Source organism: Colwellia sp. SU-HH00943 (assembly GCF_057546125.1).
In genome coordinates, this window is record NZ_BAAJLW010000001.1 from 1,095,758 (window position 1) to 1,153,428 (window position 57,671).

56 protein-coding genes (2 of these 56 running past the window's edge) are annotated in these 57,671 nt (G+C 37.7%); 21 read left to right on the forward strand and 35 right to left on the reverse strand.

The window, feature by feature from the left end:
* Window positions 1–598: the 5' portion of a DNA polymerase I gene (gene polA / locus AC27GZ_RS04810; protein ID WP_487093739.1), read on the reverse strand. It extends 2,180 nt beyond the left edge of the window; 598 of the gene's 2,778 nt are visible here — the first part of the coding sequence; the start codon lies at window positions 596–598; its stop codon lies off the left edge, out of view.
* A 599-nt stretch (window positions 599–1,197) separates the two neighbouring features.
* Here polA and AC27GZ_RS04815 point away from each other — a divergent pair.
* The gene (locus AC27GZ_RS04815) at window positions 1,198–3,366 is read left to right on the forward strand and encodes a cation:dicarboxylate symporter family transporter (protein ID WP_487093740.1); all 2,169 of its coding nucleotides are present in this window, start codon (window positions 1,198–1,200) and stop codon (window positions 3,364–3,366) included.
* 88 nt (window positions 3,367–3,454) lie between these two features.
* Here the strand turns inward: AC27GZ_RS04815 and ggt are convergent, their stop codons facing one another.
* From ggt to gorA, 4 genes are all read right to left on the reverse strand, one after another.
* Window positions 3,455–5,233 (reverse strand): gamma-glutamyltransferase, encoded by a 1,779-nt coding sequence (ggt, locus tag AC27GZ_RS04820; protein WP_487093741.1) that lies wholly within the window; start codon window positions 5,231–5,233, stop codon window positions 3,455–3,457.
* Window positions 5,234–5,239: 6 nt separating this feature from the next.
* Entirely contained in the window at window positions 5,240–6,088 is an 849-nt protein-coding gene (locus AC27GZ_RS04825) for an N-formylglutamate amidohydrolase (protein WP_487093742.1), read from the reverse strand.
* A 66-nt stretch (window positions 6,089–6,154) separates the two neighbouring features.
* Complete coding sequence (locus tag AC27GZ_RS04830; protein WP_487093743.1) at window positions 6,155–6,493, reverse strand: hypothetical protein; 339 nt, start codon at window positions 6,491–6,493, stop codon at window positions 6,155–6,157.
* Window positions 6,494–6,684: 191 nt separating this feature from the next.
* Window positions 6,685–8,037 (reverse strand): glutathione-disulfide reductase, encoded by a 1,353-nt coding sequence (gene gorA / locus AC27GZ_RS04835; protein ID WP_487093744.1) that lies wholly within the window; start codon window positions 8,035–8,037, stop codon window positions 6,685–6,687.
* Between the two features lie 133 nt (window positions 8,038–8,170).
* Here gorA and prlC point away from each other — a divergent pair, with 133 nt between their 5' ends.
* The 6 genes from prlC (at window position 8,171) to AC27GZ_RS04865 (ending at window position 13,973) form a co-directional block, all read left to right on the forward strand.
* Window positions 8,171–10,216, forward strand: coding sequence for an oligopeptidase A (gene prlC, locus AC27GZ_RS04840; protein WP_487093745.1), 2,046 nt, complete (start codon window positions 8,171–8,173; stop codon window positions 10,214–10,216).
* A gap of 7 nt (window positions 10,217–10,223) precedes the next feature.
* Window positions 10,224–10,949 carry a DNA-3-methyladenine glycosylase I gene (locus tag AC27GZ_RS04845; RefSeq protein ID WP_487093746.1) on the forward strand — a complete coding sequence of 242 codons (726 nt, stop codon included), beginning with the start codon at window positions 10,224–10,226 and terminating at the stop codon, window positions 10,947–10,949.
* 5 nt (window positions 10,950–10,954) lie between these two features.
* Window positions 10,955–11,755 (forward strand): class I SAM-dependent methyltransferase, encoded by an 801-nt coding sequence (locus AC27GZ_RS04850; protein WP_487093747.1) that lies wholly within the window; start codon window positions 10,955–10,957, stop codon window positions 11,753–11,755.
* Window positions 11,756–11,818: 63 nt separating this feature from the next.
* Complete coding sequence (locus tag AC27GZ_RS04855) at window positions 11,819–11,974, forward strand: hypothetical protein (protein ID WP_487093748.1); 156 nt, start codon at window positions 11,819–11,821, stop codon at window positions 11,972–11,974.
* Between the two features lie 73 nt (window positions 11,975–12,047).
* Entirely contained in the window at window positions 12,048–12,581 is a 534-nt protein-coding gene (gene ftnA, locus AC27GZ_RS04860) for a non-heme ferritin (RefSeq protein ID WP_487093749.1), read from the forward strand.
* 207 nt (window positions 12,582–12,788) lie between these two features.
* A complete protein-coding gene (locus AC27GZ_RS04865) occupies window positions 12,789–13,973 on the forward strand; it encodes a BaiN/RdsA family NAD(P)/FAD-dependent oxidoreductase (RefSeq protein WP_487093750.1) in 1,185 nt (394 codons plus the stop codon).
* Window positions 13,974–14,065: 92 nt separating this feature from the next.
* On the opposite strand, the gene AC27GZ_RS04870 is transcribed toward AC27GZ_RS04865, so the two are convergent.
* Entirely contained in the window at window positions 14,066–14,965 is a 900-nt protein-coding gene (locus tag AC27GZ_RS04870) for a LysR family transcriptional regulator (protein ID WP_487093751.1), read from the reverse strand.
* A 127-nt stretch (window positions 14,966–15,092) separates the two neighbouring features.
* Here AC27GZ_RS04870 and AC27GZ_RS04875 point away from each other — a divergent pair, with 127 nt between their 5' ends.
* Together AC27GZ_RS04875 and AC27GZ_RS04880 are read left to right on the forward strand one after the other, a co-directional pair.
* Entirely contained in the window at window positions 15,093–15,782 is a 690-nt protein-coding gene (locus AC27GZ_RS04875; RefSeq protein ID WP_487093752.1) for a pirin family protein, read from the forward strand.
* A gap of 32 nt (window positions 15,783–15,814) precedes the next feature.
* The gene (locus AC27GZ_RS04880; RefSeq protein WP_487093753.1) at window positions 15,815–15,943 is read left to right on the forward strand and encodes a hypothetical protein; all 129 of its coding nucleotides are present in this window, start codon (window positions 15,815–15,817) and stop codon (window positions 15,941–15,943) included.
* Between the two features lie 391 nt (window positions 15,944–16,334).
* Here AC27GZ_RS04880 and AC27GZ_RS04885 read toward each other — a convergent pair whose 3' ends face one another.
* Both AC27GZ_RS04885 and AC27GZ_RS04890 read right to left on the reverse strand, forming a co-directional pair.
* Window positions 16,335–16,913, reverse strand: coding sequence for a lipid-binding SYLF domain-containing protein (locus AC27GZ_RS04885; RefSeq protein ID WP_487093754.1), 579 nt, complete (start codon window positions 16,911–16,913; stop codon window positions 16,335–16,337).
* Window positions 16,914–17,165: 252 nt separating this feature from the next.
* A complete protein-coding gene (locus tag AC27GZ_RS04890; protein WP_487093755.1) occupies window positions 17,166–17,612 on the reverse strand; it encodes a DUF4136 domain-containing protein in 447 nt (148 codons plus the stop codon).
* 316 nt (window positions 17,613–17,928) lie between these two features.
* Between AC27GZ_RS04890 and AC27GZ_RS04895 the strand changes: the two genes are divergently transcribed.
* Complete coding sequence (locus AC27GZ_RS04895; protein WP_487093756.1) at window positions 17,929–19,119, forward strand: BamA/TamA family outer membrane protein; 1,191 nt, start codon at window positions 17,929–17,931, stop codon at window positions 19,117–19,119.
* 93 nt (window positions 19,120–19,212) lie between these two features.
* On the opposite strand, the gene AC27GZ_RS04900 is transcribed toward AC27GZ_RS04895, so the two are convergent.
* From AC27GZ_RS04900 to rpmH, 21 genes are all read right to left on the reverse strand, one after another.
* The gene (locus AC27GZ_RS04900) at window positions 19,213–19,638 is read right to left on the reverse strand and encodes a F0F1 ATP synthase subunit epsilon (RefSeq protein WP_487093758.1); all 426 of its coding nucleotides are present in this window, start codon (window positions 19,636–19,638) and stop codon (window positions 19,213–19,215) included.
* 58 nt (window positions 19,639–19,696) lie between these two features.
* Entirely contained in the window at window positions 19,697–21,082 is a 1,386-nt protein-coding gene (gene atpD / locus AC27GZ_RS04905) for a F0F1 ATP synthase subunit beta (protein WP_487093759.1), read from the reverse strand.
* A 98-nt stretch (window positions 21,083–21,180) separates the two neighbouring features.
* A complete protein-coding gene (gene atpG, locus AC27GZ_RS04910; RefSeq protein WP_487093760.1) occupies window positions 21,181–22,044 on the reverse strand; it encodes a F0F1 ATP synthase subunit gamma in 864 nt (287 codons plus the stop codon).
* 37 nt (window positions 22,045–22,081) lie between these two features.
* Entirely contained in the window at window positions 22,082–23,623 is a 1,542-nt protein-coding gene (gene atpA, locus AC27GZ_RS04915; RefSeq protein ID WP_487093761.1) for a F0F1 ATP synthase subunit alpha, read from the reverse strand.
* A 15-nt stretch (window positions 23,624–23,638) separates the two neighbouring features.
* A complete protein-coding gene (gene atpH, locus AC27GZ_RS04920; RefSeq protein WP_487093762.1) occupies window positions 23,639–24,172 on the reverse strand; it encodes a F0F1 ATP synthase subunit delta in 534 nt (177 codons plus the stop codon).
* Window positions 24,173–24,184: 12 nt separating this feature from the next.
* The gene (atpF, locus tag AC27GZ_RS04925; RefSeq protein ID WP_487093763.1) at window positions 24,185–24,655 is read right to left on the reverse strand and encodes a F0F1 ATP synthase subunit B; all 471 of its coding nucleotides are present in this window, start codon (window positions 24,653–24,655) and stop codon (window positions 24,185–24,187) included.
* Window positions 24,656–24,701: 46 nt separating this feature from the next.
* Window positions 24,702–24,923: a F0F1 ATP synthase subunit C gene (gene atpE, locus AC27GZ_RS04930; protein WP_076417406.1), complete on the reverse strand. Its 222-nt coding sequence runs from the start codon at window positions 24,921–24,923 to the stop codon at window positions 24,702–24,704.
* Between the two features lie 91 nt (window positions 24,924–25,014).
* Entirely contained in the window at window positions 25,015–25,785 is a 771-nt protein-coding gene (atpB, locus tag AC27GZ_RS04935; RefSeq protein WP_487093764.1) for a F0F1 ATP synthase subunit A, read from the reverse strand.
* A gap of 43 nt (window positions 25,786–25,828) precedes the next feature.
* Window positions 25,829–26,227, reverse strand: coding sequence for an ATP synthase subunit I (locus AC27GZ_RS04940; protein ID WP_487093765.1), 399 nt, complete (start codon window positions 26,225–26,227; stop codon window positions 25,829–25,831).
* A gap of 313 nt (window positions 26,228–26,540) precedes the next feature.
* Window positions 26,541–26,741: a hypothetical protein gene (locus AC27GZ_RS04945; RefSeq protein WP_487093766.1), complete on the reverse strand. Its 201-nt coding sequence runs from the start codon at window positions 26,739–26,741 to the stop codon at window positions 26,541–26,543.
* Window positions 26,716–27,618, reverse strand: a complete 903-nt coding sequence (locus tag AC27GZ_RS04950) for a ParB/RepB/Spo0J family partition protein (protein WP_487093767.1) — start codon at window positions 27,616–27,618, stop codon at window positions 26,716–26,718. The genes AC27GZ_RS04945 and AC27GZ_RS04950 overlap by 26 nt, the downstream gene beginning before the upstream one ends.
* A 14-nt stretch (window positions 27,619–27,632) precedes the next feature.
* Window positions 27,633–28,454 carry a ParA family protein gene (locus AC27GZ_RS04955; RefSeq protein WP_487093768.1) on the reverse strand — a complete coding sequence of 274 codons (822 nt, stop codon included), beginning with the start codon at window positions 28,452–28,454 and terminating at the stop codon, window positions 27,633–27,635.
* A gap of 34 nt (window positions 28,455–28,488) precedes the next feature.
* Complete coding sequence (gene rsmG / locus AC27GZ_RS04960) at window positions 28,489–29,115, reverse strand: 16S rRNA (guanine(527)-N(7))-methyltransferase RsmG (protein WP_487093769.1); 627 nt, start codon at window positions 29,113–29,115, stop codon at window positions 28,489–28,491.
* A gap of 36 nt (window positions 29,116–29,151) precedes the next feature.
* On the reverse strand, window positions 29,152–31,044 hold the full coding sequence (gene mnmG / locus AC27GZ_RS04965; protein ID WP_487093770.1) for a tRNA uridine-5-carboxymethylaminomethyl(34) synthesis enzyme MnmG: 1,893 nt from the start codon (window positions 31,042–31,044) through the stop codon (window positions 29,152–29,154).
* Window positions 31,045–31,488: 444 nt separating this feature from the next.
* A complete protein-coding gene (locus tag AC27GZ_RS04970; protein ID WP_487093771.1) occupies window positions 31,489–31,956 on the reverse strand; it encodes a flavodoxin domain-containing protein in 468 nt (155 codons plus the stop codon).
* A 95-nt stretch (window positions 31,957–32,051) separates the two neighbouring features.
* Window positions 32,052–32,264, reverse strand: a complete 213-nt coding sequence (locus AC27GZ_RS04975; protein WP_487093772.1) for a cysteine-rich CWC family protein — start codon at window positions 32,262–32,264, stop codon at window positions 32,052–32,054.
* Between the two features lie 45 nt (window positions 32,265–32,309).
* Entirely contained in the window at window positions 32,310–33,728 is a 1,419-nt protein-coding gene (gene mnmE / locus AC27GZ_RS04980) for a tRNA uridine-5-carboxymethylaminomethyl(34) synthesis GTPase MnmE (protein ID WP_487093773.1), read from the reverse strand.
* Window positions 33,729–33,843: 115 nt separating this feature from the next.
* Complete coding sequence (gene yidC / locus AC27GZ_RS04985) at window positions 33,844–35,478, reverse strand: membrane protein insertase YidC (protein ID WP_487093774.1); 1,635 nt, start codon at window positions 35,476–35,478, stop codon at window positions 33,844–33,846.
* A 149-nt stretch (window positions 35,479–35,627) separates the two neighbouring features.
* Entirely contained in the window at window positions 35,628–35,867 is a 240-nt protein-coding gene (gene yidD / locus AC27GZ_RS04990; RefSeq protein ID WP_487093775.1) for a membrane protein insertion efficiency factor YidD, read from the reverse strand.
* Window positions 35,834–36,217, reverse strand: a complete 384-nt coding sequence (rnpA, locus tag AC27GZ_RS04995; RefSeq protein ID WP_487093776.1) for a ribonuclease P protein component — start codon at window positions 36,215–36,217, stop codon at window positions 35,834–35,836. Before rnpA ends, yidD begins: the two co-directional genes overlap by 34 nt.
* A 28-nt stretch (window positions 36,218–36,245) precedes the next feature.
* Window positions 36,246–36,380, reverse strand: a complete 135-nt coding sequence (rpmH, locus tag AC27GZ_RS05000) for a 50S ribosomal protein L34 (RefSeq protein WP_487093777.1) — start codon at window positions 36,378–36,380, stop codon at window positions 36,246–36,248.
* A gap of 554 nt (window positions 36,381–36,934) precedes the next feature.
* Here rpmH and dnaA point away from each other — a divergent pair.
* From dnaA to glyS, 6 genes are all read left to right on the forward strand, one after another.
* Window positions 36,935–38,299: a chromosomal replication initiator protein DnaA gene (dnaA, locus tag AC27GZ_RS05005; protein ID WP_487093778.1), complete on the forward strand. Its 1,365-nt coding sequence runs from the start codon at window positions 36,935–36,937 to the stop codon at window positions 38,297–38,299.
* A gap of 66 nt (window positions 38,300–38,365) precedes the next feature.
* The gene (gene dnaN, locus AC27GZ_RS05010; RefSeq protein WP_487093779.1) at window positions 38,366–39,469 is read left to right on the forward strand and encodes a DNA polymerase III subunit beta; all 1,104 of its coding nucleotides are present in this window, start codon (window positions 38,366–38,368) and stop codon (window positions 39,467–39,469) included.
* Between the two features lie 35 nt (window positions 39,470–39,504).
* A complete protein-coding gene (recF, locus tag AC27GZ_RS05015) occupies window positions 39,505–40,620 on the forward strand; it encodes a DNA replication/repair protein RecF (RefSeq protein WP_487093780.1) in 1,116 nt (371 codons plus the stop codon).
* Window positions 40,621–40,657: 37 nt separating this feature from the next.
* Entirely contained in the window at window positions 40,658–43,093 is a 2,436-nt protein-coding gene (gene gyrB, locus AC27GZ_RS05020; protein ID WP_487093781.1) for a DNA topoisomerase (ATP-hydrolyzing) subunit B, read from the forward strand.
* Window positions 43,094–43,219: 126 nt separating this feature from the next.
* Window positions 43,220–44,155: a glycine--tRNA ligase subunit alpha gene (gene glyQ, locus AC27GZ_RS05025; protein WP_487093782.1), complete on the forward strand. Its 936-nt coding sequence runs from the start codon at window positions 43,220–43,222 to the stop codon at window positions 44,153–44,155.
* Window positions 44,155–46,221: a glycine--tRNA ligase subunit beta gene (gene glyS, locus AC27GZ_RS05030; RefSeq protein WP_487093783.1), complete on the forward strand. Its 2,067-nt coding sequence runs from the start codon at window positions 44,155–44,157 to the stop codon at window positions 46,219–46,221. Before glyQ ends, glyS begins: the two co-directional genes overlap by 1 nt.
* A 102-nt stretch (window positions 46,222–46,323) precedes the next feature.
* Here glyS and lepB read toward each other — a convergent pair whose 3' ends face one another.
* Window positions 46,324–46,983 (reverse strand): signal peptidase I, encoded by a 660-nt coding sequence (lepB, locus tag AC27GZ_RS05035; RefSeq protein ID WP_487093784.1) that lies wholly within the window; start codon window positions 46,981–46,983, stop codon window positions 46,324–46,326.
* 235 nt (window positions 46,984–47,218) lie between these two features.
* Here lepB and AC27GZ_RS05040 point away from each other — a divergent pair, with 235 nt between their 5' ends.
* Window positions 47,219–47,464: an HP1242/YdcH family protein gene (locus tag AC27GZ_RS05040; RefSeq protein ID WP_487093785.1), complete on the forward strand. Its 246-nt coding sequence runs from the start codon at window positions 47,219–47,221 to the stop codon at window positions 47,462–47,464.
* 5 nt (window positions 47,465–47,469) lie between these two features.
* Here the strand turns inward: AC27GZ_RS05040 and tusA are convergent, their stop codons facing one another.
* Window positions 47,470–47,715: a sulfurtransferase TusA gene (gene tusA, locus AC27GZ_RS05045; protein ID WP_487093786.1), complete on the reverse strand. Its 246-nt coding sequence runs from the start codon at window positions 47,713–47,715 to the stop codon at window positions 47,470–47,472.
* Between the two features lie 143 nt (window positions 47,716–47,858).
* Between tusA and AC27GZ_RS05050 the strand changes: the two genes are divergently transcribed.
* From AC27GZ_RS05050 to AC27GZ_RS05065, 4 genes are all read left to right on the forward strand, one after another.
* A complete protein-coding gene (locus tag AC27GZ_RS05050) occupies window positions 47,859–49,793 on the forward strand; it encodes a transglycosylase SLT domain-containing protein (protein ID WP_487093787.1) in 1,935 nt (644 codons plus the stop codon).
* A gap of 153 nt (window positions 49,794–49,946) precedes the next feature.
* Complete coding sequence (pepQ, locus tag AC27GZ_RS05055) at window positions 49,947–51,278, forward strand: Xaa-Pro dipeptidase (RefSeq protein WP_487093788.1); 1,332 nt, start codon at window positions 49,947–49,949, stop codon at window positions 51,276–51,278.
* A 6-nt stretch (window positions 51,279–51,284) separates the two neighbouring features.
* A complete protein-coding gene (locus AC27GZ_RS05060; protein WP_487093789.1) occupies window positions 51,285–51,905 on the forward strand; it encodes a YigZ family protein in 621 nt (206 codons plus the stop codon).
* A gap of 60 nt (window positions 51,906–51,965) precedes the next feature.
* Entirely contained in the window at window positions 51,966–53,417 is a 1,452-nt protein-coding gene (locus AC27GZ_RS05065) for a TrkH family potassium uptake protein (protein ID WP_487093790.1), read from the forward strand.
* A 13-nt stretch (window positions 53,418–53,430) separates the two neighbouring features.
* On the opposite strand, the gene trkA is transcribed toward AC27GZ_RS05065, so the two are convergent.
* The 4 genes in view from trkA to def are tightly spaced (at most 59 nt apart) and all read right to left on the reverse strand, a layout consistent with a single transcriptional unit that may run on beyond the window.
* Entirely contained in the window at window positions 53,431–54,807 is a 1,377-nt protein-coding gene (gene trkA / locus AC27GZ_RS05070) for a Trk system potassium transporter TrkA (protein WP_487093791.1), read from the reverse strand.
* A gap of 59 nt (window positions 54,808–54,866) precedes the next feature.
* A complete protein-coding gene (gene rsmB / locus AC27GZ_RS05075) occupies window positions 54,867–56,216 on the reverse strand; it encodes a 16S rRNA (cytosine(967)-C(5))-methyltransferase RsmB (RefSeq protein WP_487093792.1) in 1,350 nt (449 codons plus the stop codon).
* Window positions 56,217–57,197, reverse strand: a complete 981-nt coding sequence (fmt, locus tag AC27GZ_RS05080; protein WP_487093793.1) for a methionyl-tRNA formyltransferase — start codon at window positions 57,195–57,197, stop codon at window positions 56,217–56,219.
* A gap of 20 nt (window positions 57,198–57,217) precedes the next feature.
* On the reverse strand, window positions 57,218–57,671 hold the 3' portion of the coding sequence (def, locus tag AC27GZ_RS05085) for a peptide deformylase (RefSeq protein ID WP_487093794.1). It continues 62 nt past the right edge of the window; 454 of the gene's 516 nt are visible here — the last part of the coding sequence; the start codon falls outside the window, past its right edge; the stop codon is at window positions 57,218–57,220.

The following is a 57,671-nucleotide window of genomic DNA, read 5'->3' on the forward strand; positions in this document are numbered from 1 at the left end:
CAACGCCAGGGATGTTATCAACTTTATCACCCATAAGTGCTAAGTAATCGATAATTTGATCAGGGCGAACACCAAACTTTTCTAACACGCCAGCTTCATCCATTTCGACATTAGTCATGGTATTAATTAATCTCACATGCGGAGTGACTAACTGTGCCATATCTTTATCGCCTGTAGAGATAACAGTTTCAATACCTTGCTCAGTAGCCTGCTTAGCTAACGTACCAATCACATCATCTGCCTCAACACCTGGCACCACTAATAATGGTAACCCCATAGCAGCGATGATTTGATGTAATGGCGCTATTTGCGTGCGTAAATCATCTGGCATAGGTGGACGATTCGCTTTGTACTCAGGGTACATATCATTACGAAAAGTTTTACCTTTGGCATCAAAAATCACTACAACATTGCCGTTAGGGTAGTCTTTTTTCAAACTACGAATCATATTTAATACGCCAGTAATCGCACCTGTCGAACGACCATCTGCTGTCGATAACGCTTGTAAGTAAGGCACATGATAAGCGCGGAATAAATAGGATGAGCCATCAACTAAAATAAGGGGAGATAATGGGCTGTTTTCAGCAATTGTTGTCATAAAAAAATACAGTAAGATTAAGCATAGGCTAAGCATGCCATAAAGCAGCCTTTTGCTCTACTGCCATGTGACATTTGTCATATTAATTTTGTGGATAACTTTGTTGACAAGCACAGATAAACGCCAGAACAGGAAACAACGCTATTCTGGTTAATTTTTTTATATGTATGATTTTATTAAAAAAAGGTAAGAAAAAAATCCTTTTTACACACAATGTTTTTTATTTTTATTTTTGTGGATAAATATCCTATCACCGTTACTTTTTTAATTACACTGAAGGCAACCAAGAAAATAACGAGGTAAAAGACTATCAGATTTTCAAACCATTACTAGTCAATTATTAAACTTTTTTTAAATATTTTTTACAGCTTGAAAGAACAAAAAAACATAAGCGATATTTGACGTGACCTAGCAAGGATGCAAGCAAATTTCATTCAAAAACTTTACCACTTACAATACCGACAAATAGGTTTTTCTTATAAGTTTTTATAAGCCAATAAAAGCTAACGGTTTTAGATTGTAAAAATTTCGTTATACTAGTAAACATTGTCACTTAGGTGGCAAGCTAAATAGAATTTATCTAATTAACGGAGTGTTAGATGCCCATGGTCAAACTTTATAAAAGATTAAGTCCTTTTCAACGTGTATTGATTGCGCTTTTTTTAGGTATTACTACGGGTATATTTGTTGGTGAGCCTGCTGGCGATTTAGAAGTTATCGGTAATGTTTATATTCGCTTATTACAGATGACTGTTTTGCCTTACGTATTAGTGTCTATTATTGGTGGTTTAGGTCGTCTTGACAGTGATATGGCAAGTCGAATTGGTATGCGCGCTGTTAAAGTGATTTTGATTATGTGGTTATCGGTAATGTTAACATTACTATTACTACCGCTTGCCTATCCTAACTGGCAAACCAGTGGCTTTTTTAGTACTAGTATGATCACTGAGCCTGCTGCCTTTAATTTTATAAAGCTTTATATACCAAGTAACATCTTTGCTTCTTTATCTGAAACTATTGTACCGGCTGTGGTGCTATTTTCTTTATTGATGGGGGTTGCTTTAATTCAGGTTAAAAATAAAGAAACCTTGTTAAATTTAACCACTAATGTGGGTGATAGTTTAATGAAAGTTGCTTCCTATGTGGCTAAGTTAGCTCCATTAGGTATTTTTGCCATTTCGGCTTCAGCCGCTGGCACTTTAGCCGTTGAAGAGCTTGGCCGCTTACAGGTGTTCCTCTGGGTTTATATCGTTGCAGCTGCGCTACTAGCTTTTGTCTTTTTACCCTTATTAATTCACTGGGCTACTCCTTTTTCTTATCGTGAATTATTATCTACCGCCGGTGAAGCCGCAGTGACGGCTTTGGCCACAGGGACAGTTTTAGTTGTGTTGCCAATGATAATTGAACGCAGTAAAGAATTATTGGCTAAGCATAATATGGAATGTGAAGAAACAGACTCAACAGTAGATGTAATGGTGCCCACTGCTTATAGCTTCCCGAGTACAGGAACCTTATTAGGGCTTGGTTTTATTCTGTTTTCAGCTTGGTATGTTGGCGCTCCATTAGGAATAGACCAGTACATTTCTTTTGTGATCATGGGGGCATTAACGGCCTTTGGTAGCATGGCTGTCGCCATACCCTTTTTACTTAATTATTTTGATTTGCCAGCCGATCAGTTTCAATTATATCTATTAGGCAGTGTTGTTACCGCTAGATTTGCCACAGGTTTAGCTGCCTTACATGGCTTTGTTGCCACTTTATTGGTTGCATCAGCTGTAATGAAAATGATTTCTTGGCGTAAGTTAATGCAAGCTATAGGTGTGCACTTAGGGGTTACATTTGCAGTCATGGTGGGTGCTGGGTTTACCCTTAAAGCGTTAATACCCTACAAGTATGAGGGAGTACAAACATTTGAGTCAATGCAGGCAATGAATAGCCCTGCAAAAATTAAACAATATAAAACACTTACTCCGTTATCTTTAGAAGAACAACAACAACCTAGATTAGATGTAATCATGGCCAGAAAGAGTATCAGAGTTGGTTATTATAAAGCCAGCCTACCTTTTGCGTTTCGGAATAACAGTAATAAGCTTGTTGGTTTTGATGTTGAGTTACTCAATGAGTTAGCTAAAGATCTCGATATAGCAGTTTCTTTTATATATTTAAAAAATCCAGATGAAGAAGCTAAACTGTTATCAGACGGCAGTGTAGATATGACTATTGGTGGCCGAGCGATAACACCACTTAAAGCATTACATGTGTCTTTCTCTGATACTTATACCTATCATACTGCAGGCTTATTATTAAACGATTCGAAACGCGATAGCTTTGCCAACTTATATGATATCAATGCTATGCAGTCTTTAAACCTTGGTGTTGGTCGTAGTGTTTATTACCAACACGGGGCACACGAACGCTTCCCTAATGCCAACATTATTGAAGTTGCTGATATAAGATCGTTCTTAAAAGGAAAGCACCCTGAAGTAGATGCCATGCTTTTTTCAACAGAAGTAGGCTCAGCATGGGCAATGCTATACCCTGAGTTTTCAGCAGTCATTCCAAAAGGTTTGAAGTTAAAAGCTCCGGTGGGATTACTGTTACCTAAAAATCAAGCTGATTACGTTCAGTTTATCAATAGCTGGTTGAAGTTGAAAAAAGACAATGGTTTTCAACAAAGGGTTTATGATTATTGGATTTTAGGACAAAATCCACAGGCGAAAAAACCGCGTTGGTCTGTTATAAAAGATGTCTTTGGTTGGGTACCATAATCACTCACTTGCTAGCCTCAATAGTTGTAGTTTGAGGCTAGCAAAATGAATGTAAATTTATAGTTATTAATAACCTGAGCTCGCTTAATTAGTGGCTAATTGCCACCTTGGCATTGGGGCGTCGAGGATCTGCCGTACCAAATAAAACCCCATCTTTTATCATGATACTTTGTAAAGAGCCTAACGACTTAGAGTATTCAATATTATAGCCCTGCTGTTGTAAAAGCATAATTGAATCCGCAGCAACACCTTTCTCCACATAAAGAATATCAGGCTGCCATTGATGGTGAATACGAGGAGTAATAGTTGCCTCTGCAAGGTTCATATCAAACCATAAAACATTCACTAGTTGCTGAAATATCGACGTTATTATTTTGCTACCACCTGGCGTACCTGTTGCCAAATAAGGCTTACCTGACTTCAATACAATTGTTGGCGTCATTGAGCTTAATGGCCTTTTGTGCGCTTTAATGGCATTAGCTTTACCACCAATTAAACCATAACTGTTAGGAGTACCCGGTTTAGCTGAAAAATCATCCATGGTGTTATTCATTAACAACCCAGTTCCCGGAATAGTTATACCACTACCGTAATAGTGGTTTAGCGTATAAGTATTAGAAACAACATTGCCCTGCTTATCCACAATGGTGTAATGAGTTGTATCAGGGCTTTCATATAGACTGGGTTGACCCTCTTGAACCTGTGATGATGGTGTTACCTTATCACGGCTAATTTGTTGGCTTAACTGTTTTGCATAAGCTTTACTGGCGATGCCGCTAGTAGGCACATCAACAAAGTCAGGATCGCCTAAAAATTTGCTGCGATCTGCATACGCACGTTTAAAAATTTCAGTTTGATAATGCATCATAGCAGCACTGCCTTGAGCAACACCTTCTAAAGGTAACGCTTCCAACATATTCAGCATTTGGATTAAGTGCACACCGCCTGAGCTGGGTGGTGGCATAGTAAAAATATCATAACCATTAAAACTCCCTTGAATGGGAGCAACCTCTTTTACCTGATAGTTACGTAAGTCTTCTAGAGTGATTAAACCTTGCCCTTGAGCCATTGCTGTGACAATTTTGTCTGCTATTTCACCCTGATAAAAGCCCTCAGCTCCATGCTCAATCAGGTAGGATAATGTATTCGCTAAATCTGGTTGCTTAAACACTTCTCCTGCTTGATACAGTTGACAGTCTTGCTTGAAAAATACGCGACAGGTTTCTGGATTTTTCTGCAAGCGTTCCTGCTCTTTCCTAATAATTCTGACCATATCATCGGTCACTAAAAAGCCTTTTTTGGCTACTTCAAGGGCAGGCTCTATTAACTCAGATAACTCCATGGAGCCATATTTCTTTAATGCATATTCAAAACCAGCGACTGTACCTGGAACACCAGATGCAGCCATAGACTCCAGTGCCATAATATGGTCAACAGTACCTGACTTATCTACAAACATATCTTCAAAGGAAGCGGAGGGTGCTGTTTCTCGATAATCAATAGCAATAACTTTCTCATGCTCTTGCAGATAAACCAGCATAAAGCCGCCACCTGTTAAGTTGCCAGCTCTTGGTAAAGTTACCGCTAAGGCATAACCCACGGCTACAGCGGCATCAACGGCATTGCCACCACGGCGTAATATTTCAGCGCCTATCTCACTGGCAATTTCACTTTGACTCACCACCATGCCTTGTCGACCAATGACAGGGTGATTAATATCGTAATAATTTACAATTTTATCTAAGTCTTCAGCTTCTGGAATATTGGGCAAACCCAATGGTTTTGGTTGCCCACAAGCAAATAAGAAAACACCACAAAACAAAATAGAAGAAAACAAGCGAACAGCACGTACTACAGCATCATTCACTATAAATTACTCGCTATGATATTCATTAATATAGGCTAATGTGTGCTGAGCAATACTGGCATTATATGCTTTTTGCAACGACGGTAGCACTACGTTTTCAGCTTGACCATCAAGCTCATTCATGAAGACTTTTTTAGCCTCCGTCGCTAGTACTAATACATCATCATATTTTCCATGACAAAAAGCAGCTAAATAGCCCTTGCCATAAAAAATATCGTTCTCTGCTGCGGTCACTTCGATACCATCAACTTTCATGGCTTTTAAAATATCGAGCCAATGATCAATCACTGGACGCCATTTTTCACTTTTAACTGAACTTGTACCTAGGTTTATTACCGGTAAATCTTTGCGCTCATGCCTTTTATAGTTGTATGAATGATTATCATAAACAATACATTGGCCAAAGTCGGCTTGTAGCGCTTCAACAATCGCCGCAACAATACGATAAAACTGCGCATGTTTTGCTTTACTTCTAGCAATAGTGTCTGCACTTAAAGGCGTTTTCCAAACTTCTACACCCCATGCTGTTTCATAAACACATTCATCAGTATTACGGTTTAAGTCATACTCATAACGAGAGTCATTAGCTATAAGTGTGATAGCTTGATCGCTAATAAAGCTGCCTGTATGCGGATCTTCTTCATAATAGCGCTGTGGTTGAGTGAGTAAGCAGTTTGCTTCTAATTCAGATCTAAGCTGACCACCATTATGAATAGCGGCTGACATTGCTGGTAGGTATTTCTCTATCTTCAGCGTAAAGGCACCACCGGTTATAGTGGCGTTAAAGCACTTTCTTTGTGCAATTTTTTCTATAATCTCTTGTTCAGATAAGGTTTCTAGAGTTAAAGATTCCATTTTATTCCCCTCATTAATATCAATCAATTAACCATATCAAGATATTAACAAAGGGTATATAGACTATTAGTTAACTTTTGTTTCCTCTGGACCTTGTCGGGCAGCAAGTACATTAGCTGTTGGATTTTGTAGGCACTTTTCGTTATATAATGATGATGCATAGACGTCTATATTTAGCTCAAGTTCTGCAGCATTATAGGCCACTTGCGATCTAACTAAACCTTGTGCGTTATTAAGAGCAACAGCCTCTCGAGTAACACCTCGATTTAAAATATTAAAATTTGTTCCTTTAAATTCATTATTCGCTATTTTTTTTACTTCTTCGCATTGAAAAGCACTAAGTGCTTGCGAGTGAGAGCTATTGCTATAAGAAAATAGCAATGCCAAGGCAATGATTTTTAACATGGGGGCTACCTTTTTTACGCTAGGTTTTTATTATTTACAACATATAAACAATTTTTATTATTTTTTGCTGATATTATTATTGTTAACAATCAGACTAGCCCAATCGGGTAGCTTTCGCAATACATATACATGATATTAAGAGGGCAATATTGCCCTCTTGATTTTCATAAAGCAGAAAATAATATCCGTTTCTAAAGCGTCACAAACTCTTCCGCTGAAGTAGGATGTATAGCAATAGTATTATCAAAGTCAGCTTTAGTTGCTCCCATTTTTAATGCCACGGCAAACCCTTGCAGTAGTTCATCGCTACCAAAACCGATAGAGTGAATACCAACAATTTTTTCTTCTTTGCCAACACAAATTAGTTTCATACGTGTCGGATCGCGGTACTCTTCAGTTATCGCTTGATAAAGTGCGGTAAATTGAGAGTTATAAACGCAAATATTATCTTCGCCATACTCGGCAACTGCTTCAGTTTCAGTTAAACCTACAGTACCAATAACAGGGTGACTAAAAACAACGGTAGCAATATCTGAATAATCTAAGTGTTCATCAGGTTTGTTATTAAATAAGCGCTCACAAAGCCTACGACCAGCTGCAACAGCAACAGGCGTTAATTGCGCACGCCCAGTGTTATCGCCTACAGCATAAATACCAGCAACATTTGTGTTTTGATATTTATCAGTAGTGATATAACCCTTTTCATTCGTTTCTACACCTGCCAACTCTAGATTAATATTGTCTGTCGCCGGCTCTCGGCCAATAGCCCATACCAGTTTTTCAACAGGTCCAACTGTTTGGCCGTTAGTTAAATGAATTAAAAGTTTTCCATCTTCAAGTTTTTCAACACGCGCAGGCGTACTATGATTATGTAGTGTTGGCCCATGTCGCTCCATTTGCTCAACTAGCGTTGTGCTTAACATCTCATCAAAGGCGCGTAAGGGTTTTTCATTACGTACTAACAAATGAGCTTGAGTACCTAAGGCGTGAAATACCCCTGCAAGCTCAACAGCAATATAACCTGCACCAACCACTGCAACCGATTCAGGCTGTTTCTCTAAGGCAAAAAATCCATCTGAATCAATACCATATTCTGCCCCTTCAATATCAGGAATTGAAGGCCTACCGCCCGTAGCAATAGTAATATGATCAGCGGTATATAATGTACCGTCTACCTCTACGGTGTTTTTATCAACAAATTTTGCAAAGCCATTAATTACTGTCACCTTATTCGCATCAAAACCTCGTTGATAGGCGGCATGAATTCTCTCAATATAAGCTTCTCGGTTTTTAACCAATAATGGCCAATCAAAACCCTGTTGCTCTAATTTAAAGCCATAATCATGCGCATACTTTAGCGCATCACTAATTTGCCCGGCATACCACATGGCTTTTTTAGGCACACAACCAACATTTACACAGGTTCCGCCAATATATTTAGCTTCAATTACCGCGGCTTTTTTACCTAGCTTGGCTGCTCTATTCGCAGAAGCAATACCTCCACTTCCAGCACCGATAGATAAATAGTCAAAATGTTGTGTCATGTGATTACTCAAAATAAAAAGAAAGGTTAACCATTATATATGCTCATTTACGATGTTTTTCAATATAGCACTTGAATTAATAAGGTTTAGGGCCTACATCTAATTCAACATTCTCCAACATTTTGCGTATCTTATGACTAATTCTTTACAACAAAACAGCACGCTACCAACTTTTTCAAAAATAAAACCTGAGCAAGTTAAACCTGCCGTCGAACAAGCTATTCAACACTGTAAAGACGTTATTGATAACGTACTAACTACCAATGAAGAATACAGCTGGGAAAACTTAGTTGAGCCTATAGATGCAATTGATGATGTATTATCTAAGCTCTTCTCCCCTGTATCCCATATGAACTCTGTAGTCAGCTCTGATGAACTCAGAGAAGCCTACGAGTCATGTTTACCACTTTTATCAGAATACGGCACCTTTGTTGGCCAGCACCAAGGGTTATTTCAAGCCTATCAAAGTATCAAAGACAGTGAAGAATTTAAAAACCTTACAACCGCACAACAAAAAGTCATCACCAATGCTCTACGTGACTTTAAATTATCAGGGATAGCCTTAGAAAATGAAGACAAAAAACGGTACGGCGAAATTGTCACGCGCTTATCTGAATTAAGCTCAACATTTAGTAACAATGTACTTGATGCCACACAGGCATTTACTATTACCATCACTGATAAAAAAGACTTATCAGGCTTACCTGATAGCGCACTAGCAGCAGCTCAAGCTTTAGCAACGAGCAAAGAACAAGAAGGTTACTTATTCACGTTAGATTTTCCAAGTTATCTACCCGTTATGATGTACTGTGATAATAGATCATTAAGAGAAACCCTCTATCGTGCCTATGTTACCCGAGCATCAGATCAAGGTCCTAATGCTGGAGAGTTTGATAACAGTGAGATAATGAATGAGCTACTGGCACTGCGCCATGAATTAGCAAACTTATTAGACTTTGATAACTATGCTGAACATTCATTAGCCACCAAAATGGCTACTAATACCGATGAAGTAATGGCCTTTTTAGAAAACCTAGCCTTAAAGTCAAAACATCAAGGCAAAAAAGATTTTCAAGAATTAACCGATTTTGCTAGTGATGAATTTTCACAAAATGATCTGCAAGCTTGGGATCTGGCGTATTACAGCGAAAAATTAAAGCAAAGTCGTTATGCCATTTCTGACGAACAACTGCGCCCATACTTCCCTGAAAATAAAGTTGTGCAAGGCTTATTCAAGGTTGTACATCGCTTGTTTGGCTTAACGATAAAACATCGTGAAGGTGTAGATGTTTGGCACAAAGACGTTAAATTTTATGATGTTTACGCCAGCAACGGTGATTTACGCGGTAGCTTTTATTTAGATTTATACGCACGTGAGAAGAAACGTGGCGGTGCATGGATGGATGATTGCGTTGGACGACGCTTATTAAGTGATGGTTCAATTCAGCACCCTGTTGCCTATTTGACCTGTAACTTTAACGGCCCAGTAGGTGATAAGCCGGCGCTTTTCACTCACGATGAAGTAGTTACCTTGTTCCATGAATTTGGTCACGGTATTCACCACATGCTTACCCAAATTGACGCTAGCTCTGTTGCTGGAATAAACGGCGTACCTTGGGATGCAGTAGAGCTGCCCAGTCAGTTTTTAGAAAACTGGTGTTGGCAAAGTGAAGCGTTATCATTTATTTCTGGGCATTACGAAACGGGCGAACCACTTCCTCAAGCACTGTTAGATAAAATGCTAGCGGCTAAAAACTTCCAATCAGCCATGCAAATGTTACGTCAACTCGAGTTTAGTATTTTCGATTTTACCATGCATGCAAGCTACCACAGCGACGCGAGCCCAAGTCATATTCAACAAACTCTTGATCAAGTGCGCGAGCAATATGCTGTTGTTAACACACCAAGCTTCAACCGTTTCCAACACGGTTTTAGTCACATTTTTGGTGGCGGCTATGCCGCAGGCTATTACAGTTACAAATGGGCAGAAGTATTATCTGCTGACGCTTTTGGTTTGTTTGAAGAGCAAGGAATTTTTAACCCTCAAACAGGGCAATCTTTCTTAACTAATATTCTTGAAAAAGGTGGCAGTGAAGAGCCAAGTGATTTATTCACGGCATTTAGAGGCAGAGCTCCTGAAATCGACGCACTACTTCGTCATTCAGGTATTGAGGCATAAATCAGTTATGACTGAAAAATTTGACCATTTATATCAACGGGCTGCCGATCGTAAAGGCGGTGAACAAGCATTAGAGATATTGCTTGGTAAAAAAATAATAGGCAAAAAGTTATTTGATGATAATGCTGCAAAGCACAGTGTCGCAAACTTAACAGATGATAGAGTGTTATCGGCCTTTACCAAGCAAATATTTAAATCTGGCTTTGTCTGGCGGGTGGTTGAAAATAAATGGCCTGATTTTGAGAGTACCTTTTTCAATTTTGATATTGAAAAGGTACTCATGATGCCGGAAGAAATGCTAGAGCGAAAAGCTGCTGATCCTAAAATTATCCGTAATTTCAATAAAGTAAAAACTATTAAAGCTAATGCACAAATGATGTTTGAGCATCAAACTGAGCATAACACTTCTTTTGCTCAGTTTATTGCAGACTGGCCGAGTAGCGATATTATTGGTTTGTGGCGTTATTTAAAAGATCATGGACAGCGCCTAGGCGGAAATACAGGCCCATACGCGCTTCGCTTACTCGGTAAAGATACCTTTATTTTAAGCTCTGATGTTGAGTCCTACCTTAGAGCACAAAAAATAATAGATGGTGGCTTACAAAGCAAAAAAAGTCTTACCAGCATTCAAAACCACTTTAACAAGCTTCAACAAGAGTCAGGCTACAGCCTTACAGAGCTCAGCAGACTAATAGCTTTTGCCAGTGGTGATAACTATGTGCACGTTGAATAAACAAAATGACTGAATCACCTTATTTACATATCGCCGTTGCTTACCTTGATAAGGTTGATAGCGACGCTGCTAAAAAAGTTGCTCAAAAATGGCAACTTAACTACTTAGGTGATGCTGCTTCGGCTAACAAATATCCTGAATTAAAGTTCTTATTACAGTTTAACCAACAAGCATTAGAGTTAATAAAATTAGACGAGCCCAAACTCGGCGGCATTAAAGTAGACTTTGTTGCAGGTGCTAGCGCACATAGACGAAAATTTGGTGGTGGTCGTGGTCAAGATATCGCTAAAGCCATCGGTTTAAAACATGGCTTTACTCCTCATGTACTTGATGCCACTGCAGGCTTAGGGCGTGATGCTTTTGTGCTGGCTAGTTTAGGTTGTCAGGTTACCTTAATGGAGCGTATGCCTATTGTAGCCGCATTACTTGAAGACGGTATAGAACGAGCTAAGCTTAACAGTGACACTGCTGATATAGCGCAGCGCATGCAGTTAGTACATACATCGTCAATTGATGCTATGCATTCAAGACCACAAGTTGATGTTATTTACCTCGATCCTATGTATCCACATCGAGAAAAATCAGCCGCTGTGAAAAAAGAAATGCGTGTCTTTCAGTCGTTAGTAGGTGAAGACTTAGATGCCGACAATTTGCTTACGCCGGCACTGGAATTAGCCAAATATCGTGTTGTTGTTAAAAGGCCGAGTTATGCTGAGCCTATAAATAAAAAGACACCAAGTACCAGCATTAAAATGAAAAAAAATCGCTTCGACATTTATGTAAACCAAGGTATTCCTAAAGCATAGTTACATGATAGCTATATGAATATTATATAAATGCTAAATAGTAATTAAACCCAGGAGCAGCTTATGGCTAAAGATTTATGCAAATGGAAAAAAAAGGATATTGAAAAAAATATTCACGAATTAATGCATATTGTAAGCAAGCCTCGATTTCTTTGTAAGGACTGCGCCCGCGCCGCGCATGACAAAGGCTTCTTATGTAAACCCGTCAAAATTAATTAATACGACAAAAGCAGATAAATTTTATATCATAACCAATATATTGAACAACTTACTGACCCAAAAGAGACAACGCATGCTTAAAGATAAAATGGTAGAACAACTCAATCAACAAATTAACCTAGAGTTTTATTCATCTAACTTATACTTACAAATGAGTGCTTGGTGTGAAGATCGTAGTTTCGATGGTGCGGCTTTATTTCTTCGCCAACATGCCAACGAAGAAATGGAGCACATGAAACGCCTATTTACTTATGTTTCAGAAACTGGCGGTCTTCCAACCTTAGGTGCTATTGATGCTCCACCACATGACTTTGAATCTTTACACGACGTATTTGAACAAATTCTTGAGCATGAATGTTTAATTACCCAAAAAATCAATGCATTAGCACATGTAGCCTTTACTTCTCAAGATTACTCAACCTTTAATTTTCTACAGTGGTATGTAGCAGAACAACATGAAGAAGAAAAACTTTTCAAAGGCATTCTAGATAAGCTACAACTTATTGGTGAAGATGGTCCGGCAATGTATATGTTTGATAAAGACTTCGCTAACTTCGCAGAGCAAGGTACTGGCAGCATTATGGAAGCTGGCTCTACAGTAGAGTAACAGAAAATCTTAACGCTAAGTCATTCCCGGCCTTGTTCGAGGCTGATCTGACAATTCTGATAAAGAGCAGCTTATAGGCTGCTTTTTTGTTGCTGTATATAAAATAATGGTGCCATCTATTTATTTTCATACCTTGCACTAGGTTCGCGATTTATGGGCAAATAACGTAAACTAACGCCAATTTTTTGATCACAATAACATTTACCTATGATAGAGACTGATGTTTTAATAATTGGTGCCGGTGCCGCAGGATTAATGTGCGCTGCAACAGCAGGTTACCGTGGTAAAAGCGTTACTGTTATTGATATGGGTAAAAAGCCCGGCAGAAAAATATTAATAAGTGGCGGAGGCCGATGCAATTTTACCAACGTAAACGCCAGCCATGAGCACTATCTTTGTCAAAATCCACATTTTGTAAAATCAGCCTTAAGTCGTTATTCCGCACAAGACTTCATCGAACTCGTTGAGCGCCATGGCGTTAATTATCACCATAAAACTTTAGGGCAGTTATTTTGTGATGATAGCGCTCAAGATATTGTTGATGTGCTATTAACCGAATGTGATTGGGCTGGGGTGAGTATAGATTTGCGCACAGAAGTATTTTCAGTAACTAAAAACGAGCAAGGTTATTTAATTAAAACCAACCTTAAAACTTACCAGTGCCAATCACTGGTTGTTGCCTCTGGCGGGTTAACTATGCCTAAACTCGGCGCAACACCTATTGGCTATAAAATAGCTGAACAGTTTGATTTAAACGTACTACCTACCACCGCTGCACTCGTACCATTCACCCTACATGAACATGATAAAAAGCGTTTTGATGGACTATCAGGCATTAGTATTGATTGTTTGGTGAACAGCGAAAGTGGTGTCAGCTTTCGTGAAAACATCCTCTTTACCCATCGAGGTTTATCAGGCCCTGCTATTTTACAAATATCCTCTTTTTGGCAAGCTGGTCAAGCTGTCACTATTAATTTGTTGCCTGATACTCCTATTACAGAATTAATCAAAGCATGGCGTGAAACTCAAGCTCAAAAATCCTTAAAAAACCTACTAGCCACTGTATTACCAAAACGTTTCATAGAAGCACTTGTTAAAAGTAAAGAAATTACCGACAAAACCATCAATCAACTCAGTAATGATGAAATCACCTACCTAAGTCAATACCTTCACAATTGGACAATAAAACCCAATGGCACTGAAGGTTATCGAACTGCGGAAGTTACCCTAGGTGGCGTGAATACTGATGAGCTTTCATCAAAAACTTTTGAAGCCACAAAAGCACAAAACTTATATTTTATCGGTGAAGTCATTGATGTTACTGGATTTTTAGGTGGGTATAACTTTCAGTTCGCTTGGAGTTCTGGTATCGCCTGTGGGCAAGCTGTTTAGTTGTAAGAGAGTAAACTATAACTGGCTACAACTGACAAAAGAGCTACAAACAATAAAGTACATCAGTTTAATCCTTAAAAATCAATTTCAAATTACTTCAATACATCGATATAGAGATTAGCAACGAAATCTAAGAAGGCTTTTACCTTTGGTATTTTCGCTCGGTTACGTGGATATAGGGCATAAATATCAATATCTTTCATCCCCCAATTTGGTAAAAGCGTTACTAACTTACCTGAAGCTACCTCTCCTTTAGCGAGATAGTCTGGTAATACCGCGATACCTAAGCCATCTACAATGGATTGCTTAAGCACTGAAAAATCATCAACTAATAGCCTTGGTTTACAGTTTAGTGTGTATTCATTATTTTCTTTTGAAAAAAGCGTTAACTTCGAATCATTGTTAAGCGGGTTCATGATAAGCAGTTGATGTTGAGTTAATTGTTCAACCGTTAGCGGTTTCCCATGTTTGGCAATATATTCAGGACTAGCGAATACTTTTCGTTTAGCAGTACCGAGTTTTTTAGCAACCAACAATGAATCATCTAATTTGCCAATGCGAATAACCACATCAAACCCTTCTTCAATGAAATCTATGCGTCGATTAACTAAATTAAGTTGAATCCTTAAGTCAGGATATTGATGCATAAATTGAGCTAACGAAGGTCTTAGAATTTCCTGGCCTGTGGCAACCGATGCGCCAATTTTTAAATTACCTTTATAACTATATTGTAGTTCTGAAATGCATGCTGCTGCTAAATCCAACTCTTCATGAATACGTTTACAATGTATTAAATAGCGTTTACCTGCCTCTGTTAAATGTTGAGATCGTGTAGATCGTTCCAATAAGGTTATGTCTAATTTCTTCTCTAAACGAGATACTTTTCGACTTATATTTGCTTTAGGGATGCCCAGTTTATCAGAGGCAAGTGTAAAACTGCCCATTTCAACAACCGTTAAAAACACCATCATGTCATCTAGGTTATTTTCCATAAATCACACCCTATTGTTGTTAAAAATGAAATTATCTTATCAACATATCTGTATTTATTAAACAATTGGCGGTGTTTACTATGGTAGGCATAAAGCAATTATCACTATTAAAAAGCTGGAGAATATTATGCAAGTACTAAGTAAAAAGTCGTTACCATTAGGTGGATTTGCTGGATTAACAGAGCATCGTTTAGTAACCGACAGTCGTGTTTTCGGTAGTAGAAAAGCGCCTAATACATTCAATGGTATTGGAAACTTCGTCTACCTTGCTGATGCACAATTTAACCCAAAAGGTGAAACCCATATGCACCCTCATAAAGAGATAGACGTTATCTCTATTATGATGGAAGGTCGAGTAAGCCATGAAGGGTCATTAGAGCATGGGCAGAGCTTAAATGCAGGTGAGGTACAAGTTCAAAGAGCGGGCGGTGAGGGATTCTCACATAACGAAATTAACCCTGACAATACTAAGAATCGTATGTTGCAGCTATGGGTATTACCTGATGAGTCTGGGCAGGCAGCTAATTATAAACATTACACTTTAAAATCAAATGGCATAACCCGTATTTATGGTGGTAGCAAAAATCAATGCAAAACCTTTGATAGTGAAACATTGATTGATGTAGTGAAGCTTTCAGCAGGTGAAACTATTCAATTTGACCAAGAAATATTGGCCTATGTTAGCCAAGGAAAAGCTGAATTTTCAGATGAAAATAGTAGCTTTAATGCTGAAAACGGTGACTTAATTCGTAGCTATAAAACCAAAATTTCTGCGGATAACAAAGTTGAAGTTGTTGTGATAAGTAAGCTGTCATAAATGATAATTACCATGTAAACGGCTAGCTTTACATGACAAATTGTGAGGATAAAGCAGATGGCACCACCAAACAAACACCTAATGACACTCATCAATTATTTGGCGTTGGTGCCATTAGTGTATTTTGTTCCAATATGGATTCAGCCATATTTACCTGCTAATAAATTGTTAGCTGTATGTGTGGTAGTAGCTATTATCGTGCCCATAATTTCTTATATGGTCATGCCACTAAGCATCATGTTGCTGAAGAAAATTAAAATACCGTAATCTAATAAACTTAAAGCTCTACTTAAACCATTTTTGCCAGCAAAACCTCCCTTGAGCATCATCACGTTGCTTTGACTTTTGGGTTGCAGGTGAACCAAATATTCATAGAGGTGGCGAAGGTTATGCTGCGATAAACTGGAACACAGGTGTTAATTGACTCTATTACTTACTAACATCAATCAGTTCATCACATTTAGCTATTATGGTTTAAATATATCAATTTCGCATCAAGGTAATGTGTGCTTAACCATCATAGATAGATGATGATTAAGCGAAAATAGCGCCTTATTCTGATTTTTGCACAACATCATCCGTAAAGTCTGTAGGCCAGAACTTATAACCTTGAACGGTTGCTTGTGCTGCTGCACCCCATAAAGCAGATTGATAAATTCTTACACCATCAACATCATATGAAGTGTTGGCAGCAGCTTGACCACCTTCTTCTTCATGCTTAGCGCTTGCCTCAGCACGTGCACCTGCGTCCCAACCTTCTTCTTTAAAACGGCGTAATGCTTCAGCATCAGTATATGCATAAACAAAAGCTACTGATTTAAATCCTATGCCTGCACCAACACCTAAAGAAGCAAACCTATAATAATCAGTTTTTCCTCCTTCATTTAATACGCAAACTCCACCACCTGTGGAAGCAGCAAATAGGTAGCTATCACTACCTGTACATACTAAATACGCTAAACTTTTTTGTATTTGATTTTTAGCTGAAGGATGATCATCATAAATTTGTTGTAAAGCTTCTGTCGTTTCTTTACGAGCATTCTCTTTTTTTGCTGCTGGTGTGCTTCCTGTTGCACAACCAAACAATAAACTTGCAGTAACAGCAATTATTGCCATATTTTTCATAACCATAGGGTATTCCTTGTATTGATTTTATTAAAATATATACTCTTATTAAACTTACCAGTAAATTACTACTAGTCAAACATTTAGACCTAACAACTCTGCTTATTTCCTTCTCAGTTAGCCTGCTTGTGATTATTAATACAACCACTTTATAAGCAACTGTATTATTTAGTAAACACTTAAAAATAGTAGGTTATAAGTATCAATAAGGCAATACACAACTCTTGCTATATATGCCTCTATACTAGCTTTATGCGCTTAACTGATAGGTAATGGATCTATCATATCTTTGATGGTTTTATTAATAGCTTCATCACGCTCTTTTGCGGTATCAAATGACGATATCGGTTTAATTAACACGCTTCTGTATACACTTTGTTTAGTGTCGTTATCAATAATATCCATTACTAAAGTCCCTTCAACATAATCACGTGTGCTTACATGCGACACACCTCCTGTGTAGCCATAACCACAACGATAACATCCGCCTCCGTAATAGCCATCACTGTAGTGAGCATTCACTTTTACTTTGTCCTTAGTAACAATAAAATAGCTAACTAAAATATCTGCTTTTTCTTGTGCTACTGCTACCTTCCCTTTTCCCTGCATTTGAGTATTTATTGCTGTATCTAATCGATCTCTGTCAATATCACTAAATATTGGATATTTAAGTTGTTCATCCCCTACGACATAACAGATTTTCAAATATTTCCTAGCATTTGTATTTCTTCTGACGCTGGTAATTGGGGTACTATATCTACACTTATAGGGTTAAATTACCTCAATGCTGAGCTTGATGTTACCGGGCAATTTGGTTTTGATACTAGCGATGTTCCCTTATTAGATGATATTACTATGCTTGATTTTCTGATTAATCAGGAAAATTAAATAAGGTAAACTATCTTAATGGCTTTAATTAGGACATCACCAAAACTTGCTCTTTTCATTGTGAAGCTGGCTTTGGTAGTTCTAGAGAAAGTTTTATTGCTTCACTTACCTATCGTTTTTAAAGAGTCTTTTTATGTTATTTAAAAAAACAATTATTGTACTGAGTTTTTTTTTCGCTTTGTCAGTCCCTTTTGCACAGTCAGAACAGTTTTTCGATCCGCTTGATGGTATGTTAGACATGTCTAAATACCTATCCGAAAATGCTTACGGTTTTTTACCTGTACCCATAATTATCACTGATCCGGCTGTAGATGCCGGTTTAGGCGTTGTTGGTCTTTTCTTTCATGAGTCAGACAAAGAAAAAGCTGCAAGACTTAAAGCGATGAAAAAGTCATCCTCTGCAGCTAAGCACCTACTCCCCCCTAGTGTTTCTGCCTTAGGTGGGGCATATACCGGTAATGACTCTTACTTTGTTGGTGGAGGCCATATGGGCTTTTTCAAGAAAGGAAAAATTCGATATTTAGGTGGTGGTGGTCACGGGGATATTAACCTCAATTTCTTTGGTTTTGGTGATATTAGCTTTGATAAACCTATATCCCTTAATACACATGCTAATGCCGTCATGCAAACGTTAAAGTTTCAAATAGCAGATAGCCACTTTTTTATTGGTCCTACGCATCGTTATATTAATGCTGACATATCTCCGCTACGCCTTGGCGATATTGTTGATATTTTTCCCCCAGAATGGGAAGAAGCACTAACCAATTTACTAACCCGTAGTATTACAACCTCAGGCGTAGGACTAACTGTTGAGTATGACTCGCGCGATAACGTATTCTCTCCTATCGAAGGAATAAAATACGAACTTAATTATCTTTGGTTTGATGAAAATGTTGGCTCTGATGTAGATTATCATTTAACCGAGTTAACCGGTTTACATTATTTTCAACACACAAAGCATTGGCGTAGTGCTTATAGAATAGAGTTTAATCACGCTGACGCTGATGATTTCCTTCCTCCCTATGCAACACCTTCAATTAGCCTTAGAGGCATTCCTGCAGCACGTTATCAAGGAAAATCTGTTGCCATGGCAGAGGTTGAGCTGACTTATCAATTTAACTTACGATGGGCAGCAAATGTTTTTGCTGGTTTAGGTAAGGCAACTAATGATATTTCTGATTTATCCTCGGGTTCAAGCCGTGTCAGTAAAGGTGTTGGTTTTCGTTATTTAATTGCCCGTAGATATGGTTTTAACATGGGTATTGATATCGCAAAAGGTCCTGAAGATACCGTATTCTATATTCAAGCAGGTTCTGCTTGGTAACTATTCTATATTACTAAAAAAACGCCCTGTTATTTTTCAATAACAGGGCGTTTTAATATTACACTAAACCTTTGTTAAGCTCTTGTTTAGAGATTAACTCGCTTTTTTGTTAGACGCTTGAATAACACGTAATTGTGCAACTGCACGTGCTAATTCAGCAGCAACAGCGGCATAGTCAACATCGTCGCCATGAGCGTTCATGTTTTCTTCTGCACGTTTTTTAGCTTCTAACGCGGCTTGTTCATCTAAATCAGTACCACGGGTAGCAACATCTGCTAATACCGTAACTTGATTAGGTTGAACTTCTAACATACCACCTGAAAGATAAATAACTTCTTCACTATCATCTTCTTTGGTGATCAATGCCATGCCAGGTTTTAGTGAGGTCAATAAAGGTGCATGGCCAGGCATAATACCTAACTCACCTTCACTACCTGTGATCTGTAATGATTTAATGCTGCCTGAAAACAAGCTTTCTTGTGCACTAACAACATTTAGATTTACAGTAAATAATGCCATTTGACTCGACCTCTAATAATGTAAGTACCTAAACAGAGTTTAAGTACTTACGCGATAATTACATCTTGTTTGCTTTCTCTACGGCTTCTTCAATAGAACCAACCATGTAGAATGCTTGCTCAGGTAATTCATCGTAATCACCCGCTAAAATGCCTTTAAAGCCAGAGATGGTGTCTTTTAATGAAACATATTTACCTGGAGAACCTGTAAATACTTCAGCAACAAAGAATGGTTGTGATAAGTAACGTTGTATCTTACGTGCGCGAGATACTGTTTGCTTATCTTCTTCAGATAATTCATCCATACCTAAGATAGCGATGATATCTTTTAATTCTTTGTAACGTTGTAATACTGATTGCACACCACGAGCAACTTCATAATGCTCAGTACCAACCACTAGAGGGTCTAACTGACGTGAAGTTGAATCTAGTGGGTCGATTGCAGGGTAAATACCTAATTCAGCAATTGAACGAGAAAGTACAACAGTTGCATCTAAGTGAGCAAAGGTTGTTGCAGGGCTTGGATCGGTCAAGTCATCCGCAGGTACGTATACCGCTTGGATTGAAGTGATTGAACCTTTGTTTGTTGAAGTAATACGCTCTTGAAGTACACCCATTTCTTCAGCAAGTGTTGGTTGGTAACCAACCGCTGATGGCATACGACCAAGAAGAGCTGATACTTCGGTACCTGCAAGTGTATAACGGTAGATGTTATCTACGAAGAATAATACGTCACGACCTTCGTCACGGAATTTTTCTGCCATAGTTAAGCCCGTCATAGCAACACGTAAACGGTTTCCTGGAGGCTCGTTCATCTGACCGTAAACTAACGATACTTTATCTAGTACGTTAGAGTCGTTCATTTCGTGATAGAAATCGTTACCCTCACGAGTACGCTCACCAACACCAGCGAATACTGAGTAACCACTGTGCTCGATAGCGATGTTACGGATAAGTTCCATCATGTTAACGGTTTTACCAACACCAGCACCACCGAATAAACCTACTTTACCACCCTTAGCGAATGGACAAACTAAATCGATTACTTTGATACCTGTTTCTAACAATTCGTTAGACATGGCTTGTTCTGCATATGCTGGTGCTTCACGGTGAATAGACCAACGATCTTTTTCACCAATTGGGCCAGCTTCATCAATAGGGTCGCCAAGTACGTTCATGATGCGACCTAAGGTCTCAACACCAACAGGAACTTGGATTGCATTCCCTGTATTTACTACATTCAGTCCACGACGCAAACCGTCTGAGGTACCCATTGCGATAGTACGTACAACACCGCCACCAAGCTGCTGCTGCACTTCTAATACTAAACCGTCAAGGTCACCTTCGGTTATATTTAATGCGTCATATACCTGAGGTACGGCATCTTGTGGAAATTCTACATCCACAACTGCGCCAATGATTTGGACGACTTTACCTGTACTCATGTTTATTCCTCTTAATTTAAGTTTACTGAGTATCCAGTAAACTCTAAGTTAAATTACGAAATTTCTTATCTTTACTAACTAGTAAAAGTAATTACTCTTTAACCTACCGCAGCTGCACCAGCAACAATTTCACCCAATTCTTGAGTAATTGCAGCTTGACGCGCTTTGTTAAATACCAATTGTAAATCGTCAATTAACTCGCCAGCATTATCTGTTGCGGCTTTCATTGCGATCATACGGGCTGCTTGCTCACAAGCTAGGTTTTCAACCACCCCTTGGTATACCTGCGATTCAATATAACGAACTAATAATTGATCTAACAATACGTTAGCATCTGGTTCGTATATGTAATCCCAACGATGTTGAATTTCTTCATCGTCAGATTTAGGTAAAGGTAACAACTGATCAACTGTTGGTTGTTGTGTCATAGTATTAACAAACTTGTTATATACCACGAACAACTTATCAATTTCACCGTCATCATAAGCTTTAAGCATAACCTGAACGCTACCAACTAAGTCAGTAACTGAAGGGTTATCACCTAAGCCAGATATTTGTGCAGTAACATTTGCGCCCATGTTGTTGAAGAAAGAAGTAGCTTTAGAACCTACTACTGCAAACTCAACTTCTGCTTCTTCTTGCTGCCATTTAGCAGCATCAGCAAGGACATTCTTAAATAAGTTAATATTTAAGCCACCACACAAACCACGGTCTGTTGATACAACAATATAGCCAACACGCTTAACTGGACGCTCTTCCATATATGGATGGCGATATTCCAAGTTACCAAGCGCGATATGACCGATCACATTTCGTATATTTGTCGCATATGGACGAGAGGCTGCCATACTATCCTGCGCTTTACGCATTTTAGAAGCAGCAACCATTTCCATAGCGTTTGTGATCTTTTGAGTGTTTTGTACACTCGCAATCTTGGTTTTTATTTCTTTACCAACGGCCATGACTCTTTCTCCGAAAAGGTTACTTAATTAAATCGTCTTACCAAGTTTGCGTCGACTTGAATGCTTCAAGTGCTGACGTCAATCCTGCTTCGATGTCTTTAGAGTAGTCACCAGATTCGTTAATAGTAGCCATAAGCTCAGCTTGGTTACTGTTCATATAAGCTTGTAACGCGTCTTCAAAATCATTGATTTTGTTAATAGCAACGTCGTTTAAAAAGCCTTTTTCCGCAGCAAATAAAGATACTGCAGTTTCAGCAACAGATAACGGGCTGTATTGCTTTTGCTTCATTAATTCAGTAACACGTTGACCATGCTCTAATTGAGCACGTGTAGCGTCATCTAAATCTGATGCGAATTGAGCGAAAGCCGCTAATTCACGATATTGAGCTAAAGCTAAACGGATACCACCACCAAGTTTCTTGATGATTTTCGTTTGCGCTGCACCACCAACACGAGATACTGATAAACCAGCATTTACCGCAGGACGAATACCTGAGTTGAATAAATCAGACTCTAGGAAGATTTGACCATCAGTAATCGAGATTACGTTAGTTGGTACGAATGCAGATACGTCACCTGCTTGTGTTTCAATAATAGGTAAAGCAGTTAAAGAACCGGTTTGACCTTTTACTTCACCGTTTGTGAACTTCTCAACATACTCTTCGTTTACACGAGCAGCACGTTCTAGTAAACGACTGTGAAGATAGAAAACATCACCTGGGTATGCTTCACGACCTGGCGGGCGACGTAGTAGTAATGAAATTTGACGGTAAGCAACAGCTTGCTTAGACAAATCATCATATACGATTAACGCATCTTCACCGCGGTCACGGAAGTATTCACCCATAGAACAACCAGAGTATGGTGCTAAATATTGTAGAGCAGCAGCTTCAGAGGCTGAAGCAACAACAACAATAGTATTTGATAACGCGCCGTGCTCTTCTAAGCTACGTACAACGTTAGCAACAGTTGACGCTTTTTGGCCAATTGCTACATAAATACTTTTAATACCTGTGTTCTTTTGGTTAATAATGGCGTCAAGTGCAATCGCTGATTTACCGATTTGACGGTCACCAATGATTAATTCACGTTGGCCACGACCAATTGGAATCATAGAGTCAATTGATTTAATACCAGTTTGAACTGGCTCATCAACTGATTTACGGTCGATAACACCTGGTGCAACAACTTCTACTGGAGAGAAGCCATCATTTTCAATTGGGCCTTTGCCATCAATTGGTTCACCTAAAGTGTTTACTACACGGCCTAAAAGACCACGACCTACAGGTACTTCCAAAATACGGCCAGTACCTTTAACTTTTTGTCCTTCTGCTAAATCAGCGTAAGGACCCATTACTACCGCACCGACCGAGTCACGGTCAAGGTTTAACGCGATAGCATAACGACTACCAGGAAGTTCGATCATTTCACCTTGCATTACATCGGCAAGGCCATGGATACGAATGATACCGTCTGTTACAGAAACGATAGTACCTTCGTTACGAGCTTCGCTGACAACGTCGAACTGTTCAATACGATTTTTGATCAGTTCAGCGATTTCAGTGGAATTCAGTTGCATGCTCTGTTCCCTTATCTAAGATTGTAATGTTGTTGCTAAACGGCTCAGTTTACCTTTTATAGAGCCATCAATGACCATGTCACCTGCTTGAATAATCAAACCTGAAACAATGTTTTTATCAACAATACAATTAAGCTTTACTTTACGTGCCAAGCGCTTTTCAAGCGCGGCGCTTAATGTTTTAGTCTGTGCTACTTTTAATTTAACAGCAGAGGTAACATCCACAGTAACTTCTTGTTCGAATTCAGCTTTTAACGCTGCAAATTCTTCAAGTACTTGTGGTAGCACCAACAAACGTTCGTTTTCGGCCATCACTTTTAAAAAGTTCTGACCTTGGCTGTCTACTTGCTCGCCACAAACATTTAAAAATAATGTTTGTGCTTGCTCAACAGAAGCGCCACCAGATAAATAACCAATAATGGTTTCATCTTTAGCAACTTCAGCAGCAAAAGTTAACTGGGCTAACCAGCTATCCATTGCTTTTGCTTCAACAGCAAAGTCGAACGCTGCTTTAGCGTAAGGACGAGCGACAGTTGTCAATTCAGACATAGCTCTTTCCTCTTAAAGTTCAGCAACGAGTTTATCTAAAATGTCGCTGTGTGCAGCGGCATCAATTGAACGCTCAAGAATTTTCTCGGCACCTGCTACTGCAAGAACAGCCACTTGTTGGCGAAGTTCTTCTTTAGCACGGTTACGTTCAGTTTCGATTTCTGCGTGACCAGAAGCTAAGATTCTTTCTTTCTCAACTTGTGCTTTACCTGCAGCTTCTTCAACAATTTTAGCTTCATGCTTTTTAGCAGCTTCTACAATAGAGGCAGCTTCAAGTTTAGCTTCTTTTAGTTGAGCAACAGCTTTCTCTTGAGCAAGCTCAAGATCTTTAGCAGCACGGTCTGAAGCAGCAAGTCCGTCAGCAATAGTTGCTTGACGAGCTTCGATGGCACCGATAATTGGTGGCCATACATACTTCATACAGAATATTACAAATACGACAAATGCGATTAATTCACCAAAAAGGGTCATGTTAATGTTCATTTGTGTACCTCCTATTTAAATTCGCGGTTAAACAATGGACTTAAAATTAAGCACCAACTGCGAATAATAGGTATAAGCCGATCGCAACACCGATCATAGCAATCGCATCAATAAGACCCGCTACAATGAACATTTTTACTTGAAGTTGTGGTGCTAATTCAGGTTGACGAGCAGCTGATTCTAAGAATTTGCCACCTAATAAACCAAAACCAATCGCAGTACCCAAAGCACCTAGACCGATTAGTAACGCAACAGCGATATATAACATATTTATCTCCGATTATTTAAAGTTATAAAGTTAAAAAAAATTAAAAATTTGTACAAAACTCAGTAAGTAAAATTGAAGTGATTCAATTCAACTAGTGATCTTCATGGGCTAAACTCAAATATAAAATGGTTAACATCATAAAGATAAACGCCTGTAATGGGATTACCAACAAGTGGAAAGCCGCCCATAAAAAGTGTACTGGCAACTGGAATAAACCAATAGTTGCTATCAGTAAGAAAATTAACTCACCTGCATATAAGTTACCAAACAAACGTAAGGCTAGTGATAATGGGCGTGCTAATAATGTAACCATCTCTAAAATAAAGTTTACTGGGTATAATGACCAGTGACCGAAAGGTTGGGTAGTTAGCTCTTTGATGAAGCCTCCAATACCTTTCACTTTAATTGAGTAGTAAATAATAAGAACAAATACACCTAAGGCTAATGCAAAGGTCATGTTTGGATCGGTTGTTGGAACGGCTTTCATATAGTTAACACCAAACCAACTGAAAATTGTTGGTATTAAGTCAACCGGTACCCAGTCCATCGCATTCATTAATAAAACCCATACAAAGATGGTTAAGCTTAATGGAGCGATTAATGGGTTGTTTCCGTGAAAAGTACTTTTTACGCTATCGTCAACAAATTCAACGATCATTTCCACAGCACATTGCCACTTACCAGGTACCCCTGTTGTCGCTTTTTTTGCTACGGATCTAAATGATAAAAGAAATACCAAGCCCAAAAATATAGACCATCCTAGAGTATCAATGTGAAGAGCCCAAAAGCCTTCTCCAACAGTAAGATTCTCTAAGTGATGTTTAATATATTCTTGGCTGGTTAATTCAGCACCTGAAGCCATATTAATTATCCCAATGATTAAAGTTTAAAAAAAATCTTTTTGATTAAGGTTTACTATCAATCACATTCTTTAATAAAAGAGGTGTAATTAATGGCATAGCCATAACCATACAAAACATTACAAAAAAAGGTACTGGCAATAGCACTAAAAATTTAAAAGCGAGTGCAAATAACAAAGCCGTGAGAACCATTTTTAATTTTACGCCACTAAAAAAGGACTCTACGACCTTTTTTGATGACTGCGCACCTGCATATTTAAATGCTTTTAGCGCAAAAACTATATTGGGTACAGTTGCTACTATTCCACCAACTAGAGTGGACTTAGCGTGTTCTATACTCCATAAAAAATATGTTATTAGCGTAACCAGTAATATCACTAACAATGTGAATAATATTTGATAAAAGGCAAATTTTCGCCCTACTCTTGTTAACTTATTATTCATTATGACTCGTTAAAAATAACTTAAAAAAGTCATCTATTGATGTAATTACTCTAAATACGAAAAAACTCGTATAGTATTAAGTTTTTTAAAGCAAAAACTTTAACGCTAAAAGTTTGCGCAAGTATACGCATTCTGGCTTTTTTTGCAAGAAATTAGGGCAGTGACCGCCCTTTATTTGTGCGAATATTTAATATTTTTTTTATAAATAGAACTAAAGAGTTAAAACAAGTAACCAAAGGTAAAAAATCCTATGTTTTTACCTTTCACTACTCGGAGGAGTTAATCAATAATTTTAAAGTTTTTATTTAATAAGCTACTGATTTTCAGATTCAACTTTACAATGAGGATCAACTTTTTCTATATCACAAAAAGGTTTTTGCTTTTTAACCGTAACTTGTGTTTTGCCATCTCCTACCCTTATACCTGTACAAGCTGTAAGTATGGAAAAAGTGACTAATGAAATAATTATCAAACTTAGCCTGTTGGTTTTATTTAATTTTTGCAATAAAGTCATCTAGCTCTGCCAAGTTTTCGTAAGATATTACCAATTTTCCTTTGCCTTTTTTATTGTGGCTTACGGCAACTTTCAAACCAATTTTATCCCTTAAGTTTGATTCTATATTACTGCTAGTTTCATCTTTTTCTTTAACTTGTTTATCTTGAACAGGGTTTTGAATCTTTTTAATTAGCGCTTCAGTTTCTCTAACGGTTAGTTCTTTCGCAGCCACCGTTCTTGCAGCATCTGCTTGTAAGCCATCCGCAAGAGAAAGTAGGGCACGAGCATGTCCCATTTCAATATCGCCATTCTCTAAGAAAGTTTTCACTTCATCATTCAAATTATTTAGACGCAGTAAATTTGTCACTGTAGTTCTTGATTTACCTACCGCCAGAGCAACCTCTTGGTGTGTTAAATCAAATTCACTCAATAAACGCTCTAACGCTATAGCTTCTTCCATAGCATTAAGATCTTCACGTTGAATATTTTCAATTAAAGCAATTGCAACAGCTGACTCATCAGGTACATCTTTAATTAGACACGGCACTTCGGTTAGTTGTGCTAATTGTGCTGCTCGCCAACGGCGTTCACCAGCTATAATTTCATAAAGATTATCACCTGTATTATTTTCTCCAATTTGACGAACAACTATTGGTTGAATAATACCTTGTGATTGAATTGATAAAGACAATTCTTCCAAAGCGGCATCAGACATATCTTTTCTTGGCTGATATTTACCTGGCGATAATTGGTTAATAGCAATTTTACTTAAATCACCATCTTTAAATTTAGTAACAGCTTCTTCTGAGCCTAATTCTTGAGAAGGTGTAATTGTTTGTGGAGTCAGTAGTGCGTCAAGGCCTCTGCCTAAACCTCTTTTTTTTGCTGGGCTCATATTATTCCTTGAAGTTACTGTGCAGTACTTTGTTCTTGATTAGTTTTTTGGCTGCTACTCGACTTTTTAGCCGGACTATTTTTCCGTAAAACTTCCCCTGCTAAAGCTAAATAGGCTTTAGCACCTGTTGAAGATTTATCATAATACATTGCAGGTGCACCAAAACTTGGGGCTTCAGCTAAACGTACATTTCGAGGAATTACACTACGATAAACTTTATCACCAAAATGACGTTTTAGTTGTTCAGATACATCATTAGCTAAACGGTTACGAGGATCATACATAGTTCTTAAAATGCCCTCAATATGCAAATCGCCATTAACCACTGAGGTTAATTTTGAAATGGTATCCATTAATGCCGTTAAGCCTTCTAAAGCATAATACTCACATTGCATAGGAACGAGTACAGAATCTGCAGCTGTCATTGCATTAACAGTAAGCATATTTAGTGAAGGAGGGCAGTCAATGATAATAAAATCATAGTAATCTTTAACTGGGGATAGCGCTGTTTTTAGTCGCTGCTCACGAGCAAATACTTCCATTAACTTTATTTCTGCTGCGGTAACATCAGTATTCGCGGCAAGTAGATCATATAAGCCTGACGTTTCCGTTTGTACAACTTCGGCAACAGGTTTTTCTTCTATCAATAATTCATAGCAGGTAGCAGGTACTTCATATTTATCGATACCACTTGCCATAGTGGCATTACCCTGAGGATCTAAATCTATCAATAAAATTTTACGTTTGGTTGCAGCTAACGAGGCAGCCAAATTAACAGCCGTAGTTGTTTTACCAACGCCACCTTTTTGATTTGCAACAGCTATAATTTTTCCCACAAGCGCCTCTATTATTATTTTTTAGGTGTTTTTATTAACTCTTTTTCAAAATAAGTACATGACGTTCGCCTACTAACTCAGGTACTTGAATTTCATGGCTCGCTACTAACTGAATATTTTCAGGTAATTTTGCCAATTCATCTGTTGGATATTGCCCTTTTAATGCAAAAAAACAACCTTGCTGTTCAGCGATTAAATGCGAACACCAGCTTACCATATCATTTAAAGATGAAAAGGCTCTACTTAACACTCCGTCAAATGGTTTTTCATCATGATATTCTTCAACTCGAGATTTAACAGGTTGTACATTAGTCAATTTTAATTGAAATACAACTTGCCTTAAAAAGGTAATGCGCTTTCCTAAACTGTCTAATAATACAAAATTTTTTTCAGGATACAAAATAGCTAATGGAATACCTGGTAAACCTGGGCCAGTACCAACATCAATAAAGTTATCTCCGTGTAATAGCTCACCAACCATTAGGCTATCCAAGATATGTTTTACTAACATTTCTTGCGGATCTCTTACTGAAGTTAAGTTATAGGCTTTATTCCATTTATGGAGTAGCTCTACATATTGAATAAGTAAATCTACTTGTTGCTGAGAAACTTGTAATGAAGTTTTAGCTAATAAAGCTTGTAGTTTCGTTGTTAGTGTCATGTTATTTTTGGTTTTTATTTAAGGTTGCAAACGCTTTTATGCGGTTTTTTTACGCAATAAACCATGCTTTTTCAAGTACACTAATAATAGCGAAATTGCTGCTGGAGTAATACCAGAAATTCGCGATGCTTTACCTAAAGTTTCAGGACGAGCATCTTGCAGTTTCGCAACAACTTCGTTTGAAAGTCCTGAAATTTGTTGATAATTAAAGTCGGTAGGGATCAAGGTATCTTCATTGCGCTTTTTCTTGCTGATTTCGTCAAGCTGTCTGTCAATATAGCCAGCATATTTAGTTTGAATTTCTATTTGTTCGGCTGCTTGAGTATCAGCAATAGCAGGCCCTAGTCCTTCTATTTTCATGAGATCGTCATAACGAACCTCAGGTCGACGGATCAAATCTTCTAAGCTAGCTTCTTTACTCATTGGATTTTTAAGTAATTTGTTTACTTGCTCAACTTGGCTATGATCTTTTTGAACCCAAGTATCTTTTAAACGTTGGCGTTCTAACTCAATATTTTCCATTTTTTCATTAAAACGTTGCCAACGAAGATCATCAACTAAACCAACTTCTCGACCTTTTTCTGTGAGTCTAATATCAGCATTATCTTCTCGTAATAATAAACGATATTCGGCACGAGAAGTGAACATTCTATAAGGCTCTTTTGTACCAAGAGTAGCGAGATCATCAATTAATACACCCATATACGCTTGATCACGGCCTAAAGTAAACTCATCACGACCTTTAACTCGGTTAGCAGCATTTGTTGCAGCTATTAATCCTTGAGCACCAGCTTCTTCGTAGCCTGTTGTACCGTTTATTTGTCCTGCAAAATAAAGGTTTTCTACAAATTTACTTTCAAGAGATTGCTTTAAATCTCTTGGATCAAAGTAATCATATTCGATGGCATAACCTGGACGCGTGATAAAAGCATTTTCAAAGCCTTTTATTGAACGAACTAAGTTCATTTGTACGTCAAAAGGTAAACTAGTAGAAATACCGTTAGGGTATACTTCGTTAGTTGTTAACCCTTCTGGCTCGACAAAAATTTGATGAGAAGTTTTATCTGCAAAGCGAGTAATTTTATCTTCAATAGAAGGGCAGTAGCGTGGGCCAACTCCTTCGATAACACCGGTATACATTGGAGAGCGATCTAAACCATCGCGAATATGTTGGTGAGTTTGCTCATTTGTGTGGGTGATATAACAAGAAATCTGCTCAGGATGATCATTAGTCGATCCCATAAATGAGAATACCGGACGAGGGCTATCGCCTGGCTGTTCTTCCATTACTGAAAAATCTAGCGTTCTTGCATCTAATCGTGGTGGGGTTCCTGTTTTTAAACGATCAATTCTAAATGGCATATCTCGCATTTTAGCTGCTAAATTTAAGCTTGCAGGATCTCCTGCACGACCACCTTGATAATTATTTAAACCTATATGTATCTGTCCAGCAAGGAAAGTTCCAACCGTTAAGACCACGGTTTTCCCTTTAAACTTTAAGCCCATTTGTGTAGAGACACCAACAACTCGATCATTTTCTAAAAGTAGATCATCACAAGGTTGTTGGAAAATAGTCAAATTCTCTTGGTTTTCTAAGTATTGACGTACAAAAGATCGATATAATGCGCGGTCAGCTTGAGCTCTTGTAGCTCTAACTGCTGGGCCTTTACTAGCGTTTAAAGTTCTAAACTGAATAGCACTGTGATCAATGGCTGTTGCCATTAAACCACCTAAGGCATCAATTTCTTTTACTAAATGCCCTTTACCTATGCCACCAATAGCTGGATTACAAGACATTTGTCCTAAGGTATCAATGTTATGAGTTAACAAAAGAGTTTTACAGCCCATTCGTGCTGATGCAAGGGCTGCTTCAGTGCCAGCATGGCCGCCACCAACAACAATTACATCATAAAACTCTTGATACCACATAAAATTTTTAACCTTAGAATGAAATATAGTTAAAGCGTTAAAACAATAATGTTTAGCGCTTAATAAATTTTGGAGACGTATTTTAACGCTTTTTTCTTCAGAGTGAAACGATCAAATGATTAAAAAGATCGGCACTTGATCTCTCTAATATATAAAAAGATCTTTATAAAGATCTTATTGTTATTACTTATTAAGGAGGCTGATCTTTGTGTATAAGTACTTTTTCATCAATTAAAATAACTATTTAACTAAATGATAAGGTTGTGATCAAACTTGGATCAAATGAAAAACAACCGGTGTTTAAACACGTTAGTTATACACAACCAATTTAAATTTAAATTATGAACACTGAATAATAATAGAAAATTAATATGTTATTCATATAAATATCCACAAACAGCTTTAAATAAAGTTATTTATGTTGATAACTTATGAGTAACACTATTATAAAAGATCTTTATTTTCTAATATCCAAAGCTGTGCAAGATCTTCTGGATCTATATCTTGACTCATATCCAGTGTTTTTATGGTTGCTAATTCATTACAACCTTTTGTTATTAATAGTTTATTTAGCTTTATTCCTGCTTGACAAAAAGTGTCATAACTGGAATCCCCCGTGGCTATGATCATAAAGTTAATTGAGGATAGATTTTGATCACAATTAGTTAGATCTTCAATGAATGCTAGAATATTATCAGGAAAGTCACCAGCGCCATGTGTCGAGGTGCAAAGTAACCAATTGCTATTTTTATCATTTTTATTGGCAAAAGTTGCTTCTAATATTGATGAAAAGTTAGGGGTTAAATGAAGTGTAGTTTGATGATTTAACTCGTTGAGTTGTTCTTCACATGCTTCAGCAACATATTCTGTGCCACCGAGCATACTACCAACAATTATTTGAAAGGAGCTCATAGTTACTTCAAGGTAATTAATAGTACAGTTATTGTAACCCTAAACAGCTGTTATGTACGAGTTTAGCTAACGTACCATAAGCTAATAATATAGTTTTAATGCTTACTTACAGCACAAGCCTTACAGATACATGCTTTGTTTTTGGCTTCTGTTGGTATTTTATCTAAAAGATCTTTTGAAAATTTTATCGCTTGGTCCTGACACCAACAGCTTTTATCAGCATCACAAGTTAAAATATTTCCACAGTCGTTAGCGTTATTACAAATTGGACAAAGTAGCGGATTAATAGATTCTGATGTTTTTGGCAAAACTACACCTTAATTTATTGAATAATTTAGACTTTTTTTTGTTAATTATTTACCAATACAAAAAGAGCTGAATATTTTACTGAGTAAGTCATCACTGGTAAATTCGCCGGTAATCTGATCGAGCTCTTGCTGGCAAATACGCAACTCTTCAGCCAATATTTCACCTGCAACATAAGACTCTAGTTGTTCTAAGCCTGTTATAAGGTGTTGGTGGGTATTATCTAAAGCGGTTAAATGACGCCTTCTTGCCATAAAGCTACCTTCAGTACTACCTTGATAGCCCATAATGGCCTTTAAGTGCTCTTTTAAGGCATCAACACCGTTGCCTGTTTTAGCTGATAAAGTAACTACAGTGTGTTTAATTTTATTGTTATCAATAAACTCAGTTAAGCCTATATTATTGTCAGTGATTGACGGGTTTATATCTGCTTTGTTTCTGACGAGTGTTAAACCAATATTTTTAGGTAGTTTTTCAAAAAATTCAGGATAATAGTTTTTGATATCTTGCTCATCTTCTAAAACACTATGGTTTTCACTGGCATCAACCATTAGTAATACGCGATCAGCTTGATTAATTTCTTGCCAAGCGCGTTCTATGCCTATTTGTTCAACTTTATCATCACTTTCACGTAGGCCTGCAGTATCAATAATATGTAATGGCATGCCGTCAATGTTGATTTGCTCTGTCATTACATCTCGGGTAGTTCCTGCAATATCTGTCACTATGGCAGCTTCTTTTCCACTTAGTGCATTCAATAAACTTGATTTTCCAGCGTTTGGACGTCCAGCAATAACCACTCGCATGCCTTCTCGAATAATGCTGCCTTGTTGTGCCTGTTTTCTAACAGTTTCTACTTGATTGATGATGTTTTTTAAATCGGTGACTATTTTAGTGTCAGCAAGGAAATCTATTTCTTCTTCGGGAAAGTCTATTGCAGCTTCAACATACATTCGTAAGTGAATAATACTTTCAACCATTTCATGAACAAGTTTAGAAAAGTCGCCTTGAAGTGAGTGCAGGGCAGAGCGTGCGGCTTGCTCTGAGCTTGAATTAATTAAATCGGCTATTGCTTCTGCTTGGGTTAGATCAAGTTTGTCATTTAAAAAGGCTTGTTCACTAAATTCACCTGGTTTAGCCATGGTGATTTTAGGAAGGGCTAAAATTGCTTTTAGCAACATATCTAATATTATCGGCCCACCGTGTCCTTGAAACTCAATAACATCTTCACCAGTAAATGAATTAGGTGCTTTAAAAAATAGTGCTATACCTTGATCTAATACTTGTTTATTAGCATCTGTAAAAGGAAGGTATTCAGCTTTTCTTATTTCGGGAAGTTTTCCTAAAATAGCTTTGGCTACATTACTCGCTTCAGGACCTGAAACACGGATAATTCCTACGCCACCACGCCCAGGAGCTGTAGCTTGTGCAGCAATAGTTGTTTTTTCGCTAAATGATGATGTCATATTGCTATTTTATACTAAATAGAGAATGTCAGTATTTTACGTTATAAAAGCTTACTATCCTACAAAAACAACAAAGGCGACCTATTCGTCGCCTTTGTTTTCTAGAAGCTAAGGTTTATGCTTCTTTAGCTTTCTTTTTCTTTTCAATGCCGTCGAAAATTATTTTCATTTGTACAATAGAGATAAGGTTGCTTATAAACCAGTATAAAACTAAGCCTGACGGGAACCATGCCATAAATATTGAAAATACTACTGGCATATATTGCATAATTTTTTGCTGCATAGGATCTTGTATCGTCATTGGTTGCATTTTTTGCATGACATACATACTAATACCCATTAATACTGGCAGTACATAATAAGGATCCATTGCTGATAAATCTTGTATCCAAAAGATAAATGGCGCATGGCGCAATTCAACACTTTCTAGAAATACCCAGTACAGTGCTAAGAAAATTGGCATTTGTAGTAATAAAGGTAAGCAACCGCCTGCAGGGTTTACTTTCTCTTTACGGTACATCTCCATGGTGGCTTGAGACATTTTCTGTCTGTCACTGCCGTAGCGCTCTTTTAATTGCGCCATTTTAGGAGCCAATTCACGCATTTTTGCCATTGAGGTATATTGCGCTTTAGTTAATGGGTACATAGCTCCTTTTACAACTAATGTGATGATAATAATGGCAACACCCCAGTTAGATACAAAGCTCTGTATGGTAAGTAGTAACCAAAATAGTGGCTGACTGATCATCCATAAAAAACCGTAATCTATGGTTAAGTCTAAATTAGGTGCTATTTTCTCTAATACTTCTTGATCTTTTGGACCGACATAAAAAATTGCTGCAGTTTGACCTTGTTGACCATTATCAATGGTGATGGCTGGGGCTTTAAATCCAACTACGGCTTCTAAATTATTCGTGAAGCTAGTGTATAGTTGGTTATTATCTTCAGCTTTTGGAACCCAAGCTGAAACAAAGTAATGCTCTAGCATGGCAACCCAGCCACCAGGGGTTGTTTTACTTAAATTAGCTTCTGAAATATCATCAAAATCATATTTTTCATAACGATCTTCACTTGTAGAGAAAGCTGCTCCGCGATATGTAGGTAGCATGCCTGAAGAAGTATCTTGCAGTGTAGATTGCTTAAGTTGACCGTACATTTGAACAGAAACGCTATTACCTGTGTTGTTATTGATCAAGTATTCAACGTCAACTCGGTAGCTGCCTTTAGAGAAAGAATAACGCTTTATAACGTCCAAACCGTTATCATCTTGAAAGGTTAAATCAACCGTTAACTCATCAGCAGTTAGTTCATAGTTAGCTTTATCACTGTTATAAATAGGACGGCCTTTTATTACTCTATCAAGCCCGTTAGCACCCGTTAAGCCTGATTGGGCTACATATTTATTATTACCATTTTGCATGATGGTAAATGGAATACCGTCGCCTTGCTCTGTTTCATAATTTAATAACTTTGCTTCAACAATATCACCACCTTGGGTATTAATTTTAATACTTAATGTATCGGTGGTAACTGAAATTAATTTTGCACCAACAGGTAAACTTTTTGTTGTAGGTGTTTGTGCGTCTGTTGACTCAGGTACAAAATCAGCATTTGCTGTTTGTTGTATATCACTACTTTGATTAACAGGAGCTTGTTCAACTACTGGCGCATTGTCTAATTGCCACTGACTAAAAAGTAAGTAAGTTACAACCATTAGCGCAATAAATAGAAGACTGCGTTGAGATTCCATAAGATTTATTTCTCTTGTTTTTTGTTGGCACGAAGTATTTTTTCGCGAATTTAATTAATAGCAAGGCATTTTAGACTAGCTTGCACAGCAAACCAACTCTCTTTTAGTGTTAGTGTGTAAAAATCAATCTAATTTTAATTAGTTTATGCTTACTTTGATGGTGGAACAGGATCATCCCCGCCTTTATTAAGGGGATGACACTTCGATATACGTTTGAGTGCTAACCAAGCACCTTTGATTACTCCAAAACGATTTATGGCTTCAATAGCATAAGTAGAGCAGGTAGGATTAAACCGACAATTTGTCCCTAACAATGGGCTAATTAGTCGCTGATAGCCTTTAATAACTGCTATGGCTAGTTTTTGAAACGGTGAATTATTTTTCGCCATATCTTTGATAACTCTTGGTTAATCTCTTTATTATCGAGTTGATCAATGCCAGACTTTACCATAACGACCATATCGATAGCTGGTAAGTCATGTTGATTTAAACGGAAGCTTTCTCTAACTATTCTTTTTATACGGTTTCTCTGAACAGCAAGTTTAACGCGCTTTTTAGCTATAGCTAAGCCAAGGCGATTATTTTTGCAAGAATCACTCGTTAAGTTAGTCGGAGTTATTAATATGGTAAAGTGGCGAGAGCCAAATTTGAGAGGTTTTTTAAATACAGATTGAAATTGACCGGGAGTCAGTAAACGAGACTCCCGATTAAATTCATAAGTAACCGGGTTGGTTACCATCTTAATTCTTTAAGAAAAAGAGTTAAGATTAAGCACTAAGGCTTGCACGGCCTTTAGCACGGCGACGAGCTATAACAGCACGGCCGCTTTTAGTTGCCATACGAGCACGGAATCCGTGGTTACGCTTACGCTTTAATACGCTAGGTTGAAATGTTCTTTTCATTACGCTAATCCGTCGGTTGTTGTTGCCCTGGCAAAACAGCCGTTATGAGCACACTGGTCTAAAAAATGAGGGCGAATTCTAAAGCTTACTTACAGCTTTGTCAAATATAATCTATGTATATTTAGTTTAAATGATCCTATAGGATCGTTCAGATCTTCATTGGATCTAGAAAAACCTGTTTAATATCCACAGCCTTATTTTGTATATTGTTTATAAATGCTTATTTTTTGTTCGGCATGTTTTAATAATTAATTAACCTATTAATCATTTTTTAGCATTAAATTATTATAAATAACTTGTATATATACCTATTTAACAAACGTTTAGTTTATTTTAACTAAAAATTTTCAATAATAGTTAAAAGTCAATATTGCACTTGTGGATAAGTATAGAGATAATGACTCTTTATAATAAAAAAGTTTCCGCTTGCTTAATCTTTTTGAAGTTCACTTTTATTCGTATTTAGTCAGAACTTTATCTCAATTTTCATTTGCTTATTAAATAAAGCTAGAGATTATTCGCAAGTAGGTCAGTTTATTTTCTTGGAGTTTTGGTTGGAACATTCACTTTGGCAGAAATGCCTTTCTGCATTGCAAGATGAATTGCCTGCACAGCAATTCAGTATGTGGATCCGCCCATTACAGTGTGTTGTTGATAATAACATTATGACGTTATATGCACCTAACCGTTTTGTTTTAGATTGGGTTAGGGATAAATACGTCAATAGAATTAATGAATTGATTGCTTTAAATGAAGAGGCGGATACTTACTTATTAAAGTTTGATGTTGGTAGTAAACCTCTTGATGCTGTTTCTCATTCACCTACAGTACCTTCGTCCAAACCCATTGGTGGTAATAGCAGTAAATCTTCAACGATAGAATCAGAAAGTAATTTACCTAAAAAAGCTAATGTTAGAGTAAAATATACTTTTGACAATTTTGTTGAAGGTAAGTCAAACCAGTTAGCTAGAGCAGCTGCTTCTCAAGTAGCTGATAACCCTGGAGCAGCATACAATCCTCTGTTTATTTATGGTGGTACAGGTTTAGGTAAAACTCATTTACTTCATGCAGTAGGTAATGGCATTTTACAAAATAATCCAAATGCAAAAATTGCTTATATGCATTCTGAACGTTTCGTTCAAGACATGGTAAAAGCGTTGCAAAATAACGAAATGGAAAAATTCAAGCAATACTATCGAAGCGTTGATGCTTTATTAATTGATGATATCCAGTTTTTTGCCGGTAAAGATAGAACACAAGAAGAATTTTTCCATACTTTTAATGCCTTATTAGAAGGCAATCAGCAAATTATTCTTACCAGTGACCGTTACCCAAAAGAAGTTGCTGTAGAAGATAGATTGAAATCCCGTTTTGGTTGGGGTTTAACTATTGCGATAGAACCACCAGAGCTAGAAACACGCGTTGCGATATTAAAGCGTAAAGCACAAGAAAGTCATATCAATCTCGCTGATGAAGTAGCTTTTTTCATTGCTAAGCGTTTACGCTCTAATGTTCGAGAATTAGAAGGGGCTCTTAACCGTGTAATTGCAAATGCTAATTTTACTGGTCGAGCAATTACTATCGATTTTGTTAGAGAAGCACTTCGTGACTTGTTAGCATTACAAGATAAGCTTGTTACTATTGATAATATTCAACGGACAGTGGCAGAATACTATAAAATAAAAGTCGCTGATTTACTTTCTAAACGTAGAAATAGATCCGTTGCTAGACCTAGGCAACTAGCAATGGCATTATCTAAAGAGTTAACTAATCATAGCTTGCCTGAGATAGGAGATGCTTTTGGTGGCAGAGATCATACAACTGTACTTCATGCATGTCGTAAGGTTGTCTCTTTGCGCGAAGAACTACATGATATTAAAGAAGATTATTCTAATTTAATTAGAACGCTTTCATCATGATACTAAGGTAGAGTGGCCTTGATGCTCTCAAATTATAATAAAACATGTGCATAACCGGGAAATAAAATGAAGTTTTCACTAAATAGAGAATTATTACTTAAACCTTTATTATTAGTTTCAGGTGCTGTTGAACGTAAAAGTACATTACCTATTTTGGGTAATATTCTTTTTGATGTTAGTAAGGAGTCACTTACTCTTACGGCTACTGATTTAGAACTCGAAATGGTTTCTTATGCTGAAATAGATAACCAAGGAGAAGATGGTAAGATAACTATTCCTGCACGTAAGTTACTTGATATCTGTAAAAGCTTACCTGAAAACTCAATGATCACCTTTAGTGCAGAAGATGACACTGTAAAGCTAAGTTCAGGAAGAAGTCGTTATTCTCTTTCAACATTATCTGCTACTGACTTCCCTAATATTGAAGAGTGGAAGGGAGATGTTGAATTTAAACTTCTTAAATCAGAATTGTTACGTTTGATTGAAAGCACTCACTTTTCAATGGCCAATCAGGATGTTCGTTATTATTTAAATGGTATGTCTATTGAAAGTGAAGGTAACGAAATTAGATCTGTTGCAACGGATGGTCATCGTTTGGCTATTTGTAAAATATCTAATGAGTCTCTTACTTTACCCGCTCGTCAAGTTATTGTTCCTCGAAAAGGAATTTTAGAAATTATTCGCCTATTGGCACCTGTAGATGAAGAAGTTCAAGTTTATCTTGGCTCAAATCATATTCGTATTATTGATACTGAATTCTCATTTACAAGTAAATTAGTTGATGGGCGTTTTCCAGATTATAGAAGAGTTTTACCTCGTAACGGCGATAAAATATTTATTACCGACAAAGAACCATTACGTCAAGTGCTTTCAAGAGCATCTATTTTATCTAATGAAAAGTTCAAGGGTGTTCGTTTAAACTTTTTTAATTCGCTTTTAAAAATTACCGCTAACAACCCTGAACAAGAACAAGCGGAAGAAGAATTAGAAATTGATTTTCCTTATGAAGAACTAGAAATAGGTTTTAATGTTAGTTACGTGCTAGACGTACTTAATGCGATTAAAGATGAACAAGTTAAGTTTACTTTAGCTGATGCAAATTCAAGTGTGGTAATAGAGGGTGCTGATTCAGGCGAAGCTTTATATGTTGTTATGCCAATGCGTCTATAATAAAGCGGCATTAATATATAAGGTTTTAAATGTAGATGACAGTTACTCGTTTGACCACGCAACATTTTAGAAATTTAAAACCTTCAACAATAGAATTTCATCCTAAATTAAATTTTTTTATCGGGGATAATGGCAGTGGCAAGAGTAGCTTATTAGAAGCGCTTTTTTTTCTTGGACATGGTAAATCGTTTAGGACGACTAAAGTGGACAGTTTAGCTTGTTATCAGCATGACAAGTTTGTTGTAAGTGTAAAAAATGATAAAGACTGTCAATTAGGTCTAAGTCGAGATATAGGCTCAGGTTTAACAAGTATTAAAATAGATGGGGATCGCCACACAAGGTTATCTGAACTTGCAAAAAATATTGCTATTCAAATTGTTACGCCAGAAAGCTTTAAACTTTTTTTTGGAGGACCTAAAGAAAGAAGGCGATTTGCAGATTTAGGTATGTTTCACGTGAAACATAACTTTTCAAATCAATGGAGAAATTTTGCTAGACTTCTAAAACAGCGAAATGCATGTATTAGAAACAATGTAAATAAAAAAGAACTTAATTACTGGACTGAGCAATTTTGTCAACACTCAATAGTTGTTGCAGAAGAAAGAAGACAATACATCGATGCCTTGGTAAAAGAACTTAATGTTTGGTTAGCCATACTCTTGCCTTCTATAAGTGAAACAGTAACGGTTCAATATTTACAAGGCTGGCCCCAAAAAAAACAATTAGCAGACGTGTTATTAGCTAATGAAGAAAAAGAAAAAGCTTTTGGTCATAGCCTTTATGGTGCGCATAAATTCGATGTAAAGTTTCTATTAAATAGACAACAAATAGAAACACAGCTTTCGAGAGGGCAACAAAAGTTGTTTTTACTGGCATTAACTTTTGCTCAATCTAAATTGATTGCACAAGTTAATCGAGTAAAACCAATTTTATTAATCGATGATATTGGTGCAGAACTGGATGCTTCATCACGTTCTGCGTTATCATCGGCAATTGATTTTTTAGGTTGCCAAGTGATAATAACGGCAATTGAAACTAATGTGATACAACCTTTTATTCAAAGTGATTTAGAAAATGAATATAAGATGTTTCACGTGAAACATGGTGAGATTACTTTAGGTAAACTTCATCCAGATGCTTCTGAAATTTAATCAAAAGCAATGTAATAAGAGTGAATAGGCTAAAACTATGACAGTAGAAAACGAATATGACTCGTCCAGTATTAAAGTACTAAAAGGACTAGATGCAGTACGAAAACGACCAGGCATGTACATTGGTGACACAGATGATGGCACTGGCTTACATCATATGGTTTTTGAAGTTTTAGATAACTCTATTGATGAAGCATTAGCAGGTCACTGTAGTGATATAGTGGTAACCATACATTTAGATGGTTCTGTATCCGTTAAAGATGACGGTCGTGGCATTCCAACAGAAATACACCCGGAAGAAGGGGTATCAGCTGCAGAAGTTATCATGACAGTATTACATGCTGGTGGTAAGTTTGGTGGCGAAGATTCAGGTTATAAAGTATCTGGTGGTCTTCACGGTGTTGGTATCTCAGTTGTAAATGCATTAAGTGAAAAACTTAAATTAACAATACGAAGGGATGGCCAACTACATGAGCAATTTTATAACATGGGTGAACCAGATGCACCGCTAGCGGTTGTGGGGGAAAGTGATCATACTGGTACAGAAGTAAGGTTTTGGCCTAGCAGTGAAACCTTTTCTGATACTTTGTTTCATTATGATATTTTAGTGAAAAGAATTCGAGAACTGTCATTCTTGAACTCTGGTGTTTCAATCAAATTAATTGATGAACGTGAAGAAGGCAGAGAAGAGCACTTTTGTTATGAAGGTGGAATCCAAGCGTTTGTAGACTACTTAAATACAAACAAAACAGCGGTAAATGAAGATATTTTCTATTTTGATTTAGACCGTGAAGATGGCATTGTTGTTGAAGTTGCAATGCAGTGGAATGATGGCTTCCAAGAAAACATTTTCTGTTTCACTAATAATATACCTCAACGAGATGGTGGTACGCATTTAAGTGGCTTTAGAACAGCATTAACAAGAACGCTGAACTCTTATATGGTCAAAGAAGGGCTAAATAAAAGTAAAAAAGGTGAAACAAGTGCAACCGGTGATGATGCTCGAGAAGGGTTAACTGCTGTTATTTCGGTTAAAGTTCCAGACCCTAAATTTTCTTCACAAACTAAAGACAAATTAGTTTCTTCAGAAGTTAAAACAGCTGTTGAACAAGCTATGGGTGAGAAACTTGGTGAATATTTATTAGAAAACCCAAGCGTAGCTAAAACGATTATCATGAAAATTGTTGATGCTGCACGAGCTCGTGAAGCGGCGCGGAAAGCACGTGAAATGACACGTCGCAAGGGTGCTTTAGATATTGCAGGTTTGCCAGGAAAATTAGCAGACTGCCAAGAAAAAGACCCAGCACTTTCAGAACTATATATTGTGGAAGGGGACTCTGCTGGCGGATCCGCTAAGCAGGGACGAAATCGTAAAAACCAAGCTATCTTGCCATTAAAAGGTAAAATTTTAAACGTTGAAAAAGCACGTTTTGATAAAATGATATCTTCACAAGAAGTAGGAACACTGATTACCGCACTAGGTTGTGGTATTGGTCGTGATGAATATGACCCTGAAAAACTACGTTATCATAGCATTATCATAATGACGGATGCGGATGTTGATGGTTCACACATTCGAACCTTGTTACTAACATTCTTCTATCGTCAAATGCCTGAAATAATGGAAAGAGGCCATATCTTTATTGCTCAGCCACCATTGTATAAAGTTAAAAAGGGTAAACAAGAGCGCTACATTAAAGATGATGAAGGCTTAACTGAATACCTTACTACATTAGCTTTAGAAAATGCTGCTATTCATGTAAATGAGCAAGCACCGGCTATTTCAGATATTGCATTAGAAAATTTAGTAAATGAATTCCGCGGAACCATGGATATTATTCAGCGCATATCAAGACAAATACCTGCAGATATCTTAGAGAAGATGGTTTATAGCCGTTGTATCAGTAAGGAAGATTTTTCTAATGAAGAGAAAGTAAACGAGTGGGCTAAAGACTTAATTACTCAACTCGATAACCAAGACGGAAATGGCTCAATATACTCAGTAACAGTTGAACGTGATAATGAACGAAATATCTATTATCCGAAGTTTAATGTCAGACAGCATGGTATTGATAAAGAGTATGACTGTGGTTATGAGTTCGTACAATCAAGAGAGTTTGCGGCAATTATTTCATTAAACAAAGCTATTAACGGTTTAATGGAAGAGGGTGCATATGTTAAGCGTGGAGAAAAAGTTAAACCAGTATCAAGCTTTGAAGAGGCGCTAAACTGGTTAATGGCGGAATCAAAACGTGGTCAATATATACAACGTTATAAAGGACTAGGTGAGATGAACCCAGAGCAACTTTGGGAAACTACAATGGACCCAGAAACGCGTCGTATGTTGAAAGTAACTATTGAAGATGCAATCGCAGCGGATCAGTTATTTACAACCTTGATGGGTGATCACGTAGAGCCGCGTCGTAACTTTATTGAAGATAATGCATTAAAAGTTTCAAATTTAGACTTTTAAGTAATAAGCTAGCGTCGCTAAAATATAATTTCATATGCTCGGTCATCAAAACCGAGCATTTTTACTTTAAAAACAGTGTGTTACTAACACATTAAACACGAATATTAAAAAGTGAACTGTAAACTCATGACAAGTTTCAATTGTAAAACCTTTCAAGGCTTAATTTTGCAACTGCAAGATTATTGGTCGCGTCAAGGATGCGTTATTGTACAACCTTTAGATTTAGAAGTAGGTGCTGGTACTTTTCATCCAATGACCTTTTTACGCGCTATTGGGCCCGAGCCAATGAGTAGTGCCTATGTGCAACCATGTAGACGACCAACAGATGGTCGTTATGGTGAAAACCCAAACCGTCTACAGCATTACTACCAGTTTCAAGTAATGCTAAAACCCTCGCCAAAGAATATTCAAGAGTTGTACTTAAACTCACTAAAAGAGTTAAATATAGATCCGCTTGTACATGATATACGCTTTGTAGAAGATAACTGGGAATCACCAACATTAGGGGCGTGGGGCTTAGGCTGGGAAGTATGGCTCAATGGTATGGAAATAACACAGTTTACATATTTCCAACAAGTGGGTGGCTTAGAGTGTGCACCAGTGACCGGTGAAATAACTTACGGTTTAGAGCGCTTGGCTATGTACATTCAAAATGTTGATAGTATCTATGACTTAGTTTGGGCCGATGGCCCTATGGGCAAAGTCTACTATGGTGATGTTTTTCATCAAAATGAAGTTGAGCAATCAACATATAATTTTGAACATGCTGATGTTGATGCGTTATTTAAGCAATTTGACCAATGTGAAAAAGATAGTGAAAAATTGATCGCAGAAAATTTACCGTTACCAGCTTATGAACAAGTAATGAAAGCATCTCATGCGTTTAATTTATTGGATGCTCGTCATGCTATATCGGTAACTGAGCGTCAACGCTATATATTAAGAGTTCGTACACTATCAAAAGCTTGTGCAGAGGCATACTATGCTAAGCGAGAAGAGCTTGGATTCCCTTTATGTAAAGAACAAGAGTCAACTAAACCATCAACAAAGGGAGAAAAATAATGAGCACAGAAACTCTCTTAATTGAATTGGGAACAGAAGAGTTACCACCGAAATCATTAAAAACATTAGCAACAGCATTTTATGACAATATAAAAAGCCAGTTAGATAGCTATGATTTGAGCTATAGTGACATTAATTGGTTTGCTACACCGCGCAGGCTGGCTGTTCAGGTAAGTGAATTAACAGCAAAACAAACCGATAAAGTCGTAGAAAAACGTGGTCCAGCGGTTAATGTAGCTTTTGATGATCAAGGACAACCGAGTAAAGCAGCCATTGGTTGGGCAAAGTCAAACGGTATAACAGTTGAACAAGCTGAAAGACTAACCACTCCAAAAGGCGAATGGTTGTTACATAAAGCAACAGTAACAGGCAAGACTCTATTTGACTTAGTTCCTGATATGGTGACAACAGCTTTAAATAAGTTACCTATTGCTAAACCAATGCGTTGGGGTGCAGAGCGCACTCAGTTTATTCGTCCTGTGCATACTTTAACGATGCTATATGGCGATAAAGTTATCAAAGGTGAAGCTTTAGGTGTAAGTTCAAACAATCAAGTTCAAGGCCACAGGTTTCATCATGAAGGCTTAGTAACTATTAATCATGCCGATGATTATCAAACAGAGCTAGAGAAAGCATTTGTCAAAGTAGATTATCAAGCACGTCAGAATGAAATTGTTGAACAAATAAAAACAGCAGCTGATAATATTTCAGCGGTAGCATTAATTGATGAAGATCTACTTGAAGAAGTAACTTCATTAGTTGAATGGCCTGTGACATTAGTAGGTACGTTTGATGAAGATTTCTTAAAGGTACCAGCAGAGCCGTTAATATATTCAATGAAAGATCACCAAAAATATTTCCCGGTAACAAACGAAGCAGGTGAGCTGGTCAATAAATTTATCTTTGTGGCAAATATTGAGTCGAAAGAGCCAAGAGAAGTTATTTTTGGTAATGAAAAAGTTATACGTCCAAGGTTAGCGGATGCAGAGTTTTTCTTTAAAACAGATAAAAAGAAAACTTTAGAATCAAGACTAGCAACTCTGGAATCAGTACTGTTTCAAAAACAACTTGGAACCCTAAAAGCAAAATCTGAGCGTATAGCAGCATTAAGTAAAGTTATTGCAAGTCAACTAAATGAAAATAGTGACCAAGCTTATCGTGCCGGATTATTGAGTAAAACAGATTTATTGTCTGACATGGTACAAGAGTTCCCACAGGTTCAAGGTACAATGGGAAAATACTATGCGCTTAACGACGGTGAAGATGTAGCTATCGCACAGGCACTCGAAGATCAATACCGCCCAAGATATGCTGGAGATACTTTACCTGAAGGCAACATAGGTTGCGCGGTAGCAATCAGTGATAAAATTGACACACTCGTAGGCATCTTTGGCATAAATCAACCACCTAAGGGTGATAAAGACCCGTTTGCTTTAAGAAGAGCAGCAATAGGGGTTATACGTATAGTTATTGAAAAACACCTGAATTTAGACCTTGCTAGCTTGATTGAAGAAAGCATCAAGCTTTTTGGTGATAAATTAACTAACGAGAACACAGCTGATAATGTCCTTGATTTCGTTATGGGACGTTTCCGTGCCTTTTATCAAGAGCAAGGAATAGCAGTTGATGTTATTAATGCTGTTTTAGCGAAAAAACCAAGTGCGCCATTAGATTTTGATAAACGTATTAAAGCAGTGAGCTTTTTTGGTGGTTTACCGGAAGCAGCAACACTTGCAGCAGCAAATAAGCGTGTTGGTAATATTTTGGCGAAGTTTGATGGGCAGCTTTACGAGGCATTTAAATCAGATTTAGCAAGCGAACAGGCTGAGCAAGATTTATTTGCCGTTTTTGAAACGATAAGTTTAAAAGTTGCACCTTTAGTCGCAGATAAAAACTATCAAGCAGCATTAACAGAGTTAGCAGCGTTGAAAACACCTATAGATACTTTCTTCGATAGTGTGATGGTTATGAGCGATGATGAAGCGGTAAAAGTAAATAGATTAACTTTATTAAACGAAATTCGTAATAGCTTCTTTGCAATAGCAGATATCTCACTACTGCAATAAAGCACGAGCTAGCAAAGCTTTAAAATGAAAAGGGCATAACAAAATGCCCTTTTTTATGCCTGCTAATCAGTAAAGTAGAAAAGTATCAGCTAATTGAGCGTATCATATATTATATAGATCTTTAAAAAATCGATTAGCACGAGGAAGGTAATAGTTTTCATAGTTAAGTGAAAAGGCGATGCTGATTGCTTTTCCCTTCAATTCATGACGAGGAACGAAGCCATAGACACGTGAATCAGCGCTATTTCGACGGTTATCGCCAAGCACTAAATAATGGTTACTAGGCACTGTAACGGCATTAAAGTTACTCAGTTGATTACTCTTATTACTATCAACCTTAATAGCATGTTTGACGACACCTAAATGTTCAATACTAAAAAGTTGGTTTGAATCCTGATTTAACGGAGAATAAAGCACAGGTTTACCGTTAATAAATAACTTTTCATCCCTCATACTAATTACATCACCAGGAAGACCAATAACACGTTTGATAAGCCTGTTATCTGCAGCTTTAGATTCAAACACTGCAATATCACCACGTTGAGGCTCACTTGTTTTTAAAAGGGAAAGTTGACTAAAAGGCAGACGTAAATCGTAAGCCATTTTGTTGACCACGATTCGATCACCTTCCTTGATTGTTGGCTGCATAGATCCAGTTGGCACAGTATACCAATCAGCGATTGCACTTCTAAATACCGTCATTAAAACTATAAAAACAACGAATTGCTGATTATTTTTTAAAAGCTGTTTGATAGATTTCATCAATGAATATCCTTTAATTTAAACACTCAAATATAGAGTATGTATTTGGCGACTAGTTCGCTAAATACATATTTAGTTACAAAGGAGTGACATAATGGGTGAAGGAAATGAAGTGATAAAAAAGAGTAACAGAAAAAGGAAAGTGTATTGTGCTAGATCAAAAAGCTAGATAGATATCGGCGTAGAGTGTTAATTGAAAGGTATCAATAATAATTGAATCAGTTAGGAGAAAATTATGATCATAGAAAAGCATGATTTACACCACGAATTTCCAGAATTTAATGATGAAATACATCACTTAAAAATGAATGATAATCACTTTGCTCGTTTGTTTAAAGATTACCATGAAGTCAATCAAGAAGTTGTTCGTATCGAACAAGGTGTTGAAAACACAAGCGACGAGTATATTGAAAAAAGAAAACTACAACGCTTAAAATTAAAAGATGAGTTATTTTTTATGCTGAAAAAAGTAGAACTCTAGAACAATTAGAGCTTTTTAATTACGTATAAATACGGTTTTTCAGCTACTTGTTTGGCGATAAGTTCATGTTCCATAAAACGACAAAAACTGGGAATATCACGGGTAGTTGAAGGATCGTCACACTTTATTAATAAGGTTTCTCCACTCGCTATTTTTCTAATTTTTAAACGCACCATCATAACAGGCTCTGGGCAGCGTAAACCTAAAGCGTCTAAAAAATGATCGGCAGTTTGAAAAATAGTGCTTGTCATAACTTAAATAGTCTAATTTATTAAAAAAAAGGTGTAGACTAGCTATTGTACTGCATCTATAAACGAATTCAGAGTAGTTAAAACTAATAAATTTATAGATAATCTATACTAGAGAATATTAAAGAGTTTACGATATCAAACCCATGACTGTAATTAGAATAAATTTGCTGTGCTGGCTAGTTATAGCTTTAGTTATTAGTACAACGGTTTCTGCCAATGAACCATTACATTTAACTGTCAATAAAGCGCTACAAAAACAGTTTTTAAAAGCAGAGAAGCTAGTTAATAAAAGTAACTCAGCAGAATATCAGAGTTTATATAATCAATTACATTATTACCCACTTCAACCTTATTTAGATCAGAAAAAACTGATGGCTAACCTTCGCTTGTCTTCATCAAAAGAGATAATGAAGTTTTTAGATAAATATCAAGGTACACCACTGGATTGGCCGTTACGTAAAGCTTGGCTATCTTATTTAGCAAAAAAGAAGCAGACACAATTATTTTTAAATTTTTATAAACCCACAAGCAATGCCAAGCTTACATGCCACTACTTAAGATTTCAGCTACAGTCTGGACTCCCTGAGAGTGTTGTGCTGCCACAAGTGACTAAACTATGGGTTGTGGGTAAGTCACAAGATAAGGTTTGTGATCCTTTATTTGAACGCTGGCAAAAAACAGGGTATCGAACCAACGATGTTATTTGGCAGCGAGTTGAATTAGCCGCAGATGGCGGAAAGCACACACTACTTCCTTATTTAACCAAGCTATTGCCCCCTGAGCAGCAATATTTAGCAAAATTATGGCATAAAACACGCCGAGACCCTTCTATTGTAAGTAAGCTGAAATACTTCCCAAATAAATCAGTCAGAGAAACCCAAATTTTAACCTATGGTTTTAAACGATTAATTTGGCGCTACCCAGATACAGCCTTGAAGAGCTATAAAAAGGCGCAACAAACATTTACTTTTACTTCCAAGCAGCAAGTAGAAATAGCAGAAAGGTTTGCTGTTGCGCTGGCGTCAAAAAATCATAGTAAAGCGCGAGAATGGTTAGACAAGCTTGAACTTGCCTCTTTGGATCAATCCATGTTGCAATGGCGACTTTCACAGGCTCTTAAACAACAAGACTGGCAACGTTTATTAGTTGAGTTAAAGCAATTACCCGTACAACATAAAGACGATCTACAATGGAAGTATTGGTATGCCAGAGCACTTATTGCTACAGGTGAAAAAAAACGTGGTAAGTTTGTGCTTGAGCAATTAGCGAATGAGCGACACTATTATGGTTTTTTAGCGGCAGGTTATTTACAAAAGCCAGTGAGCTTGCAAGATAAGCCATTATCCTTTTCTCTCAGTGAAAAGCGTAAGGTGATCAATAACCCTGCTGCCAAAAGGGCGTTTGAGTTTTATCACTTAGGTCGATATGTAAAAGCCAGATCAGAGTGGAATTACTTGGTCAGTCAGTTAAATGATAGAGAGAAATTAATCGCAGCTAAAATAGCGAATGAAAATGAGTGGTTTGATCGCACTATCTTCACGTTAGCTAATGTTGGTTACCTTGATGACGTGGCGTTAAGGTTTCCTAAAGCCTTTGATTCTGAGATAAATCACCATGCTAATGATCATAAAATAAACCCTGCATGGGCATTTGCTATTGCTCGCAGGGAAAGCTCTTTTATGACAGACGCACACTCACCAGTAGGTGCAAAAGGTTTAATGCAGTTAATGCCAAATACGGCAAAAAACTTAAAACGTGGCAAGGTGAGTCGCAATTACTTACTTAATGCGGATAACAATATTGCTTTAGGCACGCAATATTTAAAAATATTACTAGACAAGAATAAAGGAAATCAAGTGCTTGCAACAGCTTCATATAATGCAGGCCCATATAGAGTTAAGCGTTGGCTGAAAGATATTGATCTCATGCCTGCAGATATTTGGATAGAAACCATTCCTTTTAAAGAAACTAGAAACTATGTAAAAAGTGTTTTAGCCTACCAAGAGATCTATCAGCATGAGCCAGGGCAGGTAAGTCGTATCTTTGAGCAGGTGATAAATATGAATATCGGAGATTGAAATTTTATTCGATAAAAGTGACACTATGTGCTTTTATATTCCGAATAAATATAAATATTTTGCATATAAAGTTGCTACTAGCTAAATGGCTGATGTAGCCAGTGAATTATGGCATGTGTTATTATGATGGCACGAATATCAAGAGAAACACTTATGAATACCTCAGTAAACAAACTTGAATCAGAATATCCTGCACATATTGCTCAACTTCAACAGCGAACTAAGCAGGCTTTATCGAGAGAAAATATTGAAGGAATTGTTATTCACTCAGGACAAGAGGTCAAAGCTTTTCTTGATGATAATACATACCCTTTTAGAGTTAACCCGCATTTTAAATATTGGTTACCTTTACTTGATATTCCCAACTGTTGGCTGATTGTAAATGGTGAAGATAAACCAACCCTGATTTATTATCAGCCAGTGGATTTTTGGCATAAAGTAACTCCTTTATCGGAAAGCTACTGGGGAGAGTTCTTTACTATCAAAGTGCTAACTAAAGCAAGCGATGTTGATAAACTCTTACCGTATGACAAAAACGACTTTGCATACATTGGCAGTCATATTGAAGTTGCTAAAGCGTTAGGCTTTGAAGTTATTAATCCTGAACCACTGCTTAATTATTTTCATTATCACCGTGCTTATAAAACTTCTTATGAGCAAGAATGTTTACGTCAATCTAATGTGTTGGCAGTTGAAGCTCACAAAGCAGCTAAAGCTGCATTCTTTAATGGTGACTCTGAGCTAAGTATTCAAAATGCTTATTTGAATGCCATCTCTTATACCACTAATGAAACCCCTTACGGCAATATTGTTGCCCTCAATGAAAATTGCTCTATTTTACATTACATGACCATGGAAAAAGAGGCGCCGAAAGCGCATCACTCTTTTTTGATAGATGCTGGCGCAAATTTTAATGGTTATGCCGCAGATATCACTCGTACCTATGCATTTAAACAGGGTAAGTTTGCAGACTTGATAAAACGTATGGATCAACTGATGTTAAACGCAGTCAATGGTTTAAAACCTGGGTTAAGCTATGTTGATTTACATAGGGCAACCTATAAAGAAATTGCACAGGTATTAGTAGATTTTGGCTTTATTAATGTTAGTGCCGATACTGCAGTGGAATCAGGAATAGTCAGTGCCTTTTTCCCGCATGGTTTAGGTCATCATTTAGGGCTACAGGTACATGATGTAGGTGGCTTTATGGCCGATGAGCGTGGTACACACATAAATTCACCGAAAGAGCATCCATTCTTACGTACCTCAAGAGTCATTGAAGCAGGACAAGTATTTACTATTGAGCCAGGCTTATACTTTATTGATTCGTTGTTACAAGGCGTGAAAGATTCTAACAATAGTGACCAAATTAACTGGCAAAATGTAGATGATATGCGCATGTTTGGTGGCATACGCATTGAAGACAACATCATTGTTCATAAATCTCACAATGAAAACATGACGCGTGATGCAGGATTAGATTAGCGGCCAATGAATAAGCCCTATGAAGTTGCGATTAACCAAGTAAAACATGAAACTATCGTTAATCGTAGCCGGTTTATTTGCTATTTATATCCTTGTACCAGTATTGAAACAGCGAAAGCTTTTGTCAGGCAATTACAACTTGAGCATCCACAAGCAAACCATCACTGTTATGCTTTTTTAACTAAAGCTGCCGATGACAGCTTAGGTTATGGTTATTCTGATGATGGTGAACCTAGCGGGACAGCGGGAAAGCCTATGCTGGCGGTTTTACAAGGAGGAGCTATTGGCGAAGTTTGCGCGGTTGTCGTGCGATATTTTGGTGGCACCAAGCTAGGAACCGGAGGTTTACAGCGAGCTTATGGAGATAGTGTTCGACAAGCATTAACATTTTTGCAGTCAAAAACTAAAATAGCTATGGCGGCAAAAACATTAGCGTGTCAATATAGCCAAGTTGATGACGTGTTACACATTATTAACCAGGCTGAAGGAAAGGTTGTGGAGCAGTCTTATTTGCAACAAGTACAATTTAGTTTGTTAATACCTTTGTCTCAGCTCAATGTAGTGGAGCAAAAACTGCAAACATTATCAGCGGGTATATTACAGCTAAAAGCAATAGATGAAGAATAAAGCAAATGTTTTTAGCGTAACAACAGCAAGTCAAATTTAAAGAAATAAAAACAACAAAACGTGCAATATAAAAACATAATAAGAATTTTGGGGCTGTTGGTAGCACTGCTTAGTGTTACTATGTTGCCGCCTGCATTGGTATCTATGATTTACCGAGATGGCGGTGGTGTTCCGTTTTTAATGGCTTTTCTGTGGTGTATTATCACAGGCTTCCTTGCATGGTATCCCAATCGTTTTGAGAAAACAGATTTAAGGGCAAGGGAAGGCTTTCTCATTGTTGTTCTGTTTTGGCTGGTATTAGCCAGTTTCTCTGCTATTCCACTGCTGCTACTAGAGCAGCCTAACTTTACCATTACGGATGCTTTTTTTGAGTCGTTTTCAGGTTTAACAACGACAGGCGCTACTATTTTAAAACATATTGAAGGCTTACCTCACGCGGTTTTATGGTATCGCCAGCAATTACAATGGCTAGGAGGAATGGGGATAATTGTTCTAGCTGTGGCGGTATTGCCTATGCTTGGTATTGGTGGTATGCAGCTTTACCGCGCTGAAACTCCAGGCCCGGTCAAAGATTCTAAAATGACGCCTCGCATCGCTGATACTGCAAAACACTTATGGTACATCTACTTATCACTCACAGTAGCTTGTGCACTGGGTTATTGGTTGGCGGGCATGTCTGGCTTTGATGCAATATGTCATTCTTTTTCAACCATTGCTATTGGCGGGTTTTCTACCCATGATGCCAGTATTGGCTACTTTAATAGTCCAGCTATCAATCTTGTTTGTGTTTTCTTTTTGATAATTTCTGGTGTTAACTTTGCGCTGCATTATGCGGTTGTGCAAAGTAAGTCACTTAAAAATTATTTTTATGACCCTGAATTTAAGGTCTTTATTGCTATTCAAGTAGTGCTGACTTTGATTTGTTTTATTGTGCTAATGAGTTCAGGTACTTATCAAGATGCTGATCAAGCGCTTGATAAAGCATTATTCCAATCTGTGTCTATTAGTACTACTGCTGGCTTTGCCACCACTTCTTTTGCAGACTGGCCAACGTTACTACCAGTATTATTGATTTTCTCTAGTTTTATCGGCGGCTGTGCAGGAAGTACAGGTGGTGGCATGAAAGTAGTGCGCGTGCTCTTGTTATACCTACAAGGCTTGCGCGAGCTAAATAAATTAGTTCATCCAAAAGCTGTTTTTAGTATTAAGGTAGGTAAAAAAGTATTGCCTGATCGTGTGGTTGAAGCGGTTTGGGGCTTTTTCTCTGCTTATGCGGCGGTGTTTGTGATTTGTATGTTGTTGCTGCTTGCTACAGGCATGGATGACATTACTGCTTTTACTGCCGTAGCTGCCTGTATTAATAACCTTGGTCCAGGTTTAGGTGAAGTTGCTGCTAATTTTGCTGATATTGGTGACGGCAGTAAGTGGGTGTTGATTATGGCAATGCTTTTTGGACGGCTAGAAATATTCACCTTGTTGGTTTTATTTACGCCAGCATTCTGGCGTACCTAATGAAACAGACAAATTAAAAGTATATAGCACTCACTTGGAATAAGCGTTCTACATCACTGATATAGCGCTTGTTGACCAAGAATAAAATAACATGATCTTCTTCTCTGATCAGCGTGGTAGAGTGAGCGATTAATACTTCTGTACCACGAGCGATAGCGCCAATAGTTGTGCCTGGTGGCAGTTTAATATCTTTTATCGCTCGGCCAACCACTTTCGATGATTTTTCATCTCCCTTAGCTACGATTTCAATAGCTTCAGCGGCACCGCCTCGTAAACTGTAGACATTATCAATAGTACCGCGCCGTACGTGTGTGAGTAGGGCTGAAATTGTCGCCTGTTGTGGAGAAATAGCAATATCAATGGCGCCACCATGTACTAGTTCAATATAAGCATCACGTTGAATAAGTACCATAGTTTTGCGAACGCCTAATTTTTTGGCGAGCAACGAAGACATGATGTTGGCTTCATCGTCGTTAGTCACCGCAATAAATACGTCAAATTGCTCGATATTTTCTTCTGTGAGTAATTCTATATCTGAAGAGTCACCATGAAAGACAATCGTATTGTTTAACTCAGAGGTAAGTTGAGCCGCACGCTCAGCAGATCGCTCAATTAGCTTAACTTGGTGGTTTTCTTCTAATATACGAGCAAGTCCAGCACCAATGTTACCACCACCTATAATCATGATACGTTTATAGGCAGGCTCAAGTTTTTGTAATTCATTCATAACAGCTCGAATATGAATACTAGCGGCTATAAAGAATACTTCATCATCTGCTTCAATAACTGTAGTGCCCAAAGGGCGGATTGGCTTACCATTTCTATAGATTGCCGCTACACGGGTATCAACGTTTGGAATATGATCGCGAAGTGTTGATAATGCATGTCCTACTAACAAGCCACCATAATAAGCTTTTACAGCCACCAAGCTGACTTTACCTTTGGCGAACTCTAGTACTTGTAATGCGCCTGGGTAATCGATTAGACGGGCAATATCTCGAGTAACTAACTCTTCTGGAGCAATAACATGATCGACAGGGATATGATTTTTATGGAATAACTTATCAGAGTGCTTTAATACTTGGTTAGAGCGAATACGAGCAATTTTCTTGTGGGTATTAAAAAGGGAAGAGCAAATTTGACAGGTGATCATGTTGGTAGCATCGTCAGACGTTACGGCAATAACCATATCAGCGTCTTCTACTCCCGCATTAATAAGCACTTCTGGATGACAACCTTGACCTGTAACCACTTGCAAGTCCATTTTGTCTTGTAATTCACGCAGCTTGTCACTGTTAGTATCAACAACAGATATTTCGTTATTCTCACCAACAAGGTTTTCCGCTAAAGTGCCACCTACTTGGCCTGCACCCACAATAATTATTTTCATTTGTTATTTTTGTTCTCATTTAAGAGCATATACTTAAAAAAAGTATTTCGAGTATGTACTTACGCCTTTATTTTTAGCAGTTTAGCGTAATAAAAGCCATCCATATTTTTATCACCTGGCAAAAGTTGCCAGCCAATACTTTCATTATCGCAAGTTTCATTGTTATCTATTGGGATAATTTTTGCGTCTGTATTGTTTTCAATAAATAGTTTTACTTGTTCGCTATTCTCCTGAGGAAGAATGCTACAAGTCGCATAAAGTAAAGTACCACCGGGTTTAAGCAAAGACCATATCTCTTTTAAAATTTGCTGTTGTAAAACGGCTAGAGAATCAATGTCATCTGCTTTACGAAGCCATTTAATGTCAGGGTGGCGACGAATAACGCCAGTGGCAGAGCAGGGAGCATCGAGTAAAATACGATCAAAAAGCTCACCTTGCCACCAAGATTTAGTATCTGCCGCATCAGCGGTGATGACTTTGGCTGTTAGCCCTAAGCGAGTGAGATTCTCTTGTACGCGAACTAACCTTTTTTCTTCAATATCGATAGCTGTCATGGAGGCAATATCTGGTGTTTGCTCTAAGATATGACAGGTTTTACCACCGGGTGCTGCACAGCAATCCAATACGACATCACCGGGTTGACAATCAAGTAACCGAGCAGATTGTTGTGCTGCTGCATCTTGTACGGATACCCAACCTTGTTCAAAGCCTGGTAGCTTTGTCACGTCGGTTGGGCGTGCTAGTTCAATTGCCTTACTAAGCGGCTCTACAGCATTAATGGATATTTCAGCCTCTGAGAGTAGCTGTTGATATTCAGCACTGCTGTGATGTTGTTGATTTACTCTGAGCCACATAGGTGGTTTTTGTTGATTGGCTTTGAGAATATTTTGCCATTGTGTTGGATAAGCTAGCTGTACTTTTTTAATAAACCAACTGGGATGGTTGTATTGAATTGAAACAGGTTGGTTTTCTGGCAAATTGATTGTTGAAGATGATAGTGCGCGGACAATATTTCGTAATACGCCATTGAGTAATGCCTTCATATGGCGATTTTTTAGCGCGCTTGTTGCTGCTACGGTTTCACTTACTGCGGCATGATCAGGAATGCGCATATACTTAATTTGGTAGACACCGACTAGTAATAAAAAATGAAACACGCGTTGTTTACCTGTGAGAGGCTTTTTCATTAAGCCCCTAACTTCATGTTCTAATTCAGGTAAATAGCGTAAAACACCATAACAAATTTCTTGTAAAAGGCCTTTGTCTTTAGCTGAGACTTTTTCTTGATGTTTTGGGAGCTCATCACTTAGGCTGCGCCCTTGATCAATAACGCTATAACAGCACTTAGCGGCGAGTGCGCGAATATTTATCGGCTTTTGGTTAGCTACTGGAGAAGTTTGATTAGACATTTATTTTGACAAACCATTGATATTGCCGCCTACTTTGAACCAGTCAGCGCGACCATTTAATATATCTTGAACCGGTAGTGCTTTTTTATTAGGTAATTGTAACACTTGCAAACAAAGCGCGCCTGAACTGGTTGCGACAAGGATACCGTTTTTATCAGCAGAGATAATAGTCCCTGGTGCATGAGCGCTTTTTAGCGCTTGAACGGTTGCTTGCCAAACTCGAATTTTATGTTGTTTAGCATTGTCAGTATTTTCTGTGTAGGTGAACTGAGCAACAGGCCAAGGAATGTAAGCTCTTACTTTTCTCTCTAGGGTTGCAGCACTAAGTTGCCAATCTAGTTCAGCTTCGGCCTTGTCTAGTTTGTGAGCATAAGTGGCTAAATCATCATTTTGCGCCATTGCTTGATGCTTATTTTCACTGATTAAGTGTAATGCGTTAATTAATGCTTTAGGTCCTAGTTGAGCGAGCTTTTCATATAAGCTGGCACTTGTGTCTGTAATTTCGATAGCACATTCGGCGGTTAAGATCATATCGCCAGTATCTAACCCCTTATCCATTTGCATAATGGTTACGCCGGTTTTTTCATCGCCAGCCTCTAATGAACGTTGAATAGGTGCTGCACCGCGCCACTCTGGTAACAAAGAGCCATGAACATTAATACAACCTAAGCGAGGTGCATTTAAAATACTTTCAGGGAGTAACAAGCCATAAGCAACAACAACCATAATATCGGCTTGGTATTGTGCTAATTGCTGCTGATCAACAGCTTCTTTAAAGTTAACCGGTTGCTCAACCATTAAGTTATGCTCTAGTGCCAACTGTTTAGTGGCACAAGCAGTTAATTTTTTACCACGGCCGACAGGTTTGTCTGGGGGGCAATATACTGCAACAACATTGTGCTCACTTTCAATCAGTGCTGCTAAATGCTTTGCGGCAAAGTCAGGTGTTCCAGCAAAGATAATATTTAATGGTTTTGACAAAAGGGTTTTCCTAAAAAATGTTAAGCGTTAGCTTTTTCTATGCGTGCTTCTTTTTCTAACTTAGTTTTGATTCGTTGACGTTTAAGTGGCGATAGGTAATCAATAAACAAAACACCGTTTAAATGATCAAGCTCGTGTTGAATGCAAATACTAAGTAAGCCTTCACCTTCTAATGTAAATTCTTTACCGTCTCTATCTAAGGCTTTTACCGTACATTTTGTATGCCTATCCACTTTGGCGTAGGTTCCGGGCACAGATAAGCAGCCTTCTTCATTAATTACCGTGTCATCACTTTTAGCGATGATTTCAGGGTTGATTAATACAATAGGTTGATCAGCTTCTTCAGAAACATCCATCACCACAATGCGCTGATGAATATTCACTTGAGTGGCAGCTAAGCCAACACCATTTTCATCGTACATGGTGGCTATCATGTTATCTACAATTTCACGAGTAGCATCAGTCACTTCTTCT

Coding starts and splice junctions, on each gene's coding strand:
- AC27GZ_RS04815 (WP_487093740.1), top strand. CDS start 1,198: ATGCCCATGGTCAAACTTTATAAAAGATTAAGTCCTTTTCAACGTGTA.
- AC27GZ_RS04825 (WP_487093742.1), bottom strand. CDS start 6,088: ATGGAATCTTTAACTCTAGAAACCTTATCTGAACAAGAGATTATAGAA.
- AC27GZ_RS04830 (WP_487093743.1), bottom strand. CDS start 6,493: ATGTTAAAAATCATTGCCTTGGCATTGCTATTTTCTTATAGCAATAGC.
- gorA (WP_487093744.1), bottom strand. CDS start 8,037: ATGACACAACATTTTGACTATTTATCTATCGGTGCTGGAAGTGGAGGT.
- prlC (WP_487093745.1), top strand. CDS start 8,171: ATGACTAATTCTTTACAACAAAACAGCACGCTACCAACTTTTTCAAAA.
- AC27GZ_RS04845 (WP_487093746.1), top strand. CDS start 10,224: ATGACTGAAAAATTTGACCATTTATATCAACGGGCTGCCGATCGTAAA.
- AC27GZ_RS04850 (WP_487093747.1), top strand. CDS start 10,955: ATGACTGAATCACCTTATTTACATATCGCCGTTGCTTACCTTGATAAG.
- AC27GZ_RS04855 (WP_487093748.1), top strand. CDS start 11,819: ATGGCTAAAGATTTATGCAAATGGAAAAAAAAGGATATTGAAAAAAAT.
- ftnA (WP_487093749.1), top strand. CDS start 12,048: ATGCTTAAAGATAAAATGGTAGAACAACTCAATCAACAAATTAACCTA.
- AC27GZ_RS04865 (WP_487093750.1), top strand. CDS start 12,789: ATGATAGAGACTGATGTTTTAATAATTGGTGCCGGTGCCGCAGGATTA.
- AC27GZ_RS04870 (WP_487093751.1), bottom strand. CDS start 14,965: ATGGAAAATAACCTAGATGACATGATGGTGTTTTTAACGGTTGTTGAA.
- AC27GZ_RS04875 (WP_487093752.1), top strand. CDS start 15,093: ATGCAAGTACTAAGTAAAAAGTCGTTACCATTAGGTGGATTTGCTGGA.
- AC27GZ_RS04880 (WP_487093753.1), top strand. CDS start 15,815: ATGACAAATTGTGAGGATAAAGCAGATGGCACCACCAAACAAACACCT.
- AC27GZ_RS04885 (WP_487093754.1), bottom strand. CDS start 16,913: ATGGTTATGAAAAATATGGCAATAATTGCTGTTACTGCAAGTTTATTG.
- AC27GZ_RS04895 (WP_487093756.1), top strand. CDS start 17,929: ATGTTATTTAAAAAAACAATTATTGTACTGAGTTTTTTTTTCGCTTTG.
- AC27GZ_RS04900 (WP_487093758.1), bottom strand. CDS start 19,638: ATGGCATTATTTACTGTAAATCTAAATGTTGTTAGTGCACAAGAAAGC.
- atpD (WP_487093759.1), bottom strand. CDS start 21,082: ATGAGTACAGGTAAAGTCGTCCAAATCATTGGCGCAGTTGTGGATGTA.
- atpG (WP_487093760.1), bottom strand. CDS start 22,044: ATGGCCGTTGGTAAAGAAATAAAAACCAAGATTGCGAGTGTACAAAAC.
- atpA (WP_487093761.1), bottom strand. CDS start 23,623: ATGCAACTGAATTCCACTGAAATCGCTGAACTGATCAAAAATCGTATT.
- atpH (WP_487093762.1), bottom strand. CDS start 24,172: ATGTCTGAATTGACAACTGTCGCTCGTCCTTACGCTAAAGCAGCGTTC.
- atpF (WP_487093763.1), bottom strand. CDS start 24,655: ATGAACATTAACATGACCCTTTTTGGTGAATTAATCGCATTTGTCGTA.
- atpE (WP_076417406.1), bottom strand. CDS start 24,923: ATGTTATATATCGCTGTTGCGTTACTAATCGGTCTAGGTGCTTTGGGT.
- atpB (WP_487093764.1), bottom strand. CDS start 25,785: ATGGCTTCAGGTGCTGAATTAACCAGCCAAGAATATATTAAACATCAC.
- AC27GZ_RS04940 (WP_487093765.1), bottom strand. CDS start 26,227: ATGAATAATAAGTTAACAAGAGTAGGGCGAAAATTTGCCTTTTATCAA.
- AC27GZ_RS04945 (WP_487093766.1), bottom strand. CDS start 26,741: ATGACTTTATTGCAAAAATTAAATAAAACCAACAGGCTAAGTTTGATA.
- AC27GZ_RS04950 (WP_487093767.1), bottom strand. CDS start 27,618: ATGAGCCCAGCAAAAAAAAGAGGTTTAGGCAGAGGCCTTGACGCACTA.
- rsmG (WP_487093769.1), bottom strand. CDS start 29,115: ATGACACTAACAACGAAACTACAAGCTTTATTAGCTAAAACTTCATTA.
- mnmG (WP_487093770.1), bottom strand. CDS start 31,044: ATGTGGTATCAAGAGTTTTATGATGTAATTGTTGTTGGTGGCGGCCAT.
- AC27GZ_RS04970 (WP_487093771.1), bottom strand. CDS start 31,956: ATGAGCTCCTTTCAAATAATTGTTGGTAGTATGCTCGGTGGCACAGAA.
- mnmE (WP_487093773.1), bottom strand. CDS start 33,728: ATGACATCATCATTTAGCGAAAAAACAACTATTGCTGCACAAGCTACA.
- yidC (WP_487093774.1), bottom strand. CDS start 35,478: ATGGAATCTCAACGCAGTCTTCTATTTATTGCGCTAATGGTTGTAACT.
- yidD (WP_487093775.1), bottom strand. CDS start 35,867: ATGGCGAAAAATAATTCACCGTTTCAAAAACTAGCCATAGCAGTTATT.
- rnpA (WP_487093776.1), bottom strand. CDS start 36,217: ATGGTAACCAACCCGGTTACTTATGAATTTAATCGGGAGTCTCGTTTA.
- rpmH (WP_487093777.1), bottom strand. CDS start 36,380: ATGAAAAGAACATTTCAACCTAGCGTATTAAAGCGTAAGCGTAACCAC.
- dnaN (WP_487093779.1), top strand. CDS start 38,366: ATGAAGTTTTCACTAAATAGAGAATTATTACTTAAACCTTTATTATTA.
- recF (WP_487093780.1), top strand. CDS start 39,505: ATGACAGTTACTCGTTTGACCACGCAACATTTTAGAAATTTAAAACCT.
- gyrB (WP_487093781.1), top strand. CDS start 40,658: ATGACAGTAGAAAACGAATATGACTCGTCCAGTATTAAAGTACTAAAA.
- glyQ (WP_487093782.1), top strand. CDS start 43,220: ATGACAAGTTTCAATTGTAAAACCTTTCAAGGCTTAATTTTGCAACTG.
- glyS (WP_487093783.1), top strand. CDS start 44,155: ATGAGCACAGAAACTCTCTTAATTGAATTGGGAACAGAAGAGTTACCA.
- lepB (WP_487093784.1), bottom strand. CDS start 46,983: ATGAAATCTATCAAACAGCTTTTAAAAAATAATCAGCAATTCGTTGTT.
- AC27GZ_RS05040 (WP_487093785.1), top strand. CDS start 47,219: ATGATCATAGAAAAGCATGATTTACACCACGAATTTCCAGAATTTAAT.
- tusA (WP_487093786.1), bottom strand. CDS start 47,715: ATGACAAGCACTATTTTTCAAACTGCCGATCATTTTTTAGACGCTTTA.
- AC27GZ_RS05050 (WP_487093787.1), top strand. CDS start 47,859: ATGACTGTAATTAGAATAAATTTGCTGTGCTGGCTAGTTATAGCTTTA.
- pepQ (WP_487093788.1), top strand. CDS start 49,947: ATGAATACCTCAGTAAACAAACTTGAATCAGAATATCCTGCACATATT.
- AC27GZ_RS05060 (WP_487093789.1), top strand. CDS start 51,285: ATGAATAAGCCCTATGAAGTTGCGATTAACCAAGTAAAACATGAAACT.
- trkA (WP_487093791.1), bottom strand. CDS start 54,807: ATGAAAATAATTATTGTGGGTGCAGGCCAAGTAGGTGGCACTTTAGCG.
- rsmB (WP_487093792.1), bottom strand. CDS start 56,216: ATGTCTAATCAAACTTCTCCAGTAGCTAACCAAAAGCCGATAAATATT.